Source organism: Xylophilus sp. Leaf220 (genome assembly GCF_001421705.1).
GTDB lineage: Bacteria > Pseudomonadota > Gammaproteobacteria > Burkholderiales > Burkholderiaceae_C > Xylophilus.
Genome location: NZ_LMKO01000027.1, coordinates 57,672 through 114,244, shown reverse-complemented (window position 1 = coordinate 114,244; position 56,573 = coordinate 57,672). Strand labels below are relative to the sequence as shown.

Here is a 56,573-nt window from a genome sequence, read left to right as displayed (position 1 = left end):
TTATTAGCCGGGTCCTATACTTCGGAGCCCTGCTTCCGAAGGTATTCGATGCTCCGCCACACCGCCCTGTCCGCCGCCCTCGTCCTGGGGTTCGCCCCTGCGGTGCATGCACAGAGCCCCGAGGTGCCGCTGACGATCGTGGTGCCCTATCCGGCCGGCGGACCGCTCGACACCTCGGCCCACATCCTGGCCGACGGCGCCCGCTCGCAACTCGGCGAGATCAAGGTCGAGAACAAGCCCGGCGCGGGCGGCAGCACCGGGGCCGACCTGGTCGCCAAATCGGCGCCCGGGAACAACCGGCTGGTGATGGGCGCGGTGGCCACCCATGCGGTCAACCCGTGGCTCTCGCGCAGCTTTCCCTACGATGCGTTGAAGGACTTCACCCCGCTGGTGCTGGTGGCCCGCCTGCCCAACGTGCTGGTGATGAATGCCGAGCAGGCCAGGCGCCTGGGCATCGACAGCACCGCCGCGCTGGTGCAGTACCTGAAGAAGAACCCCGACCAGCTCAAGTACGGGTCGGGCGGCAACGGCAGCATCGGCCACATTGCGGGCGAGATGTTCAAGTCGCTCACCAACACCCGGATGCCGTCGGTCCATTTCCAGGGCTCCACCCCGGCGCTGGCGGCCCTCGCCGCGGGCCAGGTGGACCTGGTGTTCGACAACCTGGCGTCGTCGTTGCCGCAGATCAAGGACGGCAGGCTCAAGGCCCTGGGCGTGACCACGCTCGGCCCCAACGCCGCGCTGCCGGGCGTGCCCAGCATCAACGATGCGGTGCCGGGCTTCAACGTCTCCACCTGGTTCGGCCTGTTCGCGCCGGCCACCCTGCCGGCCGCGGACGCACGCCGCTACGCCGGGGCCTTCTCGCAGGTGATGCAGTCGCCGCAGCACCAGGCCCAGTTCGCCAAGATGGGCTTCGTGCCCGAGCAGCTGACGCTGGAGGGCTTCCGCAGCTTCGTGCAGTCGGAGAACAGCAAGTACGGCTTCCTGATCAAGGCGGTGAAGATCCGCGCCGAATGAACGGCGCGGCTCAGTACACGTCGCGCCGGTAGCGGCCGTCGGCGATCAGGTCTTCCACCGCGTCTGCGCCCAGCAGTTCGGCCAGCGCCGCATCCACCCCGGCGGCCATCCCGTCCAGGCTGCCGCAGACGTACAGCGTCGCGCCCTCGCCGATCCACTGCCGCAGCCGGGGCGCCTCGGCCCGCAGGCAGTCCTGCACGTAGACCCGCCCGGCCTGGTCGCGCGAGTAGGCGAAGTCGCGGTGCGCCAGCAGGCCCCGGGCCTGCCAGTCGGCGGTCTCGTCCTCGCAGAATCCGTCGTGCGCCCGCTGGCGCTCGCCGAACAGCAGCCAGTTGCGGCCGTGGCCGGCCCGGATCCGCGCCAGCAGCAGCGCCCGCAAACCCGCATAGCCCGACCCGTTGCCGACGAAGATCGCCGGCGCGTCGCCCGCGGCCAGCGCGAAGCCCGGGTTCGCCTCCAGCCGCAGAGCCACCTCCGACCCGGGCGGCGTGTGTGCGGTGAGCCAGCCCGAGGCGAGCCCGAGCCCCGCGTCGTGGCGCACCTGCCGCACCAGCAGCTGCACCGTGCCGTCGGCCGGCAAGGAGGCGACCGAGTACCGGCGCGGCGCCAGCGGCCGCAGCCCGTCGGCCACCCGCTGCGGTGCGAGGCCCGGCGCCTGCGCACCGGGCGCGGGCAGCACGCTGCCGGCCAGCAGCGCCGCGAGGGTCGAGGCACCTTCCGGACCCACGACCGGCGCGGCGCCGTCCCAGCCTTCGCGGTGCAGCACCGAGGCGACCCCGTCGGCCGCATGCCGGGGAAACACCTCCACCAGCGCGCCCGGCTGCCACGCGGCCGGCACGCCCGCGGGCGGCGCCAGCGCCACCAGGAACAGCGGCGCACCCAGGCTGCCGGGGTTCAACAGGCGCCGCTCCACCAGCCGCCACGGTCGGGCGGGTTCCGCCTCCGGCCCTGCGGCGGCGGCCCCGTCGGCCGCCTGTGGCAAGGCGAGTGCCAGGTGCCGGCCGAGGGCCGACTGCCAGCGGGCCCAGGCCGACGGGTCCTCGCCGTCCATCTCGACCGGCGGAAACAGGGGCTGCGCGCCCAGCCGCTGCAGGTGGTGGGCCAGCCCGTGGCCGAAGCCGCAGAACGCGGCGTACTGCCGGTCGCCCAGCGCCAGCAGGCCGAACTGCAGGTGCGGCAGCACCACGCCCTCGGTCTGGGCCAGGGTGCGGGCGAAACGGCGGGCCATGTCGGGCGGATCGCCCTCGCCGAAGGTGCTGGCGACCAGCAGCACCCGGCGGTGGTGGCGCAGCTGCTCGGTGCCGAGTCGTGCCACCGGCACCAGCGTGGCCGCCGCGCCCGCAGCCCGCAACGCGGCCACGGTGCGCACCGCCAGCCGCTCCGCTCGGCCCGACTGGCTGGCGAAGGCGACCAGCACCGCCTCGCCGGCCGCGGCGGGCGACACGTTCGTCGCAGCGGCCTGCAGCGCTTCGCGCTCGCGCCGCACCGCCCGCGCGGCACGGCGCCGGCCCAGGTACAGCATCCAGCCGGTGATCGCGAAGAGCGGCAGGCACAGGCTGGCCAGCATCATGGCGATACGGCCCGGCAGGCCGAAATAGCTGCCCAGGTGCAGCGGGTAGATCGCACCCAGGAAACGCCGGCCGCGCGGCAGGTCGGCATAGCGCTCGTCGAGCAGCACGCTGCCGTCGGGCCGCAGGTGCAGCCGGTTGCGGGCGCGGTCGTGGGCCGGGTCTTCGCCCAGCCAGAAGATCTGCACCGGCTGCCCGGCGCGCTCGGGCAGGCGCCACTGCGCCAGCTGCCAGCCGGGCGCGGTATCCACGAAGCGGCGCCACGCCGGCGCCAGATCCGGTGCCGCCGGCGGGCCGCCCGCATCGGCCGCGCGCGGTGCGGCGGCCATGCGCGGCGGCGCGCCGGCCCAGCGGTCCACCGGTGCGCGGACCGCGTCGAAGGCCCAGTACAGGCCGCTCAGCGTGAACACCACGTAGGCCGCCAGCGCCCAGGTGCCCAGCACCGAATGCAGCCCCCACAGGAACGACCGGCCGGCGAGCCGGGTGTCGAATGTCAGCCAGGTGCGCCAGGACAGCGGACGCCGCGGCCAGCGCAGGTAGAGGCCCGAGAGCGACAGCAGCAGCAGGCAGGCGGCCAGCGCGCCGGTGATCGGCTTGCCGGTGTCGCGCGGCAGCAGCAGCCAGCGGTGGAGCCGCTCGGCCCAGTCGAAGAAGGCCGCGCCGCGCTGCGCCGGCAGCACCTCGCCGCTCACCGGATCGGCCCGCACCGCCAGCCCGCGGCGCTGGCCGGGCAGCGGCGCGAAGGCGATCTGCGCCGGCAGCGTCGGATCGGCGAACACGGTGACCCGCTGCACCGCCTGCCCCTGCCCGGCGCCGCGCGCGGCGTCGACCAGCTGCTGCGGCGTCAGCAGCGGCTGGCCGGGGCGCACCGGCATCGACGCGGTGGCCGGGTTGAACAGGTCCAGCAGCTCGTCCTGGAACGACAGCGCCGCGCCCGAGAGCCCGATCGCGATCAGCACCGTGCCGGCGGTGATGCCGATGAACCAGTGCAGCTGGAACCAGATTTTCTTGAACAGCGGCATGGGCGGCGGACGAGGGAATGGAGAGGCACGGTGCCGGCGCCGCAGGATGCGGGCCGGACGCGGCAGGAGCGCCGCCGACCCGAACGATGGGCCGTTCCAGGCACCGGCACCCGCCGCCTAAGCAGCAGGCAGGAAGGCGGCGGATTCTAAGTCATTCGCATTCAGCCGGCGCCGGCGCCCGCACGCGCACCAGCGGGTCGCCTGGGGATGTGGTGCGTCAGCCGCCCCGCCCGACCTCGTCCAGCACCGCCCGCACCAGCGGCGGGTGGAACGCCAGCGCCACATGCGGCAGCCCGGCGACGAAGCGGTTGTCGGCACCCGGCAAGGTGGCGGTGCTGCAGGGGAAAACGATATGGTCGCAGTGGGAATACCAGCAGGTGAAGAGCGCCGCCTGCCCGGCCGGCTCCGACCGCGCCAGCGCGGCCAGCCAGTCGCTGCCCGGCCGCATCTGCAGCGCGTGCTCGCCGCGGCTGTGGTGCGCCAGCGCGGTGCCGTGGTGCGGCGTGCCGATGGTGACGATGCGGTGGACGCGGGCCGCGGCGTCCTCGTCTCCCCGCCCCCGTGCCCAGCGCAGCCAGGCGCGCGCCGCAAGCCCGCCCATGCTGTGGCAGACCAGCACCGGCGGACGGCCGGTGAGGGCCTGCAGCCGGGCGATGGCGGCGTCGATCGCGGGGGCGTAGCCGTCGATCGGGCCGAAGACCGGCTCCAGGTTCACCGCCACGAAAGGATGGCCGCGCTGGCGCAGCGCCCGCAGCCACGGCGTCCAGAAGCCGCGGTTGCAGACCAGGCCGTGCACCAGCACCACGCCGCGCCGGCCCCGGGCGCTGCCGTCGGCCGGCAGGTGGTCGGGCACCGCCCGGGACCAGAACGGCTGGCGCCAGTAGAAGACGCGCGGCGACGTGACGCATTCGTGCAGCCACGCCCGCAGCATCTGGCCGGGCGTCGGCTTCGGCGCCGGGTCGCCCCGGTGGGCGCGCGCCATCAGCACGCTTTCGGTCGCCAGGAAACCGGTGTAGCCGAACAGCGTCGCCAGGGCTCCCGCCACGGCGACCGCCGGGGAATGCGGCCACCAGAGGGCCAGCCAGGCGGCCGCGACGGCGAGCAATCCGAGGGTTATGCATTGCTGCAGGCGCGCGAGCATGGGGGGTGGGCGAAGTGGGCGGTGGAAAAAAGAGCCGCGATCCTCGCACACCCTCCTGCCGCCGCGCCGCGCCACCGGCGCCCTGTCGCCAACGCAACCCACCTCAAGGAAAGCCCCCTCCCCCGTCGTCGCCCGCACTTCCACAATGGTCCGGTCAGGCCCGGAGCCGACCGAAGGCCGGTGCCGCCTTCCCACCACCCCAAGGAGACAAGCCGCATGACGACCGACCGCCCCTGGCTCGCGCACTATCCCGACGGCGTGCCGCACACCGTCGAGCCGGAGCGCTTCGCCTCGCTGCCGCAGATGCTCGAGGACGCTTTCCGCCAGTACGCCGACCGCCGCTTCTCCGTCTGCATGGACCGGTGGATGACCTACGGCGAGCTGGACAAGCTCTCTGCCGCGCTCGGCGCCTGGCTGCAGTCGCGCGGACTGGCGCCGGGCGCGCGGGTGGCGGTCATGCTGCCCAACGTGCCGCAGTTCGCCGTGGCGATGGCGGCGGTGCTTCGCGCGGGCTACACCTGCGTCAACGTCAACCCGCTCTACACCGCCCGCGAGCTGCGCCACCAGCTGGCCGATTCCGGCGCCAGCGCCATCGTCATCCTGGAGAACTTCGCCCACACCCTGGCCGAGGTGGTGGAGCAGACCGGCGTGCGGCACGTGGTGGTGACCGCCATGGGCGACCAGCTGGGCGGCAGCTACGGCGCGTGGATCACCTTCGCGGTGCGCCACCTGGCGAAGATGGTGCCGGCCTATGCGCTGCCGCTCTCGGGCGGCCGCAGCGTCACCCCCTGGGCCGACGCGTTGAAGGACGGGGCTGCGCACCCCCTGGCGCCGCACGGCACCACGCTCGACCATCCAGCCTTCCTGCAGTACACCGGCGGCACCACCGGACTCTCGAAGGGGGCCGAGCTGACACAGCGCAACATCGTGGCCGCCACCCTGCAAGCCGAGGCCTGGTTCGGCCCGGCGCTGGCCCGCACCGGGGACATGGCGCAGGTCAACGGCATCGCGGCGCTGCCGCTGTACCACATCTTCGCGCTGACGCTCTGCCTGCTGGCGATCCGCCAAGGCTCGCACCTGACGCTTATCCCCAACCCGCGCGACATCCCGAAGTTCGTCGCGGTGCTCAAGAAGCGGCCCTTCCACATGCTGCCGGCGGTCAACACGCTGTTCAACGCGCTGCTGCAGCACCCGGAGTTCAAGTCGCTCGACTTCTCGCACCTGCTGGTGTCGCAGGCCGGCGGCATGGCGGCCTCCGAAGGCACGGCGCAGGCCTGGCAGCAGACCACCGGCTGCGCTATGGTCGAGGGCTGGGGCATGAGCGAGACCTGCGCCATCGGCACCAACAACCCGGTCACCGCCACCGGCTTCAGCGGCACCATCGGCCTGCCGCTGCCGGGCATCGACATCGCGATCAAGGACGACGCCGGCATCACCCTGCCCTACGGCCAGCCGGGCGAGCTGTGCATCCGCGGCCCCAACGTGATGCGCAGCTACTGGAACCAACCCGAGGAGACGGCCCGCGCGTTCACCGAGGACGGCTACCTGCGCACCGGCGACATCGCGACGATGGACGCCGGCGGCACCACCCGCATCGTCGACCGCAAGAAGGACATGATCCTGGTGAGCGGCTTCAACGTGTACCCCAACGAGCTGGAGAACGTGGTCTCGCTCTGCCCCGGCGTGGTCGAGTGCGCCGCGGTGGGCGTGGCCTGCGAGAAGCAGGGCGAGGCGATCAAGCTCTTCGTGGTGCGGCGCGACGCGTCGCTGTCGGAGGACGACGTGCTGCGCTTCTGCCACGACCGGCTCACCGGCTACAAGCGGCCGCGGCAGGTCGAGTTCCGGGAGGCGCTGCCCAAGACCAACGTCGGCAAGATCCTGCGCCGGGAGCTGCGGGCGAAGGCGTGAGGCCGCCGCCGGCCCGCCGGGGCCTCTACTATCATTTTCATAGCTGGCGGCCGGCACGCAGCGCCGGCCGGAGGCCGATTCGATGCTGAAGCTGCCGCCCGGCATGCAGGTGCTGGAGCGCGGCTGGCTCTCGGCCAACGGCATCATTTTCGTGCCCGAGGGTGACGGCCCCGCGGCCCTGGTCGACAGCGGCTACTGCACCCATGCCGACCAGACCCTGGCGCTGGTCGAGTCCGCGCTGGCCGGCCGGCCGCTCGCCTTGCTGGCCAACACCCACCTGCACAGCGACCACTGCGGCGGCAACGCCGCGCTGCAGCACCGCTGGCCCGGCGTGCGCACCCTGGTGCCGGCCGGCGAGGCCGCCGCGGTGCGCGCCTGGGACGAGGACGCACTCAGCTACCGCCCTACCGGCCAGCAGTGCCCGCGCTTCGCCTGCGACGGCGTGCTGGCGGCCGGCGACACGTTGCTCCTGGGCGGGCGGCCCTGGCAGGTGCACGCCGCGCCGGGCCACGATCCGCATGCGGTGCTGCTGTGGGAGCCCCGGTCGCGGGTGCTGGTCGCCGCCGATGCGCTGTGGCAGAACGGCTTCGGCGTGGTGTTTCCGGAGATCGAGGGTGCGCACGCCTTCGCCGACGTGGCGGCCACGCTGGACCTGATCGAGGCGCTGGCGCCCGCGGTGGTGGTGCCCGGGCACGGCGCGGTGTTCCAGGACGTGGCGGCCGCCCTGGCCATCGCCCGCCGCCGGCTCGACGGCTTCGTGCAGCACCCGGCCAGGCACGCGCTGCATGCCGCCAAGGTGCTGGTGAAGTTCAAGCTGCTGGAGTGGCGGCAGGTGCCGCGCGACCGGCTGTCGGACTGGGCCTGCGGCGTGCCGCTGCTGCGGTCGCTGCACGCGGGCCACTTCGCCGACGGTGCACCGATGGCGGCCTGGGTGCAGGCCGTGGTCGACGACCTGGTGCGGGTCGGCGCGGCGGAGATCGCGGGCGACCGGGTGCTCGACCGCTGAGGCGACTGCTGTCGGCGCGCCATGCCGCGCCGCTATATCTAACAGTGCCGCAGGCGGGTAGCCCCGGATCGCGCAGCCGGGAATAGTGGCGCATGGCGCGGCGGAGCGATGCCGCGCGCCGCATTCCAAGGAGACCCCGTGAGACAAGAACCACGACCCCGGCGTCGCACCGTCGCCGGGTGGATGCTGCTGGCGCTGGCGCTGGCCGCCGGCTGCGGCGTGCCGGCCGCGCAGGCCCAGCCTTCGTCTAACCGGCCGATCCGCCTGGTCGTGCCCTTCGGCCCCGGCGGCGTGGCCGACCTGACCGCCCGCAGCGTGGCGCAGAAGATGTCCGAGTCGCTCGGCCAGAGCATCGTGGTCGACAACAAGCCCGGTGCCGGCGGCGTGGTGGCCTCCGATACCGTCGCCAAGGCCGCGCCCGACGGGCACACGCTGCTGCTGATGTCCAACGCCAACGCGGTGAGCGTGGGGCTCTTCAAGTCGCTGCCCTACGACACGGTCAAGGATTTCGCGCCGGTGTCGATGCTGGGGTATTTCGACCTGGCGGTGCTGGCCTCGGCCGAGGGCAGGTTCAAGTCGCTGGCCGAGCTGCTGGCCTACGCCAGGGCGAACCCCGGCAAGCTCAACATCGGCACCATCAACGTCGGCAGCACCCAGAACCTGGCGGGCGAGCTGTTCAAGAGCTCGCTCGGCATCGATGCGCAGGTGGTGCCCTTCAACGGCACGCCGGCGGTGGTGACCGCGCTGCGGGGCGGCCAGATCGACGTGGCGGTGGAGATCCTGGCCCCGGTGATGGCACAGGTCGGCGGCAAGGTGCTGCGCGCCCTGGCGGTGATGGGCGAGCACCGCGCCGCCGGCCTGCCCGACGTGCCCACCGTGGCCGAGAGCGGCGCCCCGGGCTTCCAGGTGGCCTCCTGGAACGCGCTGGCCGCTCCCGCGAAGACGCCGCCCGAGGTGGTAGCCCGCCTCAACAAGGAGGCGAACGCCGCCCTGGCCTCGCCCGAGGTCAGGAAGCGGCTGCAGGACCTGGGCGTGGAGCCCAAGGGCAGCACGCCGCAGCAGCAGGCCCAGTTGCTCGACGCCGAGATCAAGCGCTGGTCGGCCGTGATCCAGCGCGCCGGCATTCCCCAGCAGTAACCCCTACCCACCACGCCCATGAAGAGCATTCCCCCGCCCCATCCGAACCCGAGCCGCCCGGCCTTTCGCCTGCCCGCCGGCGCCTGCGACGCCCACTGCCACGTCTTCGGCCCCGGCGACGTGTTTCCCTACGCCGACGACCGCCGCTACACCCCGCCGGACGCGCCCGCCGCCCGGCTGCGCGCGCTGCACGCGCTGCTGGGCATCGACCGGGTGGTGCTGGTGCAGGCCAGCGTGCACGGCCACGACAACCGCGCGATGCTGGCCGCCATCGCCGAGTCGCCCGACACCTACCGCGGCGTCGCGATGGTCGGCGCCGGCATCACCGATGCCGGGCTGAAGGACCTGCACACGGCCGGCGTGCGCGCGGTGCGCTTCAACTTCGTGCGGCACCTGGGCGGCGCGCCCGACCTGCCCACCGTGCTGCGCATGGCCGAGCGCATCCGGCCGCTGGGCTGGCACCTGGTGCTGCACCTGGACGCGGAAGACCTGCTGACCTACCGCGGCTTCCTGGACACCCTGCCGGTGCCCTTCGTCATCGACCACATGGGCCGCACCATGGTCGAGCACGGCACCGGCCAGCAGGCCTTCGCGATGCTGCTCGACCTGATGCAGGACGCGCGCGCCTGGGTCAAGGTGAGCGGCGCCGAGCGCATCTCGCAGGCGCTCTCCACCCAGGGCCCGCCCTATGCCGACGCGGCGCCCTTCGCCCGCCGGCTCATCGAGGCCGCGCCCGACCGGGTGCTGTGGGGCACCGACTGGCCCCACCCCAACGTGCGCGAGATGCCCGACGACGGCCAGCTGGTCGACCTGCTGCCCCTCTTCGCCGACGACCCTGCACTGCTGCAGAAGCTGCTGGTCGACAACCCCACCCGCCTCTACTGGCACGACTGATTGCGAGACACCCCGATGCGACCGGCCGTTTCCTTCTCTTCATCCCGCCGCCGCGTGCTGGCCGCGGGCCTGTCCGCCGCCGCCGCGGGGCTGCCCTTCGCGGCCAGCGCCCAGGGCGCCGCGGGCTATCCGTCGAAGCCGATCCGCTTGGTGGTGCCGTTCGCCGCCGGCGGCGCGGTCGACATCGTGGCGCGGGTGGTGGCGGAGCCGCTGGGCCGCGCGCTGGGCCAGCCGGTGATCGTCGACAACAAGCCCGGCGCCAACGCCAACATCGGCGCCGACGCGGTCGCCAAGGCCGCGCCCGACGGCTACACCCTGCTGCTGGGCGCCAACGGCGTAGCTACCAACATGGCGCTCTACCCCAAGCTGCCGTTCGACACGCTGCGCGACTTCGCGCCGATCACCCGCGTCGGCGAGGCGCCGCTGGTGCTGGTGGTGCCCGCCGACTCCGGCGCGAAGACGGTGCAGCAGCTGGTGGCCGCGGGGCGGGGCGGCAAGCTCAACTACGGCTCGGCCGGCAACGGCAGCTCGGGCCACCTGGCGGGCGCGCTCTTCGCCTCGGAAGCCAGGTTCGAGCCGACGCACATCGCCTACAAGGGCGGCGCGCCGGCGCTGGTCGACCTGATCGGCGCGCGGCTCGATTTCATGCTGCTCAATCCGCTGGAGGTGCTGCCGCACCTGCAGTCGGGCAAGCTGCGGGCGCTGGCCGTCACCGGCCGGCAGCGGGTGGCCCTGCTGCCCGACGTGCCGACCATCGCCGAGGCCGGCCTGCCGGGCGTGGACGCCGGCGTCTGGTGGGGCCTGCTAGCCCCGGCCCGCACCCCGCCCGAAATCCTGGCCCGGCTCAATGCGGAGGTGGGCAAGGTGCTGGCCGAGCCCGCCGTGCGCCAGCGCCTGGGCGAACTGGGCGCGGTGACCACGCCGGGCACCGCCGCGCAGTTCGGCACCTTCCTCGGCAGCGAGATCGACCGCTGGTCGAAGGTGATCCAGTCGGCGGGCATCGTCGCCGACTGAAAACGCGGGCCGGCGGAACGACGGCCGGGGGCCGCGGCCGCCGAACAGCCAGGACAGCCCGAGCGGTCTGATTGCTATATTTTCTATAGCTGTCGGCCGGCGTCCTGAGCCGGCTGCAGGCACGTTTCGCTAGTGAAAACGTGCTGCGCCGGCCCGGGCTACGCCCCCTGCACCGGCCGGTCGCAGCCCAGCGTCTGCCGGGCCAGGTCGCGCACCAGCTCCAGCATCGCCTGCTGGGTGCGGGTGGCGGGGCGCTGCGAGCTGGCGGCCAGGGCCAGGCGGCTGCGCAGCCGGGGCTTGACGATCGGCCGCACGGTGTAGCTCTGCGGCCGGTCGGCGGTGGCGACCGCGTTGCGCGACAGCACCGCGTGGCCCGCGCCGTCGGCCACCAGCGCCAGGATGGCCGGCACGCCGTCGATCTCGAGCGCGATCTGCGGCCGGCAGCCGATGGCGGCCAGCTCGGCCTCGACCAGCATGCGGATGGCGTTGGGCCGGGTGGGGATCACCAGCGGCTCCTCGGCCAGTTCGCGCAGCGACAGCGGCGCGTCGGGCGCCGCCCCGCCCGTGCTGCCCGCGGCGCTGACCAGGAACAGGTCTTCTTCCAGCACCGTCTGGCTGTCCACGTCGGGCGAGGGCTGCGGGTTGTAGAGCAGCGCGATGTCGAGCCGGCCGGTGAGCAGCGACTCCTGCATCGCGCTGGAGAGGCTCTCGGTGATCGACAGCGTCGCGTCGGGCAGCCGCTCGCGTACCGCGCGCACCAGCGGCAGCGTCAGCACCCGGGCGACGCTGGGCGGCAGGCCCACCGCCACCCGGCCGGCCAGGGCGCCGCGCATCCGGCCCATGTCGTCGCGGGCGCGCTCCACCTGGTGCAGGATGCCGCGGCCGTGCTCCAGCAGGCGCTTGCCGGCCTCGGTCATCACCACGCCGCGGCCGTTGCGGATCAGGAGGTTCTGGCGCAGTTCCACCTCCAGCTGGCGCACCTGCCGGCTGAGCGCCGGCTGGGCGATGTCCATCGCGATCGAGGCGCGGGTGAAGCTGCCGAGCTCCGCCACGCGGATGAAGTATTCGAGTTGCCGCAGGTCCATCGACCCAGTGTAGACACCATAACCGGCGCCGCGGTATGCGGATCTGCTCTAGCTGCTAGTGGCCGGTGCAGCTGGTCGGCAGCAGTGCGGCTTCGGACAATGGCCGGCATGGAGACCCCACGCCCCGAGTCCGCAGACGCTGCCGCCGCACCGGGCGGTGCCGGCGCCCTGCGCTGCCTGTCGTCGATGGCCACCCGGCAGGTGCTGGCCGACCTGGCGGCGCGCTACCGGGCCGAGCGGGGCGACGCGGTGGAGCTGCTCTCGCTGGGCGGCGTCGAGGCTGCGCGCCGCGTCGCGGCCGGCGAGGCGTTCGACGTGGTGGTGCTGGCCGCCGACGCGCTGGCGGCGCTGGCCGGTGCTGGCCATCTGCAGCCGGGCAGCCTGCGCGCCGTCGCGGTATCCGACGTGGTGGCCGCCGTGCCGGCCGACATGCCCGCGCCGCCGTTCGCCACGCAGGCGCAGTGCATCGACGCCCTGCGTGCCGCACCCGCCATCGGCTACTCCACCGGCCCCAGCGGCACCGCGCTGCTGGCCCTGTGGCAACGCGCGGGCTTGCTGGAAGCGCTGCGGCCGCGGCTGGTGCAGGCCCCGCCCGGCGTGCCGGTGGGCGAACTGCTGGTGCAGGGCCGGGTGGCGATCGGCTTCCAGCAGCGCAGCGAGCTGGTCCACCACGACGGCGTGCAACGGCTGGAGATGCCGCCGGGCCACGAGATCGTCACCGTGTTTTCCGCAGGCGTGGCGGCCCGCTCGCCCTTCCCGGCGCGGGCGGCCGCCTTCGTCGCATTCCTGCAATCGCCCGCCGCGGCGCAGGCCCTGCTCACCCACGGCATGGCGCCGCCCGCGCGCCCGGCCGCCGAACCCGAAGGACACCGTCACCCATGATCATCGACTGCCACGGCCACTACACCACCGCGCCCAAGGCGCTGGAAGACTGGCGCAAGCGCCAGATCGACGCGCTGGGCAGCCCCGGCGCCGGCCCGAAGACATCCGAACTGCGCATCGGCGACGACGAACTGCGCGAGAGCGTGCTGGGCGCGCAGATCCGCATCCAGCGGGAACGCGGCACCGACCTGACCGTCTTCTCGCCGCGCGCCAGCTTCATGGCCCACCACATCGGCGACGCGCGCACCAGTGCCGACTGGGCCGCGCTCTGCAACGAGCAGGTGCACCGGGTGGCGCAGCTGTTCCCCGACAACTTCATCGGCGCCTGCATGCTGCCGCAGTCGCCCGGCGTGCCGCCCGGGAACTGCATCGACGAGCTGGAGCGCTGCGTGACCGAGTACGGCTTCGTCGGCTGCAACCTCAACCCCGACCCGTCGGGCGGCCACTGGAAGGAGCCGCCGCTGTCCGACCGCTGGTGGTACCCGCTCTACGAGAAGATGGTCGAGCTGGACGTGCCGGCGATGGTGCATGTCAGCACCAGCTGCAACGCCTGCTTCCACACCACCGGGGCGCATTACCTCAACGCCGACACCACCGCGTTCATGCAGTGCCTCACCTCGAACCTGTTCCAGGACTTCCCCACGCTGAAGTTCGTCATCCCCCACGGCGGCGGCGCGGTGCCCTACCACTGGGGCCGCTTCCGCGGGCTGGCGCAGGACATGAAGCTGCCGCCGCTCGAGGAGCACCTGCTGCACAACATCTTCTTCGACACCTGCGTCTACCACCAGCCGGGCATCGACCTGTTGCTGAAGGTGATCCCCGAGGACAACGTGCTCTTCGCCTCCGAGGTGGTGGGCGCGGTGCGCGGCATCGACCCCGAGACCGGCCACCATTTCGACGACACGCGCCGCTATGTCGACGCCTTCCCCGGCCTGTCGGAGGCCGGCCGCCGCAAGGTGTTCGAGGGCAACGCCCGCCGCGTGTTCCCGCGCCTGGACCGCGCCCTCGCCGCCAAGGGACGCTGACCATGACCGCCCTCCACACCCTGGGAACCGTGGTGCGCCAGCCGCCGCGCGCCGATGCAGGCGCGGTCGCCGCGCTGGCGCAGTACGGTGTCGCCACCATCCACGAGGCCATGGGCCGCACCGGCCTGGCCCGGCCCGGCCTGCGGTCCGCCTGGGCCGGCGCCCGCCTCTGCGGCACCGCCGTCACCGTGCTGGCCCAGCCGGGCGACAACTGGATGCTGCACGTGGCGGCCGAGCAGCTGCGGCCGGGCGACGTGGTCGTCGTGGCATGCACTGCCGAGAGCACCGACGGCATGTTCGGCGAGCTGCTGGCCACCTCCTTCCGCTCCCGCGGCGCGGTGGGCCTGGTGACCGAGGCCGGCATCCGCGACGTGCGCGAGCTGGCCGAAATGGGCTTTCCCGCCTTCGCCCGCGCCTTCTCGGCGCGCGGCACGGTCAAGGCGACGCTCGGATCGGTCAACGTGCCCGTCGTCTGCGCCGGTGCGCTGGTGCATCCGGGCGACGTGGTGGCGGCCGACGACGACGGCATGGTGGTGGTGCCGCGCGCCCTCGCCGCGGAAGTGGCCGCGGCCTGCGCCGCCCGAGAGCGGAAGGAGGCCACCAACCGCGCCCGTTTCCTGCAGGGCGAACTGGGGCTGGATGTCTACGGCATGCGCGACACGCTGGCGAAGGCCGGCCTGCGCTACGTCGATCCGGACTGAGCGTCGGCCGCTCAGATCGGCGCGACCACGCCCCGCCCGGCGAAATGGCCGTCGGCGTTCCGCAGGAACTGGTCGAGCGACTGCTGGACCGCCTCGGGCGACCAGCCGGCCACGTGCGGCGTGATCACCAGGGTATCGAGGCCGACCAGCGACGCGGGCGGATGCGGCTCGCTCTCGTACACGTCGAGGCCCGCGCCGGCCAGGGCACCGGACTGCAGCGCCGCGGCGAGCGCGGCGGTATCGACCACGCTGCCGCGGGCGATGTTGACCAGCACGCCGCGCGGGCCCAGCGCGGCCAGCACCTCGGCATTCACCAGGTGCCGCGTGGCCGGGCCGCCGGGCGTGGCGACGACGAGGAAGTCGGCCCATTCGGCCAGCGCCCGCACCGAGTCGAAATACGAGTACGCGCTGCCCTCCACCGGGCGGCGGTTGTGGTAGCCCACGGCCATGTCGAAGCCCTCCGCGCGACGGCCGATCTTGCGGCCGATGGTGCCCAGGCCGACGATGCCCAGGCGCTTGCCCGACACGTTGGGCGGGAACGCCAGGCCGTCGCGCCAGCCGCCCGCGCGGGTGTACCGGTCGAGCTCTACGATGCCGCGCACCGCGGCGATCAGCAGGCCGAAGGCATGGTCGGCCACGCAGTCGTCGTTGGTGCCCGCGCCGTTGGCCAGCGCGATGCCGCGGGCGCGCGCCGCGGCCGAGTCGATGTTCTCGTGGCCCGCGCCCATCGCGCAGACCAGCTCCAGCACCGGCAGCGCCTCGATCTCGGCCGCGTCCAGGCCCACTGTGCCGTTGGTCAGCACCGCGCGGATGCGATTGCCGTGGGCGGCGATGGCGGCGGCGCGCTCGGCGGCGGTGGGCGCATACAGCGTGTCGTAGCGCTCGGCCACCTGGGCGCGGTGCGCATCCGACAGGGCGATGGTCACCAGCAGGGTCGTCTTCTCGGTCATGTCGCTCACTCCTGAATTGATAGCTAGAGGCCGTCGTCACACGCCGGCTACAGGCACTTTCTACTTGAAAATCGGGCGCTCGGCGGCAGCCGCTTCCGGCGCATCGGCATCGGGGCTTTCGCTCTGCTGCAGCCGCCACATCTGGGCGTACCGGCCGGCGGCGGCCAGCAGCGCGGCATGGGTGCCGCGCTCGACGATGCGGCCGGCCTCCATCACCAGGATCTCGTGCGCATCGGCCACGGTGGAGAGCCGGTGGGCGATGACGAGCGTCGTCTTGCCGACGGCGACCGCCTGCAGCTCCGACTGGATCGCCCGCTCGTTGGCCGAATCGAGGGCCGAGGTGGCCTCGTCGAAGATCAGCACCGGCGGGTTCTTCAGCAGGGTGCGGGCGATGGCCACGCGCTGCTTCTCGCCGCCCGAGAGCTTGAGCCCGCGCTCGCCGACCGGCGTGTCGTAGCCCTCCGGCAGCGCCTGGATGAAGTCGTGGATGCGGGCGGCGCGCGCCGCCGCCTCGATCTCCTGCGGGGTGGCGCCGGTGCGGCCGTAGCCGATGTTGTAGCCGATGCTGTCGTTGAACAGCACCGTGTCCTGCGGCACGATGCCGATCGCCTGGCGCAGGCTGGCCTGGGTCACGCCGCGGATGTCCTGCCCCGCGATGGAGATGCCGCCCGCCGCGGCCGGCGTATCGACGTCGTAGAAGCGGAACAGCAGCCGGGCCAGCGTCGACTTGCCGGCGCCCGAGGGGCCGACCACCGCCACCGTCCTGCCGGCCGGGATCTCGAACGTCACCCCGTGCAGGATCGGCCGCGACGGGTCGTAGGCGAAGCGCACGTCGTCGAAGCGCACCGCGGCGCCGGCGGCGGGCACCGCCAGCGGCAGGGCCCCGGGCGCGTCGGCGATCTCGCGCTCGCGCTCCATCAGGGTGAACATCTTGTCGAGGTCGGTGAGACTCTGCTTGATCTCGCGGTAGATCACGCCCAGGAAGCCCAGCGGGATGTAGAGCTGGATCATGAAGGCGTTGACCATGACCAGGTCGCCCAGCGTCATGCGGCCGTCGGCCACGCCCTGCGTCGCCCGCCAGAGCATCGCCACCAACCCGATGGCGATGATCGCCTGCTGGCCGCCGTTGAGCAGGCTCAGCGTGGTCTGGCTCTTGACCGCCGCGCGGCGGTAGCGCTCGAGCCGCTCGTCGTAGCGCTGCGCCTCGTAGTCCTCGTTGTTGAAGTACTTGACCGTCTCGTAGTTGAGCAGCGAGTCGATCGCGCGGCTGTGGGCCGACGAATCCAGCTCGTTCATCTCGCGCCGGAACCGGGTGCGCCATTCGGTCACGGTGACGGTGAAGGCGATGTAGACCGACAGCGCGATGCCGGTGATGACGGCGAACCACACGTCGAACTTCACCGCGAGGATCGACAGCACCAGCGCCACCTCGATCAGCGTCGGGATGATGCTGTAGAGCGAATACGAGATGAGCGAATTGACGCCGCGGGTGCCGCGCTCGATGTCACGCGTCATGCCGCCGGTCTGGCGCTCCAGGTGGAAGCGCAGGCTGAGCGCATGCAGGTGCCGGAACACCTGCAGCGAGATGCTGCGCGAGGCGCCCTCGGTCGCCTTGGCGAAGACCAGCTCGCGCAACTCGGTGAAGAGCGAGGTGGACAGCCGCAGCAGCCCGTAGCCCAGCAGCAGCGCCGCCGGCACCACCAGCGCCACCTGCGCGCCGGTGGCGCCGCCCGCGGGCGTCATCCGGTCGACCAGGGTCTTCAGCAGCAGCGGCACGCCCACGTTGGCGCCCTTGGCACAGACCATGAACGTCAGCGCCGCCAGCACCCGCCACTTGTATTGCCAGAGATAGGGGAACAGCCGGCTGAGCGTGGCCCAGTCGCCCCGCCGTGGGCCGGCGGCGTTGGCGGCGGCCTGCGGCGGTGCGGCACCCGGAGGCGAGGCGGAAGCGGCGACGGCGGGCGGGCCGGCGTGCGGGGAGGAAGGGGCGGTTTCGCCGTAACGTCGCATGGGGTGAGGGAAAATACCGAGTTGTGTTTTTGTTCTACCCGGAATTGTGCCCATGACCGACCTCCGCAGCCCCCACGGCCTTCCTTTGCCCACCGACAAGGAACTGGTACTGAAGGTGATCCCGCAGCCGTCGGACTGCAACGCCAACGGCGACATCTTCGGCGGCTGGGTGATGGCCCAGGTCGACCTGGCGGGCTCGGTGATCCCCACGCGCCATGCCAAGGGCCGCATGGCGACGGTGGCGGTGAAGGAATTCATCTTCAAGCAGCCGGTGCGGGTGGGCGACATCCTGTCGTTCTACGGCTCGCTGGTGCGCATCGGCCGCACCTCGGTCACGGTGCAGGTCGAGGTATTTGCCGAGCGCTTCATCGACCAGGGCCGCTACTTCAAGGTGACCGAGGCGACGCTCACCTACGTGGCGATCGACGAGATGGGCCAGCCGCGGGCGCTGCCCGGCATGGGCACGGCGGCAGCGCCCGCCGGCTGACCGGGGGGACCGCGGCGCCTGCCGGCGCTGCGGTACGGGTTCGTGGCGCATGGCTGAATGCAAATGAGAAACAACTAGAATCGGCGCGCCGGACGCCGCGCCGGTGCCCGCGACGCCGTCCGGCGGTCGCGCCCTCTCTGCGCTTCACCATGAAATTCACGCTTTCCGCACTCGCCGGCAGCGCCGCCGTCGCATGCGCCGGCGCAGCCTGCGCCCAGGCCGCCGACGCCCCGGGCACCCCGCCCGCCACATCGCTCGGCACCGTCACCGTGCAGGACCGGCGCGCCGACGGCTTCGTCGCCAACACGGTCGAGGCCGGCACCTTTCGCGGCGCCTCGGTCATGGACGTGCCCGCCACCGTCAACGTGGTGACCCGCGAGGTGCTCGACCAGCAGGCCGCCGCCGGCCTCTACGACGCGCTGCGCAACACCGCCGGCGTGACCCGGCAGCAGAACGGCGGCGACACCTGGGACCAGCTGGTGATCCGCGGCATCGCGGTCGAGAACCGCACCAACTACCGGCTCAACGGCTCGCTGCCGATCATGAACTTCTCGCAGGTGCCGCTGGAGGACAAGGAGCGGGTCGAGGTGCTGAAGGGCGCCTCGGCGCTCTACTACGGCTTCACCTCGCCGGCGGGCGTGGTCAATTTCGTGACCAAGCGCGCGGGGCCCACGCCCAACGCCACCGTGGGCGCGGTGGTCGACGACCACGGCACGGTGCTGGGCACGGTGGACGTGGGCCGGACGTTCGGCGACCGGCAGCAGTACGGGCTGCGCATCAACGCCGCGGGCGGGTCTCTGGGCACGCCGCTGCGCGGCGTGGACGACGGCAGCCGGCGCTTCCTGTCGGCCGCCTTCGACTGGCGCGTCGACAGCCGCCTGTCGCTGCGGGCCGACCTGGAGTACGACCGCAAGAAGGTCACCGAGCAGGCGGGCATCGCCCTGCCGACGGCGGTGGGCGGGGTGATCGCCATCCCGCGGGTGCCGGACCCGCGCAACCTGCTCGGTCCGGCCTGGGCGGTGTTCGACGCCGAGACCACCAACGCGCAGCTGCGCGCCGACTATGCGCTCGGCGACCGGTGGGCGCTGACGGTGGAGGCCGGGCGGTCCGAAGTGGCACGCGACCGCCGCCTGCCGATCTTTCGCCTGACCAACCCCGCGACCGGCGCGGGCACGGTCAACGGCAACCAGCAGCGGCTGGTGGCGGGCTCGGACATGCTGCGCGCAGAGCTGTTCGGCAGCTTCGCCACCGGCGGCGTCACCCACGAACTGACGCTCGGCGCGGCCCGCACCGACAAGACGCAGGACCCGATCTTCCAGCGCACCTACAGCGCCGCGCAGAACCTGTACAACCCGATCCCGCTCACCACCGTCACGTTCGGCGCGGTGCCCACGGCACCGACCACCGCCGGGCTCGAGACACTGGAGACGGGCCTCTACGCGGTGGACCGCATCGCGTTCACCCCGCAGTGGCAGCTGATCGCCGGCCTGCGCACCACCGACTACACCAGCGACCAGGGCGCCAACCACTATGCGGCGACCAAGACAACGCCGCTGGCCTCGCTGATCTACAAACCGCTGCCCGACCTGTCGGTCTACGCCTCCTATTCGCAGGGGCTCGAGGAAGGCGAGCCGGCGCCCACCGGGTCGGCCAACGTCGGCGAGCGGCTGGCACCCGGCGTGAGCAAGCAGAAGGAACTGGGCCTGCGCTGGCGCGCCGGCGGCACGCTGCTGTCGGCAGCGGTGTTCGACATCGACCGGCCCGGCTACTACACCAACGCCCGCAACATCTTCACCGCGGACGGCCAGCAGCGCTACCGGGGCGTGGAGGCGTCGGCGCAGGGCCGGCTGACCCGGCAGCTGGCGTGGCAGACATCGGTCCAGCTGATCGAGGCCCGGTTCCAGAACATCGGCGCCGCCTACGACGGCAGGATGCCCGAGAACACCGCCAAAAAGACCGCCAGCGCGTTCCTCGCCTACGACGTCGCCGCGGTGCCGGGGCTGTCGCTCAACGGCGGCGCGTATTTCACCGGCCGCCGGCCGGTCAACGACCTGAACCAGGCCTTCCTCGGCGGCACCACGGTCTTCGCGGCCGGCGTGCGCTACGCCACCGTGCTGTTCGGCAAACGCGCCAGCCTGCAGCTCAACGTCGACAACGCCGCCGACAAGCGCTACTGGGCCGCCGGCGGCACCCGGCTGGCCACCGGCGCACCGCGCACGGTGAAGGCCACGGTCAAGGTCGACCTCTGACCGCCGTGCCGTCCGACCGCCTACGTGACGGGCCGGCGGCATCGGCAGGGCTACGGCGGTTATCGTCCGCGCTCCGCGTTCCGCCGCATCCATCGCCTTTTGCCGCATGAGCCAGCTGTCCCTGATCCGCCTGAAGATCTACCGCACCGTCGCCCGCCAACTCCACGGCCGGGTGCCGTGCTGGGTCTGCGGCGAACACGTCACACTGGAGGACGCGACGCTCGAGCACATCCACCCCCGCGCCGAAGGCGGCAGCGGCCACCAGGAAAACCTGGCCATCAGCCATGCGGCCTGCAACCACCGGCGGCATGCGCAGGCGCCGGCCGGGGTGGCGGGCACGGACGCTTGACGGATCTGCCCCAGGCCGCACGAACGGGCGCACGAGGTCGGCGTACGGTCGACGCGCGGAGTCGTTCGGCCGCCCGCGGTCGGCGACGAACGGTCGCGAAGGCCATCGCCAAATGGTTGCAAAATACAACCATGAATACACCTCCCGACCTCGCGCACGCACCGGACCACGGCTTCATCGACGGCATCCGCGCCTCGTCGCGGCAGATGGTGCGCGAGCTGGGCTTCCTGCACGGTACCCTGGCCGCGACCGACTACCCACCGTCCGCGGTGCATGCCCTGATGGAGATCGGCGCCCGCCAGTCGATGACCGCCAGCGACGTCACCGCGTTCCTGGGCCTGGAGAAATCCAGCGTCAGCCGCATGCTGCGCAAGCTGGTCGATGCCGGCGAGCTGGAAGAAGCGGCACGCCCGGCCGACGCCCGCATCAAGGACCTGTCGCTCACCCGCAAGGGCCGCAAGAGCCGCGCCGCGATAGAGGCCTACGGCCGCCACCAGGTCAGCTCGGCCCTGGCAAACCTCCAGCCGGCCGAACAGGAGGCGGTGCGCACCGGCCTCGCGCTCTACAGCGCCGCACTGGCCCGGCGGCGCCAGGCACCGGTGCCCGCCACGCCGGACGCAGCACCGGCCGTCGACGTGGTGGCGGGCTACCGGCCGGGGGTGCTGGGCCGCATCGCCGAGATGCATGCGGTCTTCTACGCCCGGCACGCGGGCTTCGGCGCGGTGTTCGAGAGCCGGGTGGCCGCGGGCCTGGCCGAATTCGCCGGTCGCCTGCCTTCCGGCCGCAACCAGGTCTGGACGGCGGTGCAGGCGGGCCGCATCGTTGGCTCGGTCGCGATCGACGGCGAAGACCTGGGCGACGGCCGGGCGCACCTGCGCTGGTTCATCGTGGGCGACGGGGTGCGCGGCGGCGGCGTGGGCCGTGCCCTGCTGCGGCAGGCGGTCGATTTCTGCGACCGCGGCGGCTTTTCGGAAACGCATCTCTGGACCTTCCGCGGGCTGGACGCGGCGCGGCATCTCTACGAACGGCACGGCTTCGTGCTGGCGACCGAGACGCCCGGCGCGCAGTGGGGTACGCCGGTGCTGGAGCAGTCGTTCGTGCGCCGGGCAGTGGCGGCGGGCTGAGCGTCAAGACCATTCCATCCGGGGGCATGCCAGCCCCGGGGCACCGCCGTCCGATGTGCGCAACAGGGCTTTTCCGGTTCAGCTTGCGTTCATAAAAGATAATGCGAATTCCTCGTATTAAATTCCCGGACGCTGCCATGCCCCTTTCCCCGCACCGTGCCCACCCCCTCCACCGGGCGATCCTGGTCCTGGGCGCCGGCCTGTACGCCCCCTTCGCCGCGCAGGCCCAGACGGCCACCGGAGCGTCCACCCTCAAGGAAGTGGAAGTGCGCTCCGACGCCGCCGCCGAAACCGCCACCGGCCCGGTCAACGGCTACCGCGCCAAGCGCTCGGCGACCGCCACCAAGACCGACACGCCGCTGGCGGAGACGCCGCAGTCGGTGACGGTGGTGACGCGCGACCAGATCGTGGACCAGGGTGCGACGAACGTGCAGGACGCGCTCAACTACGCCGCCGGCGTGCGCTCCGACGCCTACGGATTCGACAGCCGCACCGACAGCGTGCGCATCCGCGGTGCTGACCCGTCGGAGTTTCTCGACGGCCTGCGCAAGACCAACAGCTACTACACCGGCAACGGCCGGACCGATCCGTACACGCTGGAGCGCATCGAGGTGCTGCGCGGCCCCTCGGCGATGCTGTTCGGACAGGGCAGCACGGCGGGCGTAGTCAACCTAGTCAGCAAGCGCCCGCAGGCCGAGCGCCAGGGCGAGGTGGGCGTGCAGATCGGCAACTTCGGCCGCAAGCAGATCCAGGCCGACCTGACCGGGCCGCTGACCGCCGACGGCCAGTGGCTCTACCGGCTGGTGGCGGTGGGCCGCAACGCGGACACGCAGACGCAGCAGGTGCCCGACGACCGCACCCTGGTCGCACCCTCGCTGACCTGGCGGCCCAACGGCATGACCAGCGTGACCTTCCAGGGCCTCTACCAGAAGGACAAGACCGGCTCCAGTTCGCAGTTCTTCCCGTGGTCGGGAACCTTGCTGCCCAACCCCAACGGAGCCTTGTCGGCCGGCGCCTTCATCGGCCAGCCGGGCGACCATTACGACACCGAGCGCCGCACGCTGGGTTACCTCGCGGAGCACCGGTTCAACGACCGGTGGAGCGTCCGCCAGAACGTGCGCTTCGCGCGCAACGAGGTGAGCTACCTGAGCGCCTACGGCGACTCGTTCTCGCTGCCCGGCGGCTGGGCCGCGGACCCGGTCGGGCAACGGCTGCTCGGCCGCTTCTACTACCACGAGCAGCGGCGCACCGACACCGTCAACGCCGACCAGCACATCGAAGGCCGGCTCTCCACCGGCGCGGTGCAGCACCAGCTGCTGGCCGGGGTGGATTTCGCGCGGTTCAAGACGCGGTCGGCGACCGGCTCCGATGCCTCGGTCGACCTCGGCGGCTCCCTCCCCTTGGTCGACGCCTACCGGCCCGTGTCCACGCCCGGCGTCGTGCCGGCCCTGACCGCCGCGCCGCGCAACACCATGCGCCAGGCCGGCCTCTACCTGCAGGACCAGATGAAGCTGGGCCCTTGGATCGTGGTGGCCGGCCTGCGCCACGACCAGGTTGACGACCGCAGCGTCGGCTCCGATGCCCGCAAGGACAGCGCCAACTCGAAGCGCCTGGGCGTCATGTACGCGCTGCCCGCCGGCTGGTCGCCCTATGTGAGCTACAGCGAATCCTTCACCCCGCAGGCGCCCACCTCCGCCGGCCTGCAGTTGCGGCCGCTGCGCGGCGAACAGTGGGAGGCCGGCGTGAAATACGAACCTGCCGGCGGCGCGATGGCCTTCAACGCCGCGGTCTACGACCTCAAGGAAAAGAACCGCAATGCGTCGCCGCTGCCCAACGTCGTCAGCCAGCTGGGCAAGACCCGCAACCGCGGCGTCGAGCTCGAAGCCCGCGGCGCGGTCACGGCGGCGCTCGACGTGATCGCCCACTACAACTACATCGACCTCGACCGGCAGCTCGAAGGCCTGCCGAGCCACCAGGCCTCGGTGTGGAGCAAGTACCGGTTCGCGCTCGGCGGCCAGGGCGGCTTCTCGGTGGGCGCGGGCCTGCGGCTGATGGGCGACTTCCGCGACACGTCCAGCGGCACCGGCCCGCGCATTCCCGGGGTCACCCTGGCCGATGCCGTGCTGGCCTACGACACCGCGCAGTGGCGCCTGGCGCTCAACATCAACAATCTCGCCGACAAGCGCTTCTTCAGCACCTGTCTCTCCCGCGGCGACTGCTGGTTCGGCTCGCGCCGCACCGTCGTCGCCAGCGCCACCTACCGGTTCTGACGCGCCACCCGAGCCCCACCATGCAGACCCTCCCCACGACGACGACGACCATCATTCCAGACGGCACCGCAGTGCCGCAGGCGCGCGCGCCGCACCGCTACCTCAGCTCGGCGGCCATCCGCAAATGGACCTGGGTGCACAAGTGGTCCAGCCTGGTCAGCACCACCTTCATGCTGCTGCTGTGCCTGACCGGCCTGCCGCTGATCTTCCACCACGAGATCGGCCACCTGCTGGGCACCGAGGTCGAGCCGCCCGCGATGGCCGCCGACACCCCGCGGGTGAGCGTCGACACCACCATCGCCCGCGCCAAGGAAATGCATCCCGGCAAGGTGATGCAGTTCTACGGCCCGGACGAGGACGACGACCGCATGGCCTTCGTCACGCTCAACACCACGGCCGACGCCACCGACGGCTTCACCAGCCTGATGTTCGACACCCGCACCGGCCGCGAGCTGGCGCACCCGCCGTTCGACGAGGGCTTCATGTACGTCATGTTCAAGCTGCACGTCGACCTGTTCGCCGGCCTGCCGGGCAAGCTGTTCCTCGGCTTCATGGGCCTGCTGCTGCTGGTGGCGATCGTCTCGGGCGTGGTGCTGTACGCGCCCTTCATGCGCAAGCTGGAGTTCGGCACCGTGCGGCGCGACCGCAAGGCCCGCACAAAGTGGCTCGACCTGCACAACCTGCTGGGCGTGGTGACGCTGGTGTGGGCCTTCGTGGTGGGCGGCACCGGCATGATCAACACCTGGGCCGACCTGATCTTCAAGTACTGGCAGAACGACCAGATGGCGCAGATGGTCGCGCCCTACAAGGGCCTGCCGCCGGCGACGAACCTGGCGCCGCTGCAGCAGGCGGTCGATGCGGCCGAGGCCCTGCTGCCCGACATGAAGCTGCGCTTCGTCGCGTTCCCCGGCAGCAACTTCTCCAGCCCGCACCACTACGCGGTGTTCATGAAAGGCAACACGCCGATCACCTCGCGGCTGCTGCAGCCGGTGCTGGTCGACGCGCAGACCGGCAAGGTCACCGACAGCCGTCCGCTGCCCTGGTACGGCACCGCGCTGCTGGTGTCGCAGCCGCTGCACTTCGGCGACTACGGCGGCCTGCCGCTGCAGATCCTGTGGGCGCTGCTCGACATCGCCACCATCGTCGTGCTGGGCTCGGGCCTGTACCTCTGGTTGAAAAAACGATGAGCCATTCGCACTCCAACATCCACGCCCGCGAGCGGCGTGCCCAGGCCCTGGCGCTGTGGGGCTGGCCCGTCGCGATGGGCCTGCTGTCGATCTTCGGCCTGCTGGCCGCGCTGGTCTACGACGGCTGGGGCGACACGGTGTCGTCCGTCGCGCTGGCGATCCCGGTGCTGGTGATCGTATGGTTCGGGTGGGTACGCAAGCCTGCCCGGCAAGGCAATGACGACTGACTTTTCAAGTAAAAACTGGCTGTAGCCGGCACTGCACGCCGACCATCAGCTACTATTTTTATAGCAAAAGACAGACTGTCGACAGATCCACTGGCGAGTTGCGAGGCGTCGAGGCAAAAACAGACGCCCGGGTAATATCCAGGCAGCCTGGCCGCGGCCCACGACAGCGCGGCCCTTCTCCAACCTTCGGACATGCCATGACCTCTCTTCGTCCCATCGCCGCCGCTGCGGTCTGCGCCCTCGCCGCTTTCGGCGCCCATGCCGGCGTCGCGATCGAAGGCTCCGGCGCCGGGCCCGACACGTTGAGTCGTACGACGGCGGAGCGGATGGTGGTGGAGCCGCAGGGCATCGGCCACATCCAGCTGATTCCGTACTACTCCACCAACGCCGGCAACCAGACCCTGTTGGCGGTCACCAACGAGGACGTGGTGAACGGCAAGGTGGTCAAGGTGCGCTTCCGCAGCATGGGCAACGGCGACACGGTGTACGACTTCACGCTGTTCCTGGGGCCCGGCGATGCGTGGACTGCCAACATCAGCCAGGACTCCGACGGCAAGGCCCGGATGCGCACGGCAGATACGTCGTGCACCGCTCCCTACGTGTCTCGGCTAGGCGATGGAACGCCTTTCGTCACCAACGAGCTGCCGCCGGTTACCTCTTCGTTCACAGAGGCGGGACGCGACGCGTGGACGCGCGAGGGGTTCGTCGAAGTCATCAATGCTGCAGACATACCGCCGACCCTCAATGCGAGCGGACGGGCCGGGCAGGCCAATCCGCTGTTCACCGCGTCCCGAGAGGCGGGCAACGGCGTTCCGACGTGCGGATCTGCAGAGCTGGGCGTGCTCGCCAACGATGTGCTGAACGAAGCCGACGCCGCGTCCAAGGGACTGGATACGCCCTCCGGCGGCCTGTCGGCCTATGCTTTCATCATCAACACCCGCAGCGCGTTTGTCGCCTGGAGTGTTGAAGCCACATCACTCCGGGCCGTGACCGGTCAGGGAAAGCGCGGCCGGGGCCGTCTGGTGGTTTCGCCGCAGACAGCCGATACGGTAGAGGTCGGAAAAGCCCGCTTGCTGACAGCAGACCCGTTGCTGACCCAGGCCCGCATGGATGCGCGGCAGTAGCACTTTCCCGATCTTTCCACGCCCTACCTTGCCGCGACCACCGCCGCGACACCGTTCGCACAGGCTACGCACACGGCGGAAGTGATGGCGGTCACCAGTTTCAGCAACCAGACCTCCACGCTGCAGGCGATCGCGTCCATGACCGATTTCGTGGTGACCGAGCCGATGAAACGCTACTTCGTCGGGCTGGATTACGCGGCCATCTCGGACGCCGACAAACTGGTCATCCCGACGACGAACGGTTTCTACAACAAGCCCATCACGGTCGCCGCCCAGAACCGCGCGTGCTCCAAGTACGAACAGAACGTCTCGGCCTTTCTGGGGTATGACCGGACAGGCCGGAGCTATGCCCCCGACCAGGGCGCCTTCATCGGTGGTGTTCCACGACCGGGTTGGACAGCTTTGTGCGGCAGCACGAGCGTCTACGCGATCAACAGCGGCCCGCCCGTCTCGGTACTCAAGTCAAACGCGGCGCACCTCTTGTACCCCTTCACTTCGTTCCAGGAGGGCTGGTTGCGCTTCAACACGCCGGGGGCGGGTGCGGGCCTGCCGATCATCGGCTTCTCGGTCAGCTCGGCTGTGGGCGATGCGAGCAACGGCATCTCGACCAACTACGGCTGGACAGTCAAACACAAGGGCACGCCGTTCGAGCGCTGAGCGGTACACGACCGCAGGTGCCGGCGCCTGCGGACCTGCTCAGGACGCCGACATGTCTTCGTCCTGCGCCGCGCCCTTCTTGCCGCCCTTGCGCGCATCCTTCTTCGCTTGCCGCGCCGCCTCCTGCCGCTCGCCTTCGGCCCACCAGGCGGTGAACTCCTCGGGCGTCTCCAGCGTGATGCGGCCCAGGATGGCGCTGCGGAAATCGTGGATCACGATCTCGGCGGCTTTCTGCAGGTCGATCCGGCCCTTGCCGCGCAGGGCGCCGCGCTGTTTGCCGATGCTCTCCAGCACCTCTTCGTCCTTCATGCCGGCGATGTCGGCCGCGCTGCCGGGCAGCTTGTAGCGGGCCTGCAGCAGGGCGGCATAGGGCTGCTTGGTGTAGTTGAGAAACTCCAGCGCCACCTCCTCCTCGTCGTAGGCGTTGCGGCCCACCGCGCCGCCCGCGGCCAGATTGAAGCCGCTCTGCACGACCGAGATGCGCGGCCACAGCATGCCGGGCGTGTCCCACAGATAGAAGTCGTCGGCCAGCACGATGCGCTGCTCCAGCTTCGTGATGCCGGCCTCGTCGCCCGTCTTGGCCTTGCGGGATCCGGTGAGGGTGTTGAGCAGCGTCGATTTGCCGACGTTGGGCACGCCGCAGATCAGCACCCGCATCGGCTTGGCCATGCCGCCGCGCAGCGGGGCCAGGGCGTGGCAGGCGCTCACGATCTGCTTGGCGGGCATCGGCTGGCTGGCGTCGAGGGCGATGGCGCGGGTGTCCGACCGGGCGTTGTAGTGGGCCAGCCACTGCGTGGTGCGGGCGGGGTCGGCCACGTCCTGCTTGTTGAGCACCTTCAGCGCCGGGCGGCCGGCGGTCAGTTCGGCCAGCAGCGGGTTGGCGCTGGAGCCGGGCATGCGGGCGTCGAGCAGTTCGATCACCACGTCGATGTCCTTGACCCGCTCGGTGATCGCCTTGCGGGTCAGGTGCATGTGACCGGGAAACCATTGGATGGCCATGCGGGAATTCTTTCTTGGGGGAAGCGGCGGTGCGCCGCGACGGGACACGGCGGACACGGGAAACGGGGAGGCAATACAGCGCCTGGCAGCGGGTATTTTCCCCGCTCCCGGCAGCGCGCCCTTCTGCGACCGGTTACGCCCGCGTGGCCGGGGCTGCGGCATCATGGCCGATCCCCCTGAACGCACCCCGCCTGCCATGACCTTCCGCACCGAAACGTACCCCGGCGTCGCCGCCGAATCGCCCGCCGCCGCCCGCGGCTTCGTCTTCAACCACACCATGCTGCGGGTGAAGGACCCGGCGGTGGCGCTGGCCTTCTACACCGGCACGATGGGCATGCGGTTGCTGCGCAAGCTCGACTTTCCCGAGATGAAGTTCTCGCTGTACTTCCTGGCCCATGCCGACGGCACCGGCCCCGGTGCGCCCGACGATGTGGCCGACCGTACCGAGTACACCTTCTCGCAGCGCGGCGTGCTGGAACTGACGCACAACTGGGGAACCGAGGACGATCCGGATTTCCGCTACCACGACGGCAACGCGCAGCCCCAGGGCTTCGGCCACCTCTGCTTTTCGGTGCCCGACCTGCAGGCCGCGGTGCAGTGGTTCGACGCGCAGCAGGTGCCGTTCAAGAAGCGGCCCGAGCAGGGCAGGATGAAGGACGTCGCCTTCATCACCGATCCCGACGGCTACTGGATCGAGATCGTGCAGCCGTCGCTCAACCGCGCACTCGGCGGCTGAAGACGCCTCAGTCGCGCGCGAGTACCGCCGGAAGCCCCGGTACGTCCACCCGTACCGTCAGCACCTTGCCCGCCCACGGCTCGCGCGCCAGCTCGTCGGCCGGCCGTTTCTCGCGGCTGGTGGTGATGTAGAGCGTGCGCAGGTCCGGCCCGCCGAAGCAGGCCATGGTGGGGCAGCGCACCGGCAGGGCCAGCGTGCCGACGGTCTCGCCCTGCGGCGAGATACGCACCAGCCGGGCGCCCTCGAACATCGCAGCCCAATAACATCCTTCGGCATCGACTGCGCCGCCGTCGGGCCGGCCACCGTAGACGGCCAGGTCCTGCCCGTCCTGCTTCAACGGAAACTGAACGAAGGTGCGGCGGTTCGACACGCCGCCCGTAGCGCCGTCGAAGTCGAGCGCCTGCACCCGGTGGCCACGGGTGTCGGCCCAGTACATCGTGCGTCCGTCGGGGCTCCAGGCCAGGCCGTTGCTGTTGGTGATGCCGTCCTGCATCCGCGTCATCCGGTCGCCGTCGAGGCGGTAGAGCGCCGCGTCGGGCGGATCGCGCGGCTCGTAGATGGTGCCGGCCCAGAAGCGGCCCTGCGGATCGGTCTTGCCGTCGTTGAAGCGCTCGGTCGAAGGGTCGTAGGGCGCATCGGCCCGCGGCGTGCGCTGCCCGGTCGCCGGATCGAACGCGACGACGCCGGTGCGCAGCGCCAGCAGCAGGCCGCCGGCCTCCCGCGCCGCGCAGCAGGCCACGTCGGTCTCGAACTCCCACGCGTCGTGGCGCGCAGCCACCGGGTCCCAGCGGTTGAGCGCGCGGCCCGGAATGTCGCACCAGTACAGCACCTGCTCGCGCGGATGCCACAGGGGTGATTCCCCGAGAAGGCTGGCCGGGATGGGTAAAGCTTCGATAGCGCTGGCGACGATGGTCATGGTGCGATAAAAAATCAAAGACGACAAAAACCAGGCAGCCTGCCAACCCAGCGCCGCGATCTCCCAGAAACACCGTGGATCCGGCTCCGCCGGTCCACCGGTGTTGCCCCCGGAAGGGGGTAGGCGAAGACGCGGAGCGCGCAGCCTGGGGGAGAGCTCTACTTCACCGGGATGGCCGAGCCGACCGGCACCGCCGTCACCCCGTTCTGCGGAGATCCCTCGATCACCCGGTCGGAGTAGGTCAGGTAGACCAGCGTGCTGCGCTTCTGGTCCACCATGCGCACCACCCGCAGCTTCTTGAACACGAACGAGATGCGCTCGGTGAACACTTCTTCCTGCCGTTCCAGCGGCTTGCCGACGAAGCTGATCGGGCCGACCTGGCGGCAGGCGATCGAGGCTTCGGCCTTGTCTTCGGCCAGGCCCAGCGCACCCTTGACGCCGCCGGTCTTGGCGCGGGAGACATAACAGGTCACGCCCTGCACCTTCGGGTCGTCGTAGGCGTCGACGACGATCTTGTGGTCGGGGCCGATGAACTTGAACACGGTGTCCACCTCGCCGATGGATTCGGCCCGCGCGGCGCCGGCCAGCAGCAGGACGGCAGCGGCCAAGACCGTCGTCACGATCGTCGTCTTCATAGCGCGTTGTCCCGGAAAGGTTGAAAGGGTGCGGATCTTCCCATGCCCCCTGGGGCCCGGTTGTCAGCGCGTGTTGTCGACCGGCGGCAGCACCTGCTGCGCACGCGGTACGGTCAGCACCACGTCGGCCGCCGGATGCGCCACGCAGGGCAATACCCAGCCGTCGCGCTTCTCGTCCAGGCTCACGCCGGGCCACGGGATCGCATAGCGCACGCTGCCTTGCGGCATATGGCACAGGCAGGCGCGGCAGGTGCCGTTGCGGCACGAGGTGGGCAGCTCGATGCCGGCGAAGGCGGCGGCCTCGGCCAGCGTGAGGGCGGCGGGCGCCTCCACCGTCCAGCCGTGCGGGTCGAGGCGCAGGGCGAAAACGCGGTCGTCCGGCTCCACCGCGCTATTTCCAGGCATCGCGCGCCCGTTCCCGCACGCCGACGGCCATGCGCTGGGGCACCCCGCCGCCCGGGGCGGCCGCATCCGGCGGCGGCCAGAAGACCTGGTCGAAATCCAGCAGCGCACGCTCGTCGATGAAGCGGGAGCGCGCGGCGTACATGTGCCGGTCGCCGCGCGCGGCCTGCTGGGTGACGTAGAAGCGGTGCGGCACCACCAGGTGCAGGTGGTCGCGGGCGCGGGTCATCGCCACGTAGAGGAGGCGGCGCTCTTCCTCGATCTCGGCGCTGCTGCCGGTGGCCATGTCCGACGGGATGCAGCCGTCGACCACGTTGAGGACCGAGACCGATGTCCACTCCTGCCCCTTGGCCGAGTGGATGGTGGAGAGGACGAGGTAGTCCTCGTCCAGCAGCGGCACGCCGGAGCGGTCGCTGGTGGACTCGGGCGGGTCCAGCGTCAGCTCGGCCAGGAAGCGCTCGCGCGAGGAATGCCCGGCGCCCAGGCGCACCAGCTGCTCCAGGTCGGCGCGGCGCACCGCCGCGTCCTCGTGCAGCCGCTCCAGGTGCGGCGCATACCAGGCCAGCGCGCGTTCCAGGTCGCCGGGCCAGGCCGACTGCAGCGGATCGCGCAGCGCGGCGTACAGCGTGGCGAAGGGTGCCCAGTCGCCGGCCAGCGCGGCGTTGGGCACGAAGGCGGCCAGCGCGGCGCCCGGCTCGGCGGCGGTGTCCATCGCGTCGAGCAGCCGGGCGGCGGTGGCCGGGCCCAGGCCGGGCAGCAGCTGCAGCACCCGGAAGCCCGCCAGCCGGCTGCGCGGGTTCTGCACGAAGCGCAGCACGGCCAGCAGGTCCTTCACATGCGCGGCCTCCAGGAATTTCAGCCCGCCGAACTTCACGAAGGGGATGTTGCGCCGGACCAGCTCCAGCTCCAGCCCGGCGCTGTGGCTGGAGGTGCGGAACAGCACCGCCTGCGAAGTGAGCCGCAGCCCGCCCTCCCGCAGCGCCAGGGCCTTCTCGGCCACCCAGCGTGCCTGCTGCGCCTCGTCGGGCACCACCACCACCTGGCCGCGCCGGGTGCCGGCGCGGTCGGTCCAGAGCTGCTTGGCATGGCGCTCGGGCGCGCGGGCGATCACCGCGTTGGAAACGTCGAGGATCGGCTGCACCGAGCGGTAGTTGCGGTCCAGCGTGACGATGCGCGCCGGCGGCTCGAACAGCGCCGGGAAGTCGAGGATGTTGCGCACCGTGGCGCCACGGAACGAGTAGATCGACTGCGCGTCGTCGCCGACCACCGCAAGCCCGCGGCCGTCGGGCTTCAGGCCCAGCAGGACCGCGGCCTGCAGCCGGTTGGTGTCCTGGTATTCGTCGACCAGCACATGGTCGAAGCGTGCGCCGATCACCGGGCCGAGGGCCGGGTCCTCGGCCATGTCGCGCCAGAAGAGCAGCAGGTCGTCGTAGTCGACCGTGTTCTGCCGTTGCTTGGCCTCCACGTAGGCGCCGAACAGGCGCTTGAGCTGCACCTCCCACTCGGCGCACCACGGGAACGCGGTCTTCAGCACCTCGGCCAGCGGCTCGCAGGTGTTGACGCAGCGCGAGTAGATCGACAGGCAGGTGCCCTTCAGCGGAAAGCGCTTCTCGGTGCCGGTCAGGCCCAGGTCGTGCCGCACGATGCCCATCAGGTCCTCGGCGTCGCCCCTGTCGTGGATGGTGAAGCTCTCGTCCAGCCCGGCCTGCGCGGCGTACTCGCGCAGCAGCCGGGCACCGATGCCGTGGAAGGTGCCCGACCAGGGCAGCGTGGGCGGTGCGGTCGTCGCCGGCAGGGCCAGCACCCGCGCCAGCACGTTGCCGACGCGGCGCTCCATCTCGGCCGCCGCGCGGCGCGAGAAGGTCAGCAGCAGGATGCGCTGCGGATCGGCCCCGTGCAGCACCAGGTTGGCGACGCGGTGCGCCAGCGTCGTCGTCTTGCCCGAGCCCGCGCCGGCGATCACCAGCATCGGCCCCGCGGGCGTGGCCGGCCCGCCCGGCACCAGCCCGTGCCAGACGGCCTCGCGCTGGCGGTCGTTGAGGGCGGCGAAGGCGGCGGTGGCGGCGTCGGTCGGAAGGGTGGGCATGGCGGTGGTGGGCGGAATCCGCTACTGTATATTCATCCAGACATTACCCGCCGCGGACCGTGTTGTCCGCAGCGAACCCACCGCCATGCCCCTGCTCGTCGGCACCGCCTCCTGGACCGATCCCACGCTGATCGCCTGCGGCAGGTTCTATCCGCCGGAGGTCCGCACGCCCGAGGCCCGGCTGCGCTTCTACGCCACCCGGTTTCCGCTGGTCGAAGTCAGCTCCAGCTACTACGCCCTGCCCTCCGCCGCGAACGCCGACCGCTGGGTGGCGCGCACGCCGCCGCACTTCAGCTTCGACGTGAAGGCGCACCGCCTCTTCACCGGCCATACCGCGACGGCCGAGGCGCTGCCGCCCGATCTGCGCGCGGTGGTGGCGGACGCGCTGGGCACGGACGAGCACCGGCCTTTCGTTTACGGCGAACTGCCGCACCCGGTGCGCGACGAGTTGTGGCACCGGTTCCGCACCGCGCTGCAGCCCCTGCACGCGGCCGGCCGGCTGGGCGCGGTTCTGTTCCAGTTCGCGCCGTGGGTGCGCGCCGGTGCGGCGGGCGAGGCGCTGGTGGAGCACTGCGTGGACCGGATGGCCGGCGGCCCGGCGGCAGTGGAGTTCCGGCACCGGAGCTGGTTCGCCGATGGCCAGGGGGCACGCACCCTGGCCCTGCTGCGGGCACTGGGCGCGGCGCACGTGGTGGTGGACGGCCCGGTCGGGGCGTTCGAGAACTGCGTCCCGGCGGTGTGGAGCGCGACATGCCCGGCATTGGCGGTGGTGCGCCTGCACGGGCGCAATGCGGCGGCCTGGAACGGCCGGGCCGGGGGGGCGTCGTCGGGGCGTTTCCGGTACGAATACTCCGATGCGGAGCTGGGAGCGATGGTGCCGGCGTTGCGGAACCTGGAGGCGGAGGTGGAGCGGGTGCATGTGGTGGTGAACACCAACCACCGGGACCAGGGGCAGACGAATGCCCGGCGCTTGCTGGACCTGCTTTAGCGGCAGACCCGGTACGGACCCCGGTCCAGATGGAAGTGGTCCCGGTGCGCGGCGTTGTATCCCGGCCCCAGCACCCCGTCGAAGAACCCGCACGCGCCGCGCTGCACCTCCGCCAGGAACAGGGCAGCGGGCGCATCTGTTCCCGCCGGCTGTGCATTTGCGGCCGCGGAACCGGTAGTTGCCACCTCCGCCGGCGCCCGCCAGTCCGACACCACCCGCACCCGCCGCCCGTCCGCGAACCGGAACCCGGTGATGTCGATCGCGTCCGCCGTGGCATGCCGGCTGCGCCGCCCTTCGGCCTGTCCGTAGACGTTGCGGCACGCCAGGCTCCCGACCTGGTCGATCCGCGACAGCGCCGCACCGAAGTGCCGCAGCGCCGCCGGCTGCACCACGTGCCGCTCCCACAGCGCCAGCGACACCGCGGCCGGGCAGCTCATCACCAGACTGCCGCCCAGCGGCACCTGCGTGCGGGCCAGCCGCACGGTGTTGCGCAGCGGGCAATCGGGGCCCGCTTCGCCGTCGGGCAGCGGCGAGAAGGCGAAACCGGCGGTGTCGAGCGTCGCCAGGCACAGCGCCGGCTCGCCAGACAGCCGCTGCAGCTTCAGCCGCGTCAACAGGTTCGGCGGCGCTTCCACCTGCAAAGGCGACCACGGGTTCCACGCATCCGGCCACGGGATCCGGCCGGTCGCCACGCCGAAGACCCCGCCGGCCACGGCGGCCAGGACGAGCACCGACAGCCAGCCGCCCCATGCGACGCGGCCCGCCTCGGTCCTACCCCGCAGCCTCGGTTCCGTCCTACGTCCTGTTGCTCGCACGCCCACACGCATCTTCTTAAGCCCCTGCAATAATTCCGCAACGCCGGTCCGGCACCGCTGGACGCCGACAGCTCCCACCATTTTGGACGCCCCAGCCTCTCCACCCCCTCTCTCAGACGCCGCGTTACCTTTTCTCCGCGGGGGCGGTGCCACCGGTGCGTTGATCCGTGCATTCGACTGGGCCGCCACGCCCCTGGGAGCGCCCCACACCTGGCCCGCCGTCCTCCGTACGCTGGTCGAGTTGATGCTTGCCGCCCCCGAGCCGCGCTTCCTGGCCTGGGGTCCCGAGAAGATCGTTCTGTACAACGACGGCTATGCCGCCATCTGCGGCGACAAGCATCCCTGGGCGCTGGGCCAGCCTTTCGCGCGCATCTGGGCCGACATCCTGCAGGACGTCGAGCCGATCATGGCCCGCACCTATGCCGGCGAAGTGGTGCACATGGAGGACATCCGCTTCACCATGTTCGACCGGCACGGCTATGCCGAGGAAACGCACTTCTCTTTCACCTACATCCCGGTGCACGACGCAGACCCGTCGGGCAGCGGCGCAGATACCGTGGTCGGCATGTTCTGCACCTGCGCCGAAACCACCGCCCGCATCCTGACCGAGCGGATGCTGGCGTTCCAGCTGCAACTGGGCGACCGGCTGCGGGCGCTGGACGATTCGGAGGCCATCAAGGCGCTGTCGGCCGCCATGCTCAACGAGCAGTTGCAGGTGGCGCAGATCGGCTATGCCGAGGTCGATGCGCAAGGCCGGCATGCGGCCGTCACCTCGGCGCACGACGACGGCCGGCTGGTACCGCTCGAAGGCCGCCGCAACCCGCTCGGCCAGCTGCCGCTCCTGTTCGACGAGATGCTCCAGGGCCGCAACGTGGTGCTGCCCGACGTGGCGGCGGCCACGCACAGGCTGCTTCCGGACATCGTCGAGGAATGCCGGCGCCTGGCGGTCAACAGCCTGGTGATGGTGCCGCTGGTCAAGCACGGGGCCCTGGTGGCCTACCTGTTCCTGGCACACCCCGAGCCACGCCACTGGCTGCCGCACGAGGTCGAACTGGCCCACGACGTGGCCGAGCGCACCTGGGCGGCGGTGGAGCGCGCCACCTCCGGCCAGCAGCTGGCGCAGACGCGCGAACGGCTGGCCGCCACGCTGGAGGCCGCCAACATCGCCACATGGGACTACGACATCGCCCGCGACGTGCTGGTGCCCGACCGCAACATGGCGATGCTGTTCGGCGTGCCGAACGACGAAACCCTGACCGGCGCGCCGCTCGAATCCTTCGTGCTGGGCGCGCACCCCGACGACCAGGACCAGGTACGCGCCTCGTTCCGGGCCGCCTGCGCCACCGGGAGCGACTGGCATACCGAATACCGGCTGATGCAACCCGGCGGCAGCCACCGCTGGCTGATCGCCCGTGCCCGGATCGAACGCGATGCGAGCGGCCGCGGTTCCCGCATGCTCGGCGTGCTGGTCGACATCACCGACCGCAAGCAGGCGGAGCAGGCCCTCCAGGAGGCCGACCGCCGCAAGGACGATTTCCTGGCCACGCTCGCCCACGAATTGCGCAACCCGCTGGCACCGATCCGCAGTGCCGCCCGCATCTCCAGCGACCCGGCCGCCACCATCCAGCAGCTGCGCTGGAGCCACGAGGTGATCGAGCGGCAGGTGCGCACCATGGCATTGCTGCTCGACGACCTGCTCGACGTGTCGCGGATCACCCGCGGCATCCTGGAAGTGCGCCGGGAGCTGATCGGGCTCCACACCATCGTGGACTCGGCGGTCGAGACCGCGCGGCCGCTGCTGGAAGCACGCCGCCACGCCCTGGCGCTCGACCTGGGCGACGTGCCGGTGCGGGTGCTGGCCGATCCGCTGCGGATGGCGCAGGCGCTCTCCAACCTGCTGACCAATGCCGCCAAGTACACCGACCCGGGCGGCAACATCCTGCTGATGGCGCGGCTCGACGGATCGCAGCTGGAACTGCGGGTACGCGACAACGGCATCGGCCTCACGCCTGCGGCGCTGCAGCGGGTCTTCGCGATGTTCTCGCAGGTCGAATCCGCGCTAGACCGGTCCGAGGGCGGCCTGGGCATCGGCCTGGCGCTGGTCAAGGGTTTGGTCGAGCTGCACGGTGGCAGCGTCTCGGCCGCCAGCGCCGGGCCGGGGCTGGGCAGCGAGTTCGTGCTCCGCATCCCGAACGCGGTGCGACTCGAACCCGAACTGGCGCCCCTGCCGCCTGCGCCACCCGAAGTGCCGCAGGCCGCCGGCCGCCGGGTGGCGCTGGCCGACGACAACGAGGACGGCGCCGAGACGCTCGCCGCGCTGCTGGAACTCGACGGCCACGAGGTGCGCATCGCCAACGACGGCCTTGCCGCACTGGAGCTGGTGCGCAGCTACCGTCCCGAGATCGCGTTCCTCGACATCGGCATGCCGGGCCTCAACGGCTACGAAGTCGCACGGCAGCTGCGCGAATCGCCGATCGAGGGCGCGCCCCTGGTCTTGGTCGCCCTGACCGGCTGGGGCGGCGCCGACGACCGCAAGCGCGCCATGGAAGCGGGCTTCGACCACCACCTGACCAAACCGGTGGACCCGGACGCCATCACCGAGATCCTGGCGCGCCTGGGCTGAGGGCGGCGGCGTGTGCCGCATCCTGACCCAGGCTACGAATTTTATAGCTACTTGTCGGCCTACCACGCCGGCTACAGGCCTTTTTCGATCGAAGAAATCACCCAGCGCCGGCCACCGCTTGCCAGCGGGCGATGAGGGCGGCGCACCAGACCGCGCCGCAGAACAGCGTGCTGAGCAGTACCGCGGCGCTGCCCAGGTCCTTGGCCTTTTTCGACAGCGCGTGCCACTCCGGCCCGATGCGGTCGACGACCGCCTCGACCGCCGAATTGAGCAGTTCCACCACCAGCACCGCGACGACGCTGCCGGCAAGTACCGCCACCTCCACCCAGCCTCGCCCGAGCCAGACGGATGCCGGCAGCATCCCGCACGCCAGGATCGCCTCCAGCCGGAACGCCTTTTCGCCCCAGGCGGCGCGCAGGCCCTGCACCGAGTAGCCCGCGGCATGCCAGAGCCGCGCCATGCCCCGGCGTGCCTTGTGCGCGGCGGCGGCATGCGGCACCGGGGCCGGACCTGCACCGCCGGATCGTGGGTCGGGCGGGCCCATCAGATGACGGGGAGCAGGTGGATTCGCGCCTCCAGCCCCGGCTGGCCGTCGGGCAGCGGGGACACCAGCTCCAGCCGGCCCCGGTGTCGCTCGACGATGGTGGAGACGATCGACAGGCCCAGGCCGTAACCGGCGCGCGAATCGGTGTCGCGCACATGGCGGCTGCGCAGGGCCTGCAGGCGTTCGGGCGGCACGCCGGGACCGTGGTCGCGCACCACCAGCACGCAGGGCGCCTGCACGTCGATCTCGACGCCGCGGCCTTCTCCGTAGCGCAGCGCGTTCTCGACCAGGTTGCGCAGCGCGATCGCCAGTCCGTCGACGTCGCCCTGCGCGGCGGGCACCGGCCCGTCGGGCACCCGCAGCACCAGCCGTTCCTGCAGGGCGGGCGTCAGCCAGAACTCCTGCGCCATTGTGGCGGCCAGCTGCACCAGGTCCACCGGCGCCTGCACCAGGCCGGCGGCCGACTCGGCCCGCGACAGCTGCAGCAGCTTCTCGGTGCGGTGGCGCAGCACGTCGAGCGCGGTCATCGCCGCCTGCACGTCGCGGGGCGATACGCCGCCTTCGGCATCGAGCGCGGTCTGCAGCCGCAACCGCACCGCGGCCAGGGGGGTGCGCAGCTCGTGCGCTGCATTGGCCGCCAGGGCCCGCTCCACGTCGAGCGACTGCTTGAGCCGCTCCAGCAACAGGTTGACCCGCTCGCCGACCGAGAACAGCTCCCGCGGCATGCCGGCCAGCGGCAGGGGCCGCAGGTCGTCGCCGCCGCGCACGGCGATCTCGCCTTCGAGCCGCTGCAACACCCGCAGTTCGCGCCGCGCCACCGCCCCCAGCAGCAGCGGCAGAATCGCCAGCACCGCCAGCATCGGCACCGCCAGCCCCAGCAGCACCCGCCGCACCGCGCGGCGCCGATCGGGCCGGGGATCGGCCAGCTGCAGCAGCAGGGGCCGCTGCGGATGCACCGCGGTGAAGATGCGCCAGCCGTCGCGGTTGTAGAAGCCCTGCTGCAGCGGCGCGCTGCCGAAGAAGCGAGCCCGCAGGGCCGGCTCCGATACCAGCAGCGGGCGGCCCTGGCTGTCGACCAGCCGGTAGACCAGGTCTTCGGTGCCGGCGAGCGGCGGCGGCGCCACCAGCGGCGGCGCGCCGTCGGCCGGCCGGCCGGCGACGTCGAGGTTGTGGGTGACGATGTCGAGCATCCGCTGCCCGCTCTCCTCCAGCTCGTTGTCGAAGTTGTGGTTGATCTGGTAATGGATGAACACCACCACGCCCGCCACGCAGACGATCCAGACCGCCGCCACCCAGAGCATCAGCATGCGGGTGAGGCGCTGGGCCAGGGTGGCGGCCGGTCGGATGCCGGCCACCGGCAGCGCGGCCGGCCCGAAAGTCGTGGTCATCGGCATGGCGATCGCGCAGCGCATCTCATGCCGCGTCCTCCGGTGCGTAGGCCAGCCGGTAGCCCAAGCCGCGCAGGGTCTGGATGTATTCGCGGCCCAGCTTGCGGCGCAGCCGGCTCACGAAGACTTCCAGCGTGTTGCTGTCGGTCTCGCTGTCGAAGCCGTAGAGCGCGTCCTGCAGCGTCTCGCGGGTGTGGATCCGGTCGGGGCGGGAGGCCATGACCCGCAGCAGCGCCCATTCCTTCGAGGTGAGCACCACCGGCGCGCCGGCCTTGCGCACCATGTCGCGCGCCAGGTCGATCTCGAGCGTGCCCAGGTGCAGCACCGGCGCGTCGTTGCCGCGGCGGCGTTCGATCGCGCGCAGCCGCGCCAGCAGCTCGCCCGGGTCGTAGGGCTTGACCAGGTAGTCGTCGGCCCCGGCGTCCAGGCCGCGGATCCGGTCGCTCACCTGGTCGCGCGCGGTGAGCGCGATCACCACCGGCCGGTCGGCCAGCGAGCGCAGCAGCGGCAGCAGCGAGAGGCCGTCGCCGTCGCCCAGGTGCAGGTCGAGCAGCACCGCGGCATAACGCGCACCGGCCAGCGCGGCCCGCGCCGACCGCAGGCCGTCGACCGGATCGACGACGAAGGACTTGGCGCGCAGGTAGCCGCAGACCGCTTCGGAGAGCGCGACGTCGTCTTCGACGAGCAGGATGCGCATGGCAGGGGCCCGGGGGGCGGTGTTGGAAAGAGAGAAGCGCCGCGTATCCGGACGACGGCGGCAGGTGCGGGCCAGTGTAGTGGCCGCGCCGCCCGAAGCTGAACGAAGCCTGAGCGGATGGTTCAGGTAGGGCTCAGTCCTGCGGCCTACCTTCGGTGGCATGACGGAACTCTCAGCCTCCTCCTTCCTGTCGCAGCCTGCGCTGCGCCCCTCCGACGCCGCGCCGGCCCGCGCCGCCGGTGCGGACCGCTGGCTGCAGCGTGCCGCCGCGCTGCTGGAGCGGCCCCGGTCGCCGCGCACGATCGCGCTGCTGCTGGCGGCCTGGATCGTCGGCGTCGGCAACCTGGCGACCTGGCGCCTGTTGGGCACTTTGGCCGCGCGGGGCGAGATGGGGCCGGAGCCTGCACGGCTGATGGCGGGCCTGGCGGTGGTGGGCGTGGGCATCACCTTCGCGCTGTTGCTGCTCTTCGCCTGGCCGAAGGTCCTGAAGCCGGCGGCGTTGTTCCTGCTGGTGCTGGCCGGCGTGGTGCAGCACTACATGCTGGCCTACGGCATCGTGGTGGATTCGAGCATGGTCGCCAACGCGCTGCAGACCAACACCCACGAAACGCTCGACCTGCTGGGCTGGGGCCTGGCGGGCCAGGTGCTGCTGGTGGCAGGCCCGCCGGCGCTCTGGTTGCGGCAGGTGCGGTTGGCGCCGGTGGGCGCCTGGGGCCAGGCATGGCGCAACGGCCTGGTGCTGGCCCTGGCGGTGGGCACCACCGCAGGTGCACTGGTGGGCATGTACCGCGAGCTGGCGCCGCTGGTGCGCAACAACATGGAGCTGCGCTTCATGCTCAACCCGTTCTCGGCGGTGAGCTCGACCGTCTCCACCGTCACCAAGCCGCTGCGCCAGCGCAAGACGCAGCTGGTCTCGATCACCGCCGGCGCCGCGCTCGGCCCGAGCTACTCGGCCGTCGCCACCTCCACGCCCAAGCCGCCGCTCTTCGTGGTGGTGGTGGGCGAGACGGCCCGCGCCGACCATTTCGCGCTGAACGGCTACCCGCGCGACACCACGCCGGAGCTGGCCCGCCGCGGCGTCACGAGCTTCACCGGGGTGAGGTCCTGTGGCACCAACACGCTGGCCTCGGTGCCGTGCATGTTCTCGTCGCTCGGCAAGGTCGGCTACGAAGGCCGCAAGGCCGAGCACGAGAACCTGCTCGACGTGCTGCAGGCCGCCGGCCTGGCGGTGCTGTGGGTCGACAACCAGAACGACTGCAAGGGCGTCTGCCAGCGGGTGCCCCACGCCCTCACCCGCGACACGTTCGCGCCTGCCGCGCAGGCCGCGGCCGCGCTGTGCCGCGACGGCGAATGCCTCGACGAGGTGATGCTGGCGGGCCTGGACGAGCGCATCGCCGCCCTGCCCGCGGAACGGCGCGCCAAGGGCGTGGTGCTGGTGATGCACCAGCTGGGCAGCCACGGCCCTGCCTACTACCGCCGGTCGTCCGCCGCCAGCAAACGCTTCCTGCCCGAATGCAACACCCATGCGCTGGCCGACTGCGACCGCCAGGCGCTGCTGAACGTCTACGACAACTCGATCGTCGAGACCGACAGATTCCTGGCCCGCACCATCGACTGGCTGCACGGACAGTCCGCCCGGCACGCCACCGGCATGCTGTACGTGTCCGACCACGGCGAATCGCTCGGCGAGTACGGCCTGTTCCTGCACGGCATGCCCTACGCTCTGGCGCCCGACGAGCAGAAGCACGTGCCGATGGTGCTGTGGATGGACGACGGCCTGGCGCGGCGCGCCCTGCTCAGCCGCCAGTGCGTGACCGCAGGCCGAGACCGGCCGCTGACGCACGACAACCTCTACCACACGGTGCTGGGCACGCTCGACGTCCAGACGCCCTCCTACCGGGCCGGGCTCGACGCACTGGCCTCGTGCCGCGGGGCCTCGGCCACGGCGGCGGCGGGCCCCGCCGTGCCGGCACCGCCGACGGCGGTTTCGGCCAGATCCTGATCCGCAAAAGCCGCACCCGGCGTATCGGCCGACACACGCAGCGGACATCGGCCGGATGACGGTGGGGATGTCGTCTCCACAATGGTCGGCGTGGCCGGGCACCCGAGGGTGCCTGCACACGACCTTTTTTCCCTTTCGAAGGAACCGCATCCATGTACAAGATCGCCGCCCTCGCCGCTGCCGCCGCGCTGCTGACCGCCTGCGCCCAGACAACGCCCGTCGCCCCGACCACCGCCGCGCCGATGGCCCAGGCGCCGATGGCGGCCCCAGCGCCACCCCCACCACCGCCCGGCCCTGCGGCCGCCCAGGTCTTCCGTCAGGCACCGCTGCCCTACGCGGCCGACGCGTTGGAGCCGGTGATCGACCGCGCGACGATGGAGATCCATTACGGCCGCCACCACAAGGCGTACTTCGATGCCCTCAACGGTGCCGCGGCCACCAACCCCGAGTTGGCCCGCTCGTCCATCGAGCAGGTGCTGGCCAACGTCTCCCGCTATCCGGCGCTGGTGCGCAACAACGCCGGCGGCGTCTGGAACCACACCTTCTTCTGGGCCAGCATGGCGCCGGTCGGCCAGGGCGGATCGCCATCGCCGGCGCTGGCTGCCCGCATCGCGACCGATTTCGGCTCGCTCGCGCAGTTCCAGCAGGAATTCAACCGCGCCGGCGCCGGCCGCTTCGGATCGGGCTGGGTGTGGCTGGTGATGAAGGACGGCAAGCTGGCCGTCACCTCCACCCCCAACCAGGACAACCCGCTGATGGACGTGGCCGAGACCCGGGGCACGCCGCTGCTGGGCAACGACGTCTGGGAGCATGCCTACTACCTCAAGTACAACAACCGCCGCGCCGACTACCTGACGGCCTGGTGGCAGGTGGTGAACTGGAATGAGGTCAACCGCCGCTTCGCCGCCGCCGCCCGATAAGGCAGCACACCCACCGCATGCAAGGCCGGCTCTGCCGGCCTTTTGCATGGGCGGTACCGGTCAGCGTCCGCCCGAGAACAGGAAATAGCCGACGAAGGCGGCCATCAGGCAGAACGCGACGATGCCGATAGTGCGCTCCACATGGGGCGCAACCACCCAGGCACCCAGCACGGCCGCCAGCTTGCCGAGCAGGCCGGCGTCCACGACCGGCTTCGCCGCATGCGCCGCAGATCCGTCGCGGCCTTCGGCGATCGGGCAGCCGCAGGCGGGGCAGGCCACCGCGCGGGTGGAGACCTCGCGCTTGCATTCGGGACAGTGGATCAGGGCCATGGTCGTTCCTTTCCTTCACAGGTTCAGCGGGCGGTGCCCGCAGCAGCGGCCATCGGCTCGATGACGATCTCGACCCGGCGGTTCCGCTGGCGGCCGGCCGGATCGTCCCGGCCGTCCACGGTGGTGTTGGGTGCCACCGGCCTGCGCTTTCCGAAGCCCTCGGTCGGAAAGCTGCGGCCCTGGCCCTGCTGCAGCGCCGCTGCAACGGTCTGCGCGCGCTTGAACGACAGCGCGTCGTTGTAGTCGTCGGTGCCCTTGGCATCGGTATGGCCGTTGATGCGGACCGGCGCGCCGGGATAGCTGCGCAGCAGTTCGGCGGCCTTGGCCAGCGCATCGGCCGCGTCCGGCCGCAGCGTGGCCTTGTCGAAATCGAAGAGCACGTCGGCCGGCAGGTCGACCACGATAGCCTGCTGCGGGGTTTCGCGTGCCTGCAGCGCCACCAGCACTTCGCGGGTCACCTGCAGACGGTCCTTCGGTACCTCGGCTTCGCGGAAGATGCGAAAGGTGGTCGGCGGGGCTTGCACCGTGCCGAAGCTCGACGCAGCGGGTCGCGATTGCAGCGTGGTGTCCGCCGCCGCACTGCGCAAAACGGTGTCGGGCGCCGCCACCCGGGCGAAGCGGGTGTCGGCATCCTTCAGGCTGCCCTGGACCCGGCGCACGGTGTATCCGTCGACCGCGAAAACCGGGCCGGCCACTGCCAGAGCCGCCAGCAGCAGGCCGCACGGCCGAACCGCGCGGTGGATCACGATGCGGTGCCGCCGGCCACCAGCGGAAGCTTCATCGTCAGGCCCGGGCCGATCGAGTTGTCGGGCAGCATGCCCTGGTTGAACACCAGCGTGACCTGCTTGGTGCCGGGCGCGATCGCGCCCAGGAAGACGAGGGTGCCCTCCATCGTGTCGCCGCTGACGATCTTCAGATCGGGGTTGTCGGCCGGACGCTTCAGCATGAAGCGGTTGCCGGCCTCGTCCTCCAGGAAGGTGTCCATCGACGCCAGCTTGGTGTACGACGAGATCCGGCTCGAATAGGACGCGCTGACGGCCACCTGAGTGGCGTCGTCGCCCATCTCCACGCTCTTGACACGCACCGACAAGCCCGGGCCGGCGGTGCCCTGCACCTGCAAGGCCACCTGGCGCGGAGCGGCTGCCGCACCGGGAGCGGCTGCCGGTAGCGCTGCCACCGGCGCCGCCGGGGCGACCGCAACGGGAGCCGGCGCAGGAACTGCGGGCACGGCAGCGGGCGCTGCGACCGGCGTAGGCGCTTTATCGGAGCACCCTGCCAGGCCGAATGCGAATGCTGCGAGGCCGGGAAGCACCAGCAGCCGAACCTGCCTGCGCGAAAAGGAATTAGGGGGGGACGGGAGGGACATGGTGGATTTCCTTCGAAACGGTCGGGACACGCGCACCGGCGACTGCGGGCCGGGCGCCGGGCCGGAGCTGCGCCAAGGGATGGCGAGGATCAGCGGATGTTCACGCTGTTGACGTTGGCGGGCGGGGGAACCGCGCCGGCCGGCGTTCCGTCGCAGCCGCTGCCGGCCACCCGCACGTCCTGGCTGTTGCGGCCGGTGACGACCACCGTCTTGCCCCGCAGGGCCTGGCCGTCGATGTTCACGCTGTTGACGTTGGCCGGAGGCGTGGCGGCCACCCTGCCGTCGGCGCAGCGTACCGCCACGCCGGACGCCTGGTTGCCGGTGACCTCGATGCGGTTGGTGCCGCTGCCGGGCCGGTCCACCACTACGGCGCCCGGCTGGGCGATGGCGATGCCGCAGGTGACCAGGGTCCACAAAAGGGCCGGCAGGGATATCGAGAGCTTCTGGCGTGATCGCATGAGCAAGAATCCTCCATGGAAAGGGAAAGATCGAAGACGCGCGGCACGCTCAGCGGGCCGCGCCGCCGCCGCGCGGAACGGTGATCACCGTGGTCGACGGCGGTACCGGGGCCGCGGCGGCCTCGGGCGGCTGCGCGGCGCCCACGCCGGGCACCCCGGTGGCGGCCGCGCCGCCACCGCCCTGTGCCGCGGTGCCGGCACGGCTGCGTACCATCGCGTCGAACTCGCTGGCGAAACGGTCGGCCAGCACCATCTCCTCGTCGGCCATCTCGCTGCCGAGGCTGCGGATGGTCTCGGCCGCGCCCTGGGCGGAACTGGAGCCCGGAATCGCCAGCCGCTCGGTCAGGCGGGCATAGCCCAGCGCCTTGATCTTGTCCTGCTGCACGCCGCGGCCGTCCTTGTAGAGCGCCGTCAGCCGCTCCATCGCGCGCGGATCGCCCCGCACCGCGCCCAACAGGTACCAGCGGTAGGCCTGGCCGATGTCGGACACCGAGGACCGGTTGCTCTGGTAGGCATCGCCCAGCAGGGTGAGCAGCGATGCGTTGTTGGTGCGCAGCGCTTCTTCCTTCAAACGCGAGATCTCGTTGGTGTAGAGCGGCCCCTGGCAGCCCAGGCCGCCGACGCCACGGTCGATCGACTGCTGGCACGACTCGATGTAGCGCGCGCCGCTGGAGGCGGGCTGCGCCACGGTGGAGGCTGCCGGCGCACCGGTCGCCGCCGCGCCGCTGCCGCCCGGAATGCCGACGCCCGCCGTCTGGGCCTGCGCGGCGCACGCAACGGCGACGGATGCCGCCACGGCCCAGCCGCGTGCCTGGCGGGCCACGAGGCGGTGCGCCGGTAGAACCCGCTTCATGCTGCGCCTCCGGGCTGGGCGGTCACCGGGGCCATCGGCTTCGGCGGCGGCGGGGCGGCATCGCGCGCGGCCTGCGCAGCGGCAGCCTGCACCATCTCGGCGTCCCAGGCCATCGGCACGTTGAAGAAGAGCGGCTCGAAACCGGCCCAGGTGAGCACGTCGACCTGGTCGCCCACCTGCGGGAACCGGCTGCCGTAGACCGCGCGCACCGCGTTCTTGGTGGGCTCGTCGAACTGCTGGGTGACGACCACCGGCTGGCCGTACTTGCGCAGCATGACCTGCACCAGGCCGATCTTCATCTCGGGCGCCAGCGATTCGAACGACGCCCGCATGTTGTCGACCACGACCGGGTCGGGTGTGCCGTTGGGGATGCAGCGCCAGTACGGCGTGTTGGTCGCCTTGCCGACGATCTCGAGCACGCTCAGGTCGACCAGGGTGCGGATCGCGGAATGCCGGCCCTGCAGGTACTTGCCTTCGAGCTTGAAGCCGAAAGCATCGCCGTAGAAGCCCAGGCTGGCGTTGTCCTCGGAGCTGAAGTTCAGCACCTTCACGACGTTGGACGCCTGGATGCGGGGCACCATCTGCTGGGTGTTGAAGCTCACCAGGTTCAGGTCGAGCGCCAGGGCCGAGAAGATGGCCGTGCGCTTGTTATCGAAGCCGAGTGCGGTGTTGCCGCGACCGCTGCCGAACTCGATGCTGGCGTTGTTGGAGCGGCCGGCGCCCGACAGCGCGCGGTCGAACTCGGTCAGGGCGCCGGTGATCAGGAAGTCGGGCATCGTCACGCCGAACTTGGCACCCAACTGGGCCTGCGACACCAGGTAGTCGGGGTGGTACGGCACATAGACCACCCGCGCGCCGATGCGGTTGACCGCGGTACGGACCATCTCGGTGATGTCGCCCGGAATTTCGGCGCCCACCAGCGGATGCGACAGGTTGGTCGCATCGAGGATGTTGCGGGTCTGCATGTAGATGACCGGATCGCCGTCCTTGTAGATGTCGAGCATCCGTCCCAGGCGGGCCAGGGCGGGCGCGTACTGGCTGAGGTTGGCGCTCGGCAACGGCTTGTCGGCCTCGCGCTCGGCCAGCAGCTTGTTGGCATCGCTCAGCGCGTTCTGGGTATTGGCGCAGCCCGCCAGCGCGGCGGCGATGCAGCATGCGGCCGCGGTGCGGGAGAGAAATTGCAGAGACGTGGTCATTCTGTTTGTAGAGAGTTGTTCTGGATGACTTGCAGGACACGCTGCCGCACGGCAACGCGCCACGCTGCGGCAGCAGCAGCGCCGGGCCCCTCGCCCGCGTTCCTTATCGGCCGTTGTTCAGCACGGTGATGTTCTGGACGCCCTTGCCGTCCACGAACAGGGTCACGTTGCCGTTGACGTTGCCCTGGATCGTGGGACTGGCGACCCGCAGCGTGCCGTCGGCAGCGCGGGTGACATCGTTGTAGGTGGTCCGGATCACCACGTTCTTCTGGTCTTCGGGCAGCTTCAGCGTGCCGTCCGGCTGCACCAGCGCCGACTGGTCGACCACCGTGTTCTGGGACAGGGCACGCGCCACCCGCGCCCGCGCCGCCACGCTCGGCGTGGTGGCATCGATCAACCGAACGCCGCTGGTCTGGTTGTCCTTGTAGGTGGACAACTGCTCGCCGTAGTTCACCAGTTGGGCGTGGCTCGCGCCCGATGCCAGGGCCAGCACGACCGCTGCCGACAGGGTGGCGCAGCGGACGAAACCGTGCGGATGGAAAGCTGTGTTGGACTGCATCTGATCCTCCTCTAAGGGTGTCGGCCGTGCGGCCTGCCATGCGGAAGACGGCCGGTCGGCCGCGTCGCCCCGCATTACATATTGGTCATGTTGAACCCGGGCACAATGGTTACAGAATGATTCACAACGCCGGTGGACGGCATCGGTACCGTGTAGCCGGGGTTGGCAACCATCGGGACGTTGGCCGTCACCGCGGCCGCACCGACCAGCGCACCCATGTTGCGCACGCTGCCCGACGTCATCCCCGCACCGGCGGCCGTGGCGTTGCCGACGATGGCGACGGTGCCGGTCAGCACCCCGTGGTTGATCACCGAATTGGAGGTACCGCCGGCCATGGCCGTGCCCCGGTTGCCCGCGATCACCACGTTGCCGGTCATCAGCCCCCGGTTGACCAGCGAATTGACGGTGCCGCCGCCGACCGCCGTGCCCTGGTTGCCGGCGATCATCACCTGGCCGGTCAAGATGCCGCGGTTGTCCACGCTGTTGACGGTGCCGCCGCCGGACGACGTGCCGCGGTTGCCGACGATGGCGATCTGCCCGCCGGTCATCGTGCCCTTGTTGGAGACGCTGTTGACCATGCCGCCGCTGGCGCTGCCCTGGTTGCCCATCAGCACGATCTGGCTGCCCGACACCGCGCCCTCGTTGCGCACGCTGTTGACCGCGCCGCCGCTCGCATTCCCACGGTTGCCGAGGATGGTGATCTGGCTGCCGGCCACGCTGCCGGTGTTGACCAGCGCATTGGCGATGCCGTTGCCCTGCGCGCTCCCCTGGTTGCCCAGGATGGTAATGTTGGATCCGCTCAGCTGGCCCTGGTTGTCGACACTGTTGACCACGCCCTGGCCGGCCGCGTTTCCGTTGTTGCCGGCCAATTGCACCGTGCTGCCCGTCAGGCGGCCGCGGTTGTGCAGGCTGTTGGCCTTGCCGCTGCCACCGACCGTGCCGCGGTTGCCCACCACGGTCACGCCGGCGCCGGAGAGCGAGCCGGCGTTGTCAATGCTGTTGACCATGCCGCCGCCCTGGGCCGCGCCGTTGTTGCCTGCCAGCGTCGCCGAGCCTCCGGAGAGGCTCGCGCCCTCGCCATTGCGCAGGCTGTTGGCCAGCGCGTCGGCGCTGCCCGTCTGCGCCGACCCGGTGTTGCCGGTGATGCCGACACGCGCGCCCGAGAACCGGCCTGCGTTCAGCACCGTGTTGGCCAGTGCCATGCGCCCGTCGCGGGCCCGGACATCGTTGGCCACGTTGCCGACGATGCTGGCCTGCAGACCGTCCACCTGGCCCGCCTGGTCGGCCACGACGCTGTTGGCCGCCGCGAGGCCCTTGTCGGCGGACACGCGGGAGGCCACGTTCGCCAGCAACTGGAGGCTGCTCGCCCGGAGCGTGCCAAGCACCTGCACCGTGTTCGCGCTGGCGGTGCCCACGCCCTTGTCGATCGCATGGCCGAGCACCGTGCGTTCGTCGCCCTGGCTGGTGACGTTGCGCGCTTCGTTGCCGGTCAGCGTGACCTGCGATGCCGTCAGGGCCCCGTCGCCGTTGATGGCCAGCGCATTCGCGTTCACCCGGCCGCCGTCGGCCCGCAGGGTGGTGGCGGTGTTGCCCGACAGTTGCACCGGCGTGCCGTCCATGCGCACGCCGCCGGGCCCTTCCAAGTAGACCGCATTGGCCGCCAGCACGCCGTTGCGCGCGCTGCCGATCCCGCCGACCTGGTTGTAGATGCCCCCGGTGGAGACCTCCGACGCGCGGTTGCCGGAGAGGGCGAGCGGACTGCGGCTCACCGATGCGCTGCGGTAGGCCGCCAGCGCATTGACCAGCGCGGTGCCGCCGATCGCGCCGACGTTGCGGGCATCGTTGCCGGCCAGGGACACCGGCGAGCCCGCATCCACCGTGGCGCCGTGGCTGAGCACCACCGCATTGGCCGCGGCGCGGGCGACGCTCTCCGAGCTGAACGCCTTGCCAAACCCGGTGGTCGAGCTGGCGCCGGTCGACAGCTGGGTCGCTGTGTTGCCCGTCACCGTGACGTTGGCCGACAGGCGCGAAGGCGCGGCTCCGTCGCCGTCGCCCTGCTCCAGGCTCACGCTGTTGGCATTGACCTTGCCGCCCTGGGCGGACAACGCCCGCGCGGTATTGCCCGAAAAGACCAGGGAGCGCGCATCGGCGGTCGAGTCGAAGACGCCGAGCCCGTTCGCCAGCGCGACCGCCTGCTGCTTGGCGCTGTAGAGAAGTCCGCCGCCGACACTGTTGTCGAATCCCCGCGCGGCGACACCGTCGGTACGGTTGCCGGTGATCGCGATGCTGCCGTCGCCGATCCTGCCGTTGCTGGCCAGCACGCTCGCCGCCGCCGCCAGCCCGCCGGTTCCGCGGACGCCGGCCGTCTCGTTGCCCGACAGAGTCACCGGCGTGTCCTGCAACGACGACTGGCGGTCGAGCACCAGGCTGTTGGCCACTGCGCGGCCCTGCCGCTCGAAGCTGCCCACGTATCCACCGCCGATCGTGGCGCGGCCACCGGCGGTGTCGATGTTGCGGGCGGTGTTGCCGGTCAGGGTGACCTGGCTGTTGCGGGCGGTCGAGTCGTCCAGCCAGATGCTGTTGGCCGACGCGCCGCCGCCTGCGGCCTGGACCGTGTCGGCCTGGTTGCCCGACAGCATGTGCCGCGTGCTGCCCTGCAGATCGCCACGGTTCACCGAGATGGAATTGGCGAGCGCCATCGCCGCGTTGTCGACCGATGCGATGGCACCCTTGAGCACCGTCGCCTCGCCCCCCCACGCGTCGACCGCCTTCGCGGTATTGCCGCTCTGCTGCGCCCGGTAGGCGCGAAGATCGGTTCCCTGGTAGTCCGACAGGCTCACGCTGTTCGCCAGCGCGCTGCCACCGACCGACAGACTGCCCTGCGCAGTGTTGCGGCTCTGGTCGATCTGGGCGCCCCGCACCCGGCTGCCGGCCAATGCCACCGCATTGGCCGCGGCGACCCCGTTGAGCTGCGCATCGAGCACCGCCCCCCAGCCCACGCCGGCCGATCCGCCACCGGCGCGGATGTCGCGCGCCTGGTTGCCGCTCTGGCTGATGCGCGTGTCCTCCAGCGTGCTCTTGCTGGTGGTGAGTGCATTGGCCAGTGCCGATCCGCCCACTGCGGTGATGCCGTGGGCCACGTTGCCGACCCCGGTCACCTGCGTGCGCACCGTGTCGCTTTCGTTCATCAGCACGCTGTTGGCGCTGGCGCGACCCGGCAGTTGCAGCGAGCCGGCCCCCACCATCACCTGCCCCTTGAACCCGATGGCCTGCACGTCGCTGGCCCGGTTGCCGGAGAGCTGCACCCGGGAATCGGTGAGCGGGCGCCGTGCGGCGCCGCCCGAAAGAAGTACGGTGTTGGCCGTCGCCGCGCCGCCCACCGCGGCGATGAAGCCCGACACCTGGTTCTGCAGCACGTCGATCTGCGTGTTGCGCACGGTGAGCGCGCTGAGCCCGATGACGTTGGCCTGCGCCGTCGACACCAGGTCGACCGAACCCGCCAGTCCGCCAGGACCGGCGCTGACCTTGCCGCCGCTGGCGCTGACCGCCGCGCGCGACTGGTTTCCGACCGACCGCACCTGCGAGCGGGCATCGACCTCGGTGCCGGGCCGTTCGGTGATCCAGCCCAGGCCGTGCAACACGCTCTCTTGCGCATGCACGGCCGGCATGGTGCACAGCACGGCGAGTGCCAGCAGTTTCTTGGGGGGGACGACGATCACAAGCGGCTCCGGAGGGATCTGCGGACGCAGATCGCGGTGTCACGCACCGGCATCGCATGCCCCGAGGGCATCGATGCGGCGCACGGTGTCTGGACTCAGTTGATGTTGACCGAGTTGACGTTGGCCGTGCCGCCGATGGCCTTGATGTTCTCTGCCGTGTTGCCGCTGACGGTGATGTTGGAGTCGCGCAGCGTGGAGCCGGTGATGTTGACGCTGTTGACGTTGGCCACGCCGCTCATCTCGACCTGTCCGCCCAGCTTCAGGATGCTGGCCGATCCACCGCCGACCAGCACGTCGCGCGCCGTGTTGTTGGCGACCGTGATATTGCTGCGCTCGACGGTCGAACCCATCGAACCCGAAGCCTTGCCGACACCCGGCACGCTGATGCTGGCAGTTTGAGCGAAGGCGGCGGACGAGACGAAGGCCAGGGAGACGATACCGACGAGGGCAAATTTCTTCTGCATGGGAAACTCCTGATGAAGCGGATGGGTAATAACCGGATGGCCCGGACTGCGAGAGCCCCGTTTGTACGTTCCATTTATGGCAGCCAGTTGACGAATTTGTAATGCTATTTATGCAAAATAACTTACATTTTCGCCACCAAATGCACCAAGCAGGGGCATAAATACTGCGCTGAAATCGTTGTGCAAACTTTTGTCAAGCAGCTCGGACGGATGGAACTTCCGCCGTCGTGTTGCACTTCTTCTTGAATTTTCTCCAGAGGAAACGGCGTTCGCGGTGAAACGAAGGATCCGTAATCAACCACACCGAATACATGTCAATAGGACAATTCCGCAACTCGTGCGGGAGATGTCGCACTGTCAGTACGTTTTAAGACCCGTATTTACACCCTGACATATCTTCGGGCGCACCGTGGACGCCGGTCGTGGTCCATTACCTGCCATGCACCCACACCAACTCACTTCCACCGACCGGGCGCCGCTCGGCCGCATAGCTACAAGCCTGGTAGCCTGCGCCCTCCTGGCCCTTCTCTCCGCCTGCGACCGCCCCGGCGCGGGCCCTGCCGGCATCGCATTCCCGGACGACGTAGCGATCACGCAGGCGCTGAAGACGGACTTCGATGGCAACCCCGACAATGCCTCTGCGCGCGAACTCATCGCCACGCTGGGCGGCGCCCAGGGCCGGCTCGACTACCGCATCCAGCGCGTGATCGCCCGGCAAGGCGCGTTCGAGGCGCAGTACGACGTATCGCTGCACCTGTCGCGGGCCGGCGCCGAAAGCCTGCAGCAGCTCTACGGCAACATGATTCCGAAGGACGCACGCGAAAAGCTGCCCGAGCAGACGCTGGCCGCCTACGAGACCTGGCTTGCCGGCCAGGCCGCTTCGGGCGACAAGACCGACGCCGCGCAGGCCGCCGCGCTGCGCCGGTCGCTGGCCACGCTCGACGAGTGCTACAAGAACGCGAAGGCAGGGGATGACGTGACGCTGATGCAGGGCCTGGCTGCGCTCGTGTCGCCGGCCCGCGACGGCTGGTATGCGGAAAAGCTCGAATCCTCCCAGCTGCGGCTGCGCTGCCTGCCGTTGTGAGACCGTCGCGCCGAGGGGGTGCCCGCTAGAATGGCACCACCAGCCTCTGGACGTACACCATGACCCGCTGCGCACGCCGCCCCGGCGCCACGCCCCTCTCCCTGCCCCGCCCTTCCGCCCGTCGGCACATCGCCGGGCTGGTGCTGCTCTGCTGCGCCTTGGGCGTATCAGTGCCCTTGCACGCGCAGACCGCTGAGTCGATGGCCGCGGTGCGCAATTTCCCCGAGACGGCGATGCGCGGTCGCCTGCGCGTCACCTACCCGCCGGTGGTGCTGATGGACGGCAAGCCCGACCGCCTTTCGGTCGGCGGGCTGATCCGCGACACGCAGGGGCGTGCGGTGCTGTCGGCCACGCTGGCCGAGCAGGATCTCATCGTCAACTACCGGCGCGACGGGTTCGGCGAGATCGCCGAGGTCTGGTTGCTGACACCCGACGAAGCGGCACTGCGGCCCGGCAGGCAGCGCTCTCTGCTGGAATCCCTGTTCGGATCTTGACCGCCGGCCGTCGCACCGCGGAGCCGGTCGCACAGGGCGTCGGCCGCACGGCCACGACCCGCCGCCCCACACACCAGACGCCCGAAGGGCGCTCCCCATGAGCAAAAAAGTATTCATCAAGACCTTCGGCTGCCAGATGAACGAGTACGACTCGGACAAGATGGCCGACGTGCTGGGCGCGGCGCAAGGCTACGAGCCCACCCAGGACATGGAAGAGGCCGACCTGATCCTGTTCAACACCTGCTCGGTACGCGAGAAGGCGCAGGAGAAGGTGTTCAGCGACCTGGGCCGCGTCAAGCACCTTAAGGCCCGGGGCGTGAAGATCGGCGTGGGCGGCTGCGTCGCCAGCCAGGAAGGCGCGGCGATCATCGCCCGCGCGCCCTACGTCGACGTGGTCTTCGGCCCGCAGACGCTGCACCGCCTGCCCGAGATGCTGGCCGCGCGCGACCTGCACGACCGGCCGCAGGTCGACATCAGCTTCCCCGAGATCGAGAAGTTCGACCACCTGCCGCCGGCGAAGGTCGACGGCGCGACCGCCTTCGTCTCGATCATGGAGGGCTGCTCCAAGTACTGCAGCTACTGCGTGGTGCCCTACACCCGCGGCGAGGAGGTGAGCCGCCCGTTCGACGACGTGCTGGTGGAGGTCGCCGGGCTGGCCGACCAGGGCGTGCGCGAGGTGACGTTGCTCGGCCAGAACGTGAACGCCTACCGCGGTGCGATGGGCGCAACCGCCGAGATCGCCGATTTCGCGATGCTCATCGAGTACGTCGCCGAGATTCCCGGCATCGAGCGCATCCGCTACACCACCAGCCACCCCAACGAGTTCACGCCGCGGCTCATCCAGGCCTATGCCGAGGTGCCGAAGCTGGTCAGCCACCTGCACCTGCCGGTCCAGCACGGCAGCGACCGCATCCTGATGGCGATGAAGCGCGGCTACACCGCCATGGAATACAAGAGCACGGTGCGCAAGCTGCGCGCGATCCGCCCCGACCTGGCGATGAGCAGCGACTTCATCGTCGGCTTTCCCGGCGAGACGGACGACGACTTCCAGAAGATGATGAAGCTGATCCACGACGTGGGCTACGACACCTCGTTCAGCTTCATCTTCAGCCCGCGGCCCGGCACGCCGGCCGCCAACCTGCACGACGACACGCCGCACGAGGTCAAGCTGCGCCGTCTGCAGCAGCTGCAGGCGGCGATCGACGACAACGTGCGGGCGATCAGCGCCAGCCGGGTCGGCACCGTGCAGCGCATCCTGGTGGAAGGCCCGTCGCGCAAGTCCTCGGCCGCGGTGCCCGAGCTGATGGGCCGCACCGAGTGCAACCGCGTCGTCAACTTCGCGGGCCCCGCACGGCTGGTGGGACAGATGGTCGATCTGCGGATCACCGAGGCGCAGGGCTATTCGCTGCGCGGCGCGGTGGCGCTGCGGGAAGACCTGCCCCTGCCGGCGCTGGCCGCATGAGCGGCACCGCACCGCCCGCGGCGCTGCCCCTGGCGGCGTCGGGCAGCGCGCGGCGCCGGCCGGTCCGCGGATCGTTCCAGCAGTTGCTGCTGGTCGGCTTCCTGCTGATCGCCGCGCTGCTCGGCGGCATCTCGCTGCGGGCGGTCTTCACCTTCGACGGGCTGATGGCGCAGAGCCGCGGGTTCTCGGCCCGGGCGCTGCAGCTCAACGCGATCGTGCAGGACCTGGCCAACCGCAGCGCCACCATGGAGCGGGCCGGTCGCCAGTCGCTGATCCTCAACGACGCGATGCTGCGCAAGCGCTTCGACGAAGCGGCGCACGACGGTACCGAACTGCTCGCCCAACTGGAGCCGGGCGACGTGCCGGCCGACGTGGCCAACCGCTGGCGTGCCCAGCTGGCCACCATCACCGCGCTGTTCGCCGGCCCGTCCGATACCGCGCTCGACCGCGAGCGGTCGATGTCCTCGGAATTCCGCGAACTCGAATCGGTCAACGCCCTGGTGGCGCAGGAGGTGCAGCGGGCGATCGAGGGCCGCAACACCGCGCTGACAGAGCAGCTCGACACCAGCCGCGCCCGGCTCACCCGCATGGTGGTGGGCGCGATCGGCCTGGCGGTACTGCTGGCGGTGGCTTTCGGCCTGTGGCTGGCGCGGCCGTTCAAGCGGCTGGAGCGTGCCATCGTCCGGCTGGGCGAGAACGAGCTGGAGGAGCCGATCGACATCCGCGGCCCCGCCGACGTGCGCCGTGTGGGCCAGCAGCTGGAGTGGCTGCGGCTGCGGCTCACCGAGCTGGATGCCGACAAGGCGCGCTTCCTGCGCCATATCTCGCACGAATTGAAGACGCCGCTGGCCGCACTGCGCGAAGGCGTGGCCCTGCTCGAGGACGGCGTGGCCGGCCCGCTGACCGACAACCAGCGCGAGGTGGCGCGCATCCTGCAGCAGAACACCGTCGTGCTGCAGAGCCAGATCGAGGCGTTGCTGCGTTTCAACGCCGCCGCCTTCGAGGCGCGCCAGCTGCAGCGCCAGAAGACCGACCTGCTCCAGCTGCTGGAGGACCAGGTCGATGCGCAGCGGCTCCAGTGGCAGGCGCATGCGCTGGCGGTGAAGGTCGAGGGCACGCCGGTGTCGGCCCAGGTCGATGCCGGCAAGCTGGCGACGGTGGTGGCCAACCTGCTCTCCAACGCGATCCGCTTCTCGCCGCGCAACGGCACCATCGTGCTGCGCCTGGCGCGCCTGGGCAACGGCGTGACGATCGAGGTCAAGGACCAGGGCCCCGGCGTGGCCGAGGACGACCGTCCCCGCATCTTCGAGCCCTTCTACCGCGGCCAGCGCCAGCCCGCCGATGCCGCGCGCGGCAACGGCATCGGCCTGTCGATCGTGCAGGAGTACATCGCTGCGCACGGCGGCCACATCGAACTCATGGCCGGCACCGCCGGCGCCCATTTCCGCATCGACCTGCCCCATGTCCTCTAGCAGCACCATGCCCCACCGCTTTCGACTCGCCGGCGCACTGGGCGCCGTGGCACTGGCAGCGGGCTGCGCCACGCCGGCGCCGCCGCCCGCCCCTGCCACGCCGCCCGCGCCGCCGCCCTCGGCCGCGGCCGCGGCCAGCGCTGCAGCCGATGTCGACGACGTGATCGTCGTGCCGCCGGCGACCGGCACCAAGCCGGCAACTGCGCCCCGCAGCGACGCCGCCACGGCGGCGCAGGCGGCCGCCCCCATGCCACCGCCCGAAGGCAACGTGGCGCTGCTCGCCTATGCCGACCGGGTCCGGACGATGCCGCCGGCCGAGCTGTCGCAGGAA

Annotated in this window: 51 protein-coding genes (1 of these 51 only partly in view); 28 read left to right on the top strand and 23 right to left on the bottom strand. The window is 71.0% G+C overall.

Annotated features, from left to right (window positions below; all coding sequences use genetic code 11):
* Positions 1–48 precede the first annotated feature (48 nt).
* Positions 49–1,017: a tripartite tricarboxylate transporter substrate binding protein gene (locus ASE76_RS19050; protein WP_055843262.1), complete on the top strand. Its 969-nt coding sequence runs from the start codon at positions 49–51 to the stop codon at positions 1,015–1,017.
* Positions 1,018–1,027: 10 nt separating this feature from the next.
* Here ASE76_RS19050 and ASE76_RS19045 read toward each other — a convergent pair whose 3' ends face one another.
* Positions 1,028–3,607 (bottom strand): sulfite reductase flavoprotein subunit alpha, encoded by a 2,580-nt coding sequence (locus ASE76_RS19045; RefSeq protein WP_055843260.1) that lies wholly within the window; start codon positions 3,605–3,607, stop codon positions 1,028–1,030.
* Positions 3,608–3,824: 217 nt separating this feature from the next.
* A complete protein-coding gene (locus ASE76_RS19040; RefSeq protein WP_055843258.1) occupies positions 3,825–4,748 on the bottom strand; it encodes a triacylglycerol lipase in 924 nt (307 codons plus the stop codon).
* Between the two features lie 216 nt (positions 4,749–4,964).
* On the opposite strand from ASE76_RS19040, the gene ASE76_RS19035 reads away from it, so the two are divergent.
* The 5 genes from ASE76_RS19035 (at position 4,965) to ASE76_RS19015 (ending at position 10,707) form a co-directional block, all read left to right on the top strand.
* Entirely contained in the window at positions 4,965–6,656 is a 1,692-nt protein-coding gene (locus tag ASE76_RS19035) for an AMP-binding protein (protein WP_055843256.1), read from the top strand.
* Between the two features lie 82 nt (positions 6,657–6,738).
* Positions 6,739–7,662 carry an MBL fold metallo-hydrolase gene (locus tag ASE76_RS19030; protein WP_055843254.1) on the top strand — a complete coding sequence of 308 codons (924 nt, stop codon included), beginning with the start codon at positions 6,739–6,741 and terminating at the stop codon, positions 7,660–7,662.
* Positions 7,663–7,845: 183 nt separating this feature from the next.
* A complete protein-coding gene (locus ASE76_RS19025) occupies positions 7,846–8,799 on the top strand; it encodes a tripartite tricarboxylate transporter substrate binding protein (protein ID WP_055843252.1) in 954 nt (317 codons plus the stop codon).
* 18 nt (positions 8,800–8,817) lie between these two features.
* The gene (locus tag ASE76_RS19020; RefSeq protein ID WP_055843250.1) at positions 8,818–9,693 is read left to right on the top strand and encodes an amidohydrolase family protein; all 876 of its coding nucleotides are present in this window, start codon (positions 8,818–8,820) and stop codon (positions 9,691–9,693) included.
* A 15-nt stretch (positions 9,694–9,708) separates the two neighbouring features.
* Positions 9,709–10,707: a tripartite tricarboxylate transporter substrate binding protein gene (locus tag ASE76_RS19015; RefSeq protein WP_055843248.1), complete on the top strand. Its 999-nt coding sequence runs from the start codon at positions 9,709–9,711 to the stop codon at positions 10,705–10,707.
* 158 nt (positions 10,708–10,865) lie between these two features.
* On the opposite strand, the gene ASE76_RS19010 is transcribed toward ASE76_RS19015, so the two are convergent.
* Positions 10,866–11,792, bottom strand: a complete 927-nt coding sequence (locus ASE76_RS19010; RefSeq protein WP_055843246.1) for a LysR substrate-binding domain-containing protein — start codon at positions 11,790–11,792, stop codon at positions 10,866–10,868.
* Between the two features lie 108 nt (positions 11,793–11,900).
* Between ASE76_RS19010 and ASE76_RS19005 the strand changes: the two genes are divergently transcribed.
* From ASE76_RS19005 to ASE76_RS18995, 3 genes are read left to right on the top strand one after another with little or no spacing between them, the layout of a single operon-like run.
* Positions 11,901–12,674, top strand: a complete 774-nt coding sequence (locus ASE76_RS19005) for a substrate-binding domain-containing protein (RefSeq protein WP_082448747.1) — start codon at positions 11,901–11,903, stop codon at positions 12,672–12,674.
* Positions 12,671–13,699, top strand: coding sequence for an amidohydrolase family protein (locus ASE76_RS19000; protein ID WP_055843244.1), 1,029 nt, complete (start codon positions 12,671–12,673; stop codon positions 13,697–13,699). The genes ASE76_RS19005 and ASE76_RS19000 overlap by 4 nt, the downstream gene beginning before the upstream one ends.
* Before the next feature lie 2 nt (positions 13,700–13,701).
* Positions 13,702–14,400 (top strand): 4-carboxy-4-hydroxy-2-oxoadipate aldolase/oxaloacetate decarboxylase, encoded by a 699-nt coding sequence (locus ASE76_RS18995; RefSeq protein WP_055843243.1) that lies wholly within the window; start codon positions 13,702–13,704, stop codon positions 14,398–14,400.
* Between the two features lie 11 nt (positions 14,401–14,411).
* Here the strand turns inward: ASE76_RS18995 and ASE76_RS18990 are convergent, their stop codons facing one another.
* Positions 14,412–15,350 carry a 2-hydroxyacid dehydrogenase gene (locus ASE76_RS18990; RefSeq protein ID WP_055843240.1) on the bottom strand — a complete coding sequence of 313 codons (939 nt, stop codon included), beginning with the start codon at positions 15,348–15,350 and terminating at the stop codon, positions 14,412–14,414.
* Between the two features lie 60 nt (positions 15,351–15,410).
* Positions 15,411–17,360: an ABC transporter ATP-binding protein/permease gene (locus tag ASE76_RS18985; protein ID WP_055843238.1), complete on the bottom strand. Its 1,950-nt coding sequence runs from the start codon at positions 17,358–17,360 to the stop codon at positions 15,411–15,413.
* Positions 17,361–17,412: 52 nt separating this feature from the next.
* On the opposite strand from ASE76_RS18985, the gene ASE76_RS18980 reads away from it, so the two are divergent.
* The 9 genes from ASE76_RS18980 to ASE76_RS18940 all read left to right on the top strand — a co-directional run bounded on the left by ASE76_RS18980 (position 17,413) and on the right by ASE76_RS18940 (position 27,034).
* Positions 17,413–17,847, top strand: coding sequence for an acyl-CoA thioesterase (locus ASE76_RS18980; RefSeq protein WP_055843236.1), 435 nt, complete (start codon positions 17,413–17,415; stop codon positions 17,845–17,847).
* Between the two features lie 149 nt (positions 17,848–17,996).
* Positions 17,997–20,096 (top strand): TonB-dependent siderophore receptor, encoded by a 2,100-nt coding sequence (locus tag ASE76_RS18975; RefSeq protein ID WP_055843234.1) that lies wholly within the window; start codon positions 17,997–17,999, stop codon positions 20,094–20,096.
* A 106-nt stretch (positions 20,097–20,202) separates the two neighbouring features.
* Positions 20,203–20,445 carry an HNH endonuclease gene (locus tag ASE76_RS18970; RefSeq protein ID WP_055843231.1) on the top strand — a complete coding sequence of 81 codons (243 nt, stop codon included), beginning with the start codon at positions 20,203–20,205 and terminating at the stop codon, positions 20,443–20,445.
* A gap of 131 nt (positions 20,446–20,576) precedes the next feature.
* Positions 20,577–21,569 (top strand): helix-turn-helix domain-containing GNAT family N-acetyltransferase, encoded by a 993-nt coding sequence (locus tag ASE76_RS18965; protein ID WP_055843229.1) that lies wholly within the window; start codon positions 20,577–20,579, stop codon positions 21,567–21,569.
* Between the two features lie 137 nt (positions 21,570–21,706).
* Entirely contained in the window at positions 21,707–23,839 is a 2,133-nt protein-coding gene (locus ASE76_RS18960) for a TonB-dependent siderophore receptor (protein ID WP_082448741.1), read from the top strand.
* Positions 23,840–23,859: 20 nt separating this feature from the next.
* Positions 23,860–25,026 (top strand): PepSY domain-containing protein, encoded by a 1,167-nt coding sequence (locus ASE76_RS18955; RefSeq protein ID WP_082448740.1) that lies wholly within the window; start codon positions 23,860–23,862, stop codon positions 25,024–25,026.
* The gene (locus tag ASE76_RS18950; protein WP_055843227.1) at positions 25,023–25,253 is read left to right on the top strand and encodes a hypothetical protein; all 231 of its coding nucleotides are present in this window, start codon (positions 25,023–25,025) and stop codon (positions 25,251–25,253) included. The genes ASE76_RS18955 and ASE76_RS18950 overlap by 4 nt, the downstream gene beginning before the upstream one ends.
* Before the next feature lie 197 nt (positions 25,254–25,450).
* The gene (locus ASE76_RS18945) at positions 25,451–26,377 is read left to right on the top strand and encodes a hypothetical protein (protein WP_055843225.1); all 927 of its coding nucleotides are present in this window, start codon (positions 25,451–25,453) and stop codon (positions 26,375–26,377) included.
* Positions 26,378–26,461: 84 nt separating this feature from the next.
* The gene (locus tag ASE76_RS18940) at positions 26,462–27,034 is read left to right on the top strand and encodes a hypothetical protein (protein WP_055843223.1); all 573 of its coding nucleotides are present in this window, start codon (positions 26,462–26,464) and stop codon (positions 27,032–27,034) included.
* Between the two features lie 39 nt (positions 27,035–27,073).
* Here the strand turns inward: ASE76_RS18940 and ylqF are convergent, their stop codons facing one another.
* Positions 27,074–28,033, bottom strand: coding sequence for a ribosome biogenesis GTPase YlqF (gene ylqF, locus ASE76_RS18935; protein WP_055843221.1), 960 nt, complete (start codon positions 28,031–28,033; stop codon positions 27,074–27,076).
* Positions 28,034–28,229: 196 nt separating this feature from the next.
* On the opposite strand from ylqF, the gene gloA reads away from it, so the two are divergent.
* A complete protein-coding gene (gloA, locus tag ASE76_RS18930) occupies positions 28,230–28,769 on the top strand; it encodes a lactoylglutathione lyase (protein ID WP_055843219.1) in 540 nt (179 codons plus the stop codon).
* A 7-nt stretch (positions 28,770–28,776) separates the two neighbouring features.
* Here gloA and ASE76_RS18925 read toward each other — a convergent pair whose 3' ends face one another.
* From ASE76_RS18925 to ASE76_RS18910, 4 genes are all read right to left on the bottom strand, one after another.
* Positions 28,777–29,685, bottom strand: a complete 909-nt coding sequence (locus ASE76_RS18925) for an SMP-30/gluconolactonase/LRE family protein (RefSeq protein WP_055843217.1) — start codon at positions 29,683–29,685, stop codon at positions 28,777–28,779.
* A 158-nt stretch (positions 29,686–29,843) separates the two neighbouring features.
* On the bottom strand, positions 29,844–30,320 hold the full coding sequence (locus ASE76_RS18920) for a CreA family protein (RefSeq protein ID WP_055843215.1): 477 nt from the start codon (positions 30,318–30,320) through the stop codon (positions 29,844–29,846).
* A gap of 63 nt (positions 30,321–30,383) precedes the next feature.
* Positions 30,384–30,725 (bottom strand): 2Fe-2S iron-sulfur cluster-binding protein, encoded by a 342-nt coding sequence (locus tag ASE76_RS18915; protein WP_055843213.1) that lies wholly within the window; start codon positions 30,723–30,725, stop codon positions 30,384–30,386.
* On the bottom strand, positions 30,712–32,808 hold the full coding sequence (locus ASE76_RS18910; protein WP_055843211.1) for an ATP-dependent helicase: 2,097 nt from the start codon (positions 32,806–32,808) through the stop codon (positions 30,712–30,714). Before ASE76_RS18910 ends, ASE76_RS18915 begins: the two co-directional genes overlap by 14 nt.
* Positions 32,809–32,893: 85 nt before the next feature.
* On the opposite strand from ASE76_RS18910, the gene ASE76_RS18905 reads away from it, so the two are divergent.
* Positions 32,894–33,796, top strand: a complete 903-nt coding sequence (locus ASE76_RS18905) for a DUF72 domain-containing protein (protein WP_055843209.1) — start codon at positions 32,894–32,896, stop codon at positions 33,794–33,796.
* Here the strand turns inward: ASE76_RS18905 and ASE76_RS18900 are convergent.
* Positions 33,793–34,692, bottom strand: a complete 900-nt coding sequence (locus ASE76_RS18900) for an extensin family protein (RefSeq protein ID WP_236698532.1) — start codon at positions 34,690–34,692, stop codon at positions 33,793–33,795. The genes ASE76_RS18905 and ASE76_RS18900 overlap by 4 nt on opposite strands.
* 79 nt (positions 34,693–34,771) lie before the next feature.
* Here ASE76_RS18900 and ASE76_RS18895 point away from each other — a divergent pair, with 79 nt between their 5' ends.
* Positions 34,772–37,234 (top strand): ATP-binding protein, encoded by a 2,463-nt coding sequence (locus tag ASE76_RS18895; protein WP_055843207.1) that lies wholly within the window; start codon positions 34,772–34,774, stop codon positions 37,232–37,234.
* A gap of 97 nt (positions 37,235–37,331) precedes the next feature.
* On the opposite strand, the gene ASE76_RS18890 is transcribed toward ASE76_RS18895, so the two are convergent.
* The 3 genes from ASE76_RS18890 to ASE76_RS18880 form a co-directional block, all read right to left on the bottom strand.
* Positions 37,332–37,694, bottom strand: a complete 363-nt coding sequence (locus ASE76_RS18890) for a diacylglycerol kinase (protein ID WP_236698534.1) — start codon at positions 37,692–37,694, stop codon at positions 37,332–37,334.
* A gap of 83 nt (positions 37,695–37,777) precedes the next feature.
* A complete protein-coding gene (locus ASE76_RS18885; RefSeq protein ID WP_055843334.1) occupies positions 37,778–39,166 on the bottom strand; it encodes an ATP-binding protein in 1,389 nt (462 codons plus the stop codon).
* 25 nt (positions 39,167–39,191) lie between these two features.
* Positions 39,192–39,863 (bottom strand): response regulator transcription factor, encoded by a 672-nt coding sequence (locus ASE76_RS18880; protein ID WP_055843206.1) that lies wholly within the window; start codon positions 39,861–39,863, stop codon positions 39,192–39,194.
* A 160-nt stretch (positions 39,864–40,023) separates the two neighbouring features.
* On the opposite strand from ASE76_RS18880, the gene ASE76_RS18875 reads away from it, so the two are divergent.
* Together ASE76_RS18875 and ASE76_RS18870 are read left to right on the top strand one after the other, a co-directional pair.
* Positions 40,024–41,865: a phosphoethanolamine transferase gene (locus tag ASE76_RS18875; RefSeq protein ID WP_156362927.1), complete on the top strand. Its 1,842-nt coding sequence runs from the start codon at positions 40,024–40,026 to the stop codon at positions 41,863–41,865.
* Positions 41,866–42,122: 257 nt separating this feature from the next.
* Positions 42,123–42,785 carry a superoxide dismutase gene (locus ASE76_RS18870; RefSeq protein ID WP_201781890.1) on the top strand — a complete coding sequence of 221 codons (663 nt, stop codon included), beginning with the start codon at positions 42,123–42,125 and terminating at the stop codon, positions 42,783–42,785.
* A gap of 60 nt (positions 42,786–42,845) precedes the next feature.
* On the opposite strand, the gene ASE76_RS18865 is transcribed toward ASE76_RS18870, so the two are convergent.
* From ASE76_RS18865 to ASE76_RS18825, 9 genes are all read right to left on the bottom strand, one after another.
* The gene (locus tag ASE76_RS18865) at positions 42,846–43,115 is read right to left on the bottom strand and encodes a hypothetical protein (RefSeq protein ID WP_055843204.1); all 270 of its coding nucleotides are present in this window, start codon (positions 43,113–43,115) and stop codon (positions 42,846–42,848) included.
* A gap of 23 nt (positions 43,116–43,138) precedes the next feature.
* Positions 43,139–43,861, bottom strand: a complete 723-nt coding sequence (locus tag ASE76_RS18860) for an OmpA family protein (protein WP_055843202.1) — start codon at positions 43,859–43,861, stop codon at positions 43,139–43,141.
* Entirely contained in the window at positions 43,858–44,343 is a 486-nt protein-coding gene (locus tag ASE76_RS18855; protein WP_156362925.1) for a hypothetical protein, read from the bottom strand. The genes ASE76_RS18860 and ASE76_RS18855 overlap by 4 nt, the downstream gene beginning before the upstream one ends.
* A gap of 227 nt (positions 44,344–44,570) precedes the next feature.
* Entirely contained in the window at positions 44,571–44,939 is a 369-nt protein-coding gene (locus ASE76_RS18850; RefSeq protein ID WP_156362923.1) for a hypothetical protein, read from the bottom strand.
* Between the two features lie 49 nt (positions 44,940–44,988).
* Positions 44,989–45,792, bottom strand: a complete 804-nt coding sequence (locus tag ASE76_RS18845) for a sel1 repeat family protein (protein ID WP_156362921.1) — start codon at positions 45,790–45,792, stop codon at positions 44,989–44,991.
* Positions 45,789–46,988 (bottom strand): hypothetical protein, encoded by a 1,200-nt coding sequence (locus tag ASE76_RS18840; protein ID WP_236698531.1) that lies wholly within the window; start codon positions 46,986–46,988, stop codon positions 45,789–45,791. The genes ASE76_RS18845 and ASE76_RS18840 overlap by 4 nt, the downstream gene beginning before the upstream one ends.
* Before the next feature lie 103 nt (positions 46,989–47,091).
* On the bottom strand, positions 47,092–47,547 hold the full coding sequence (locus ASE76_RS18835) for a hypothetical protein (protein WP_055843192.1): 456 nt from the start codon (positions 47,545–47,547) through the stop codon (positions 47,092–47,094).
* A gap of 74 nt (positions 47,548–47,621) precedes the next feature.
* Positions 47,622–51,266, bottom strand: coding sequence for a hypothetical protein (locus tag ASE76_RS18830; RefSeq protein WP_236698530.1), 3,645 nt, complete (start codon positions 51,264–51,266; stop codon positions 47,622–47,624).
* Between the two features lie 95 nt (positions 51,267–51,361).
* Positions 51,362–51,730: a hypothetical protein gene (locus tag ASE76_RS18825; RefSeq protein WP_055843190.1), complete on the bottom strand. Its 369-nt coding sequence runs from the start codon at positions 51,728–51,730 to the stop codon at positions 51,362–51,364.
* 439 nt (positions 51,731–52,169) lie between these two features.
* Here ASE76_RS18825 and ASE76_RS18820 point away from each other — a divergent pair, with 439 nt between their 5' ends.
* From ASE76_RS18820 to ASE76_RS18800, 5 genes are all read left to right on the top strand, one after another.
* Positions 52,170–52,814 (top strand): hypothetical protein, encoded by a 645-nt coding sequence (locus ASE76_RS18820; protein WP_055843188.1) that lies wholly within the window; start codon positions 52,170–52,172, stop codon positions 52,812–52,814.
* Positions 52,815–52,873: 59 nt separating this feature from the next.
* Complete coding sequence (locus ASE76_RS18815) at positions 52,874–53,308, top strand: hypothetical protein (protein ID WP_236698529.1); 435 nt, start codon at positions 52,874–52,876, stop codon at positions 53,306–53,308.
* Between the two features lie 97 nt (positions 53,309–53,405).
* Complete coding sequence (miaB, locus tag ASE76_RS18810) at positions 53,406–54,770, top strand: tRNA (N6-isopentenyl adenosine(37)-C2)-methylthiotransferase MiaB (RefSeq protein WP_055843184.1); 1,365 nt, start codon at positions 53,406–53,408, stop codon at positions 54,768–54,770.
* Complete coding sequence (locus tag ASE76_RS18805) at positions 54,767–56,242, top strand: ATP-binding protein (RefSeq protein WP_055843182.1); 1,476 nt, start codon at positions 54,767–54,769, stop codon at positions 56,240–56,242. The genes miaB and ASE76_RS18805 overlap by 4 nt, the downstream gene beginning before the upstream one ends.
* A gap of 7 nt (positions 56,243–56,249) precedes the next feature.
* Positions 56,250–56,573: the start of a hypothetical protein gene (locus ASE76_RS18800; RefSeq protein ID WP_082448736.1), read on the top strand. Its footprint extends 402 nt past the window's final position; the window shows 324 of its 726 coding nt (coding positions 1–324); its start codon is at positions 56,250–56,252; its stop codon lies off the right edge, out of view.

Coding starts and splice junctions, on each gene's coding strand:
- ASE76_RS19050 (WP_055843262.1), top strand. CDS start 49: ATGCTCCGCCACACCGCCCTGTCCGCCGCCCTCGTCCTGGGGTTCGCC.
- ASE76_RS19045 (WP_055843260.1), bottom strand. CDS start 3,607: ATGCCGCTGTTCAAGAAAATCTGGTTCCAGCTGCACTGGTTCATCGGC.
- ASE76_RS19040 (WP_055843258.1), bottom strand. CDS start 4,748: ATGCTCGCGCGCCTGCAGCAATGCATAACCCTCGGATTGCTCGCCGTC.
- ASE76_RS19035 (WP_055843256.1), top strand. CDS start 4,965: ATGACGACCGACCGCCCCTGGCTCGCGCACTATCCCGACGGCGTGCCG.
- ASE76_RS19030 (WP_055843254.1), top strand. CDS start 6,739: ATGCTGAAGCTGCCGCCCGGCATGCAGGTGCTGGAGCGCGGCTGGCTC.
- ASE76_RS19025 (WP_055843252.1), top strand. CDS start 7,846: ATGCTGCTGGCGCTGGCGCTGGCCGCCGGCTGCGGCGTGCCGGCCGCG.
- ASE76_RS19020 (WP_055843250.1), top strand. CDS start 8,818: ATGAAGAGCATTCCCCCGCCCCATCCGAACCCGAGCCGCCCGGCCTTT.
- ASE76_RS19015 (WP_055843248.1), top strand. CDS start 9,709: ATGCGACCGGCCGTTTCCTTCTCTTCATCCCGCCGCCGCGTGCTGGCC.
- ASE76_RS19010 (WP_055843246.1), bottom strand. CDS start 11,792: ATGGACCTGCGGCAACTCGAATACTTCATCCGCGTGGCGGAGCTCGGC.
- ASE76_RS19005 (WP_082448747.1), top strand. CDS start 11,901: ATGGAGACCCCACGCCCCGAGTCCGCAGACGCTGCCGCCGCACCGGGC.
- ASE76_RS19000 (WP_055843244.1), top strand. CDS start 12,671: ATGATCATCGACTGCCACGGCCACTACACCACCGCGCCCAAGGCGCTG.
- ASE76_RS18995 (WP_055843243.1), top strand. CDS start 13,702: ATGACCGCCCTCCACACCCTGGGAACCGTGGTGCGCCAGCCGCCGCGC.
- ASE76_RS18990 (WP_055843240.1), bottom strand. CDS start 15,350: ATGACCGAGAAGACGACCCTGCTGGTGACCATCGCCCTGTCGGATGCG.
- ASE76_RS18985 (WP_055843238.1), bottom strand. CDS start 17,360: ATGCGACGTTACGGCGAAACCGCCCCTTCCTCCCCGCACGCCGGCCCG.
- ASE76_RS18980 (WP_055843236.1), top strand. CDS start 17,413: ATGACCGACCTCCGCAGCCCCCACGGCCTTCCTTTGCCCACCGACAAG.
- ASE76_RS18975 (WP_055843234.1), top strand. CDS start 17,997: ATGAAATTCACGCTTTCCGCACTCGCCGGCAGCGCCGCCGTCGCATGC.
- ASE76_RS18970 (WP_055843231.1), top strand. CDS start 20,203: ATGAGCCAGCTGTCCCTGATCCGCCTGAAGATCTACCGCACCGTCGCC.
- ASE76_RS18965 (WP_055843229.1), top strand. CDS start 20,577: ATGAATACACCTCCCGACCTCGCGCACGCACCGGACCACGGCTTCATC.
- ASE76_RS18960 (WP_082448741.1), top strand. CDS start 21,707: ATGCCCCTTTCCCCGCACCGTGCCCACCCCCTCCACCGGGCGATCCTG.
- ASE76_RS18955 (WP_082448740.1), top strand. CDS start 23,860: ATGCAGACCCTCCCCACGACGACGACGACCATCATTCCAGACGGCACC.
- ASE76_RS18950 (WP_055843227.1), top strand. CDS start 25,023: ATGAGCCATTCGCACTCCAACATCCACGCCCGCGAGCGGCGTGCCCAG.
- ASE76_RS18945 (WP_055843225.1), top strand. CDS start 25,451: ATGACCTCTCTTCGTCCCATCGCCGCCGCTGCGGTCTGCGCCCTCGCC.
- ASE76_RS18940 (WP_055843223.1), top strand. CDS start 26,462: ATGGCGGTCACCAGTTTCAGCAACCAGACCTCCACGCTGCAGGCGATC.
- ylqF (WP_055843221.1), bottom strand. CDS start 28,033: ATGGCCATCCAATGGTTTCCCGGTCACATGCACCTGACCCGCAAGGCG.
- gloA (WP_055843219.1), top strand. CDS start 28,230: ATGACCTTCCGCACCGAAACGTACCCCGGCGTCGCCGCCGAATCGCCC.
- ASE76_RS18925 (WP_055843217.1), bottom strand. CDS start 29,685: ATGACCATCGTCGCCAGCGCTATCGAAGCTTTACCCATCCCGGCCAGC.
- ASE76_RS18920 (WP_055843215.1), bottom strand. CDS start 30,320: ATGAAGACGACGATCGTGACGACGGTCTTGGCCGCTGCCGTCCTGCTG.
- ASE76_RS18915 (WP_055843213.1), bottom strand. CDS start 30,725: ATGCCTGGAAATAGCGCGGTGGAGCCGGACGACCGCGTTTTCGCCCTG.
- ASE76_RS18910 (WP_055843211.1), bottom strand. CDS start 32,808: ATGCCCACCCTTCCGACCGACGCCGCCACCGCCGCCTTCGCCGCCCTC.
- ASE76_RS18905 (WP_055843209.1), top strand. CDS start 32,894: ATGCCCCTGCTCGTCGGCACCGCCTCCTGGACCGATCCCACGCTGATC.
- ASE76_RS18900 (WP_236698532.1), bottom strand. CDS start 34,692: ATGGTGGGAGCTGTCGGCGTCCAGCGGTGCCGGACCGGCGTTGCGGAA.
- ASE76_RS18890 (WP_236698534.1), bottom strand. CDS start 37,694: ATGGCGCGGCTCTGGCATGCCGCGGGCTACTCGGTGCAGGGCCTGCGC.
- ASE76_RS18885 (WP_055843334.1), bottom strand. CDS start 39,166: ATGACCACGACTTTCGGGCCGGCCGCGCTGCCGGTGGCCGGCATCCGA.
- ASE76_RS18880 (WP_055843206.1), bottom strand. CDS start 39,863: ATGCGCATCCTGCTCGTCGAAGACGACGTCGCGCTCTCCGAAGCGGTC.
- ASE76_RS18875 (WP_156362927.1), top strand. CDS start 40,024: ATGACGGAACTCTCAGCCTCCTCCTTCCTGTCGCAGCCTGCGCTGCGC.
- ASE76_RS18870 (WP_201781890.1), top strand. CDS start 42,123: ATGGCGGCCCCAGCGCCACCCCCACCACCGCCCGGCCCTGCGGCCGCC.
- ASE76_RS18865 (WP_055843204.1), bottom strand. CDS start 43,115: ATGGCCCTGATCCACTGTCCCGAATGCAAGCGCGAGGTCTCCACCCGC.
- ASE76_RS18850 (WP_156362923.1), bottom strand. CDS start 44,939: ATGCGATCACGCCAGAAGCTCTCGATATCCCTGCCGGCCCTTTTGTGG.
- ASE76_RS18845 (WP_156362921.1), bottom strand. CDS start 45,792: ATGAAGCGGGTTCTACCGGCGCACCGCCTCGTGGCCCGCCAGGCACGC.
- ASE76_RS18840 (WP_236698531.1), bottom strand. CDS start 46,988: ATGACCACGTCTCTGCAATTTCTCTCCCGCACCGCGGCCGCATGCTGC.
- ASE76_RS18835 (WP_055843192.1), bottom strand. CDS start 47,547: ATGCAGTCCAACACAGCTTTCCATCCGCACGGTTTCGTCCGCTGCGCC.
- ASE76_RS18825 (WP_055843190.1), bottom strand. CDS start 51,730: ATGCAGAAGAAATTTGCCCTCGTCGGTATCGTCTCCCTGGCCTTCGTC.
- ASE76_RS18820 (WP_055843188.1), top strand. CDS start 52,170: ATGCACCCACACCAACTCACTTCCACCGACCGGGCGCCGCTCGGCCGC.
- ASE76_RS18815 (WP_236698529.1), top strand. CDS start 52,874: ATGACCCGCTGCGCACGCCGCCCCGGCGCCACGCCCCTCTCCCTGCCC.
- miaB (WP_055843184.1), top strand. CDS start 53,406: ATGAGCAAAAAAGTATTCATCAAGACCTTCGGCTGCCAGATGAACGAG.
- ASE76_RS18805 (WP_055843182.1), top strand. CDS start 54,767: ATGAGCGGCACCGCACCGCCCGCGGCGCTGCCCCTGGCGGCGTCGGGC.